We start from the raw sequence: 57245 nt of genomic DNA on the forward strand, positions 1-57245 counted from the left end.
AGCTCAAGCAGCTCGAGCGCGTGCTCTATTTCGAGAGCTACATCGTCACCGAGCCGGGCCTCACCCCGCTCGAGAAGTTCCAGCTCCTCACCGAGGACGAGCTGCTCGACGCGCAGGATGAGTACGGCGAGGACGCGTTCTCGGCCGGCATCGGCGCCGAAGCGGTCAAGATCATGCTCATGGATCTCGACCTCGAAGGCGAGCGCAAGGAGCTTCTGGAAGAGCTGGCGACGACCAAGTCGGAGCTGAAGCCCAAGAAGATCATCAAGCGCCTCAAGGTCGTCGAGAGCTTCATCGATTCCGGCAACCGCCCGGAATGGATGATCCTGGACGTCGTGCCGGTGATCCCGCCCGAGCTGCGCCCGCTGGTGCCGCTGGACGGCGGCCGCTTCGCGACCTCGGATCTCAACGATCTGTATCGCCGCGTGATCAACCGTAACAACCGCCTCAAGCGGCTGATGGAGTTGCGCGCGCCGGACATCATCGTCCGCAACGAAAAGCGCATGCTGCAGGAAGCCGTCGACGCGCTGTTCGACAATGGCCGCCGCGGCCGCACCATCACCGGTGCGAACAAGCGTCCGCTCAAGTCGCTGTCCGACATGCTCAAGGGCAAGCAGGGCCGCTTCCGTCAGAACCTGCTCGGCAAGCGCGTCGACTATTCGGGCCGTTCGGTCATCGTGACCGGTCCGGAGCTCAAGCTGCACCAGTGCGGCCTGCCGAAGAAGATGGCGCTCGAGCTGTTCAAGCCGTTCATCTACGCCCGTCTCGACGCCAAGGGTCTCTCCATGACCCTGAAGCAGGCGAAGAAGTGGGTCGAGAAGGAGCGCAAGGAAGTCTGGGACATCCTGGACGAAGTGATCCGCGAGCACCCGGTTCTCCTGAACCGCGCGCCGACGCTCCACCGTCTGGGCATCCAGGCGTTCGAGCCGGTGCTGATCGAAGGCAAGGCGATCCAGCTCCACCCGCTGGTTTGCTCGGCGTTCAACGCCGACTTCGACGGTGACCAGATGGCCGTCCACGTTCCGCTGAGCCTCGAGGCCCAGCTGGAAGCGCGCGTCCTGATGATGTCGACCAACAACATCCTGTCCCCCGCCAACGGCAAGCCGATCATCGTGCCGTCGCAGGACATGGTGCTGGGTCTCTATTACATCACCATGGAGAAGGAAGGCGAGCCGGGCGAAGGCATGCTGCTGGCCGACATGGCGGAGGTCCACCAGGCCCTCAACGCCGGCGCGGTGACGCTGCACAGCAAGATCACCAGCCGCGTTCCGCAGACGGACGAGGACGGCAAGCAGTACCTCAAGCGCTACCAGACCACCCCGGGCCGCATGCTGCTCGGCGAGTGCCTGCCGCACAGCCACAAGGTGCCGTTCGACGTCGTCAATCGCCTGCTCACCAAGAAGGACGTGGGCGACGTGATCGACGAGGTTTATCGTCACACCGGCCAGAAGGAGACCGTGCTGTTCGCCGACGCGATCATGTCGCTGGGCTTCCGCCACGCGTTCAAGGCCGGCATCTCGTTCGGCAAGGACGACATGATCATCCCGGACGCCAAGGTGGGTCTGGTCGACGAGACCAAGGCGCTGGTGAAGGACTTCGAGCAGCAGTATCAGGACGGCCTGATCACGCAGCAGGAGAAGTACAACAAGGTGATCGACGCCTGGAGCCGTTGCGGTGACCAAGTGGCCGCGGCGATGATGGACGAGATCAAGGCGGTCAAGAAGGACCCCGAGACCGGCCGCCAGATGCCCGACAACGCCATCTACATCATGGCGCACTCCGGTGCCCGTGGTTCGGCGGCGCAGATCAAGCAGCTGGCCGGCATGCGCGGCCTGATGGCCAAGCCGTCGGGTGAGATCATCGAAACGCCGATCATCTCGAACTTCAAGGAAGGTCTGACCGTCCTTGAATACTTCAACTCGACCCACGGCGCCCGTAAGGGCCTCGCGGACACCGCGTTGAAGACGGCGAACTCGGGCTACCTCACCCGTCGTCTGGTCGACGTGTCGCAGGACTGCGTCGTCCTCGAGGACGATTGCGGTACCGAGCGCGCGCTGGAGATGAAGGCGATCGTGCAGGGCGGTTCGGTGATCGCGTCGCTCGGCGAGCGTATCCTGGGCCGCACCACGGCCGAGGACATCGTCGATCCGAAGACCAACGCGGTGGTGATCCCGATCGGCACCCTGCTCGACGAGCCGATGATCGCGCAGATCGAGGCGCTCAGCACCCCGGCGGTGAAGATCCGTTCGCCGCTGGTCTGCGAAGCCAAGCTCGGCGTGTGCGCCAAGTGCTACGGGCGTGACCTCGCCCGCGGTACCCCGGTGAACATCGGCGAAGCGGTGGGCGTCATCGCGGCGCAGTCGATCGGCGAGCCGGGCACGCAGCTGACCATGCGCACCTTCCACATCGGCGGTGCGGCGCAGCTCAACGAGCAGTCGAACCTCGAAGCCCCCGTGGACGGCAAGGCCGAGTTCCGCGACCTGCGCCTGATCGAGGATCAGCGCGGCCGTCGCGTGGTGCTCAGCCGCTCGGGCGAGATCGCGATCATGGACATGGATGGCCGCGAGCTGGCCGTGCACAAGATCCCGTACGGCGCCTATGTGATGTTCGACGATGGCCATCTGGTCAGCGCCGGCGATCGCATGGCCGAGTGGGATCCGTTCACCATGCCGGTGATCACCGAAACCGGTGGTGTCGTGAAGTATCAGGACATCATCGAAGGCAAGACCATGACGGAGCAGGTCGACGAAGCGACGGGCATCGCCCAGCGCGTCGTCACCGAGTTCCGCGGTGCGGGCAAGAAGGAGGACCTGCGTCCTCGCATGACCCTCACCGGCGAGAATGCCGCCGAAGCCGCCCGCTACATGCTGGCGCCGGGCGCGGTGATCTCGGTCGAGGATGGTGCCACGGTGCAGGGCGGTGACGTTCTGGCCCGTGTGGCGCGCGAGTCCGCCAAGACCCGCGACATCACCGGCGGTCTGCCGCGCGTCGCCGAGCTGTTCGAAGCGCGCAAGCCCAAGGAAAATGCCATCATCGCGAAGGTCTCGGGCCGCGTGGTGTTCGGCAAGGACTACAAGGCCAAGCGCAAGATCGGCATCCAGCCGGAGGACGGCGGCGAGGTCGTGGAGTATCTGGTCCCGAAGTCGAAGGTGATCGACGTTCAGGAAGGCGACTACGTCAAGCGTGGCGACAACCTGATCGGCGGTTCGCCGGATCCGCACGACATCCTGGAAGTGCTCGGCATCGAGCCGCTGGCCGAATATCTGGTCAGCGAAATCCAGGAAGTCTACCGACTGCAGGGCGTGAAGATCAACGACAAGCACATCGAGGTGATCGTTCGCCAGATGCTGCAGAAGGTCGAGATCACCGATGGCGGCGACACCACGCTGCTGGCGGGCGAGCAGGTCGATCGCGACGAGATGGACGAGCATAACGAGAAGCTCCAGCCGGGCCAGCAGCCCGCGATGGGCAAGCCGATCCTGCTCGGCATCACCAAGGCGTCGCTGCAGACCCGCAGCTTCATCTCGGCCGCGTCGTTCCAGGAGACCACCCGCGTGCTCACCGAAGCCGCGGTGCAGGGCAAGAAGGACACGCTGCAGGGCCTGAAGGAGAATGTGATCGTCGGCCGCCTGATCCCCGCCGGTACCGGTGCGGGCATGGGTCGCCTGCGCGTCGCGGCCACCTCGCGCGATGCGGCGCTGCGCGTCGCCCAGCGCAAGATGCAGGAAGCCTCGCTCATCGCTCCGGCGAGCGCGGCGGAAGAGCATGCGGCGGAACTGGCCCGCAGCACGCGGGACGCAGGCGGCACCGGGGATGATCCCCTGGCGTCGGTGACCCCCTCGGGCCACGGCACCGATGCGGATGCCGGCGAGTATCTGAACGAGGCGGAGTGATCCGCCCCGTTCGGGGGCTCCCAGCCTGACCGAGCGTGACACGAACAGAGCCGCCGTCCGGGATGCCGGGCGGCGGCTTTTTCGTTGCCGCTGCCCGCGCTTGAAAGGTTCGAAGTCGATCAATCCGCCCGCGGCGGCGCGATCGCGCCCGCCCCGCCCCGGCTTTTCCGAAGCGAACGGCGCGACATGCGCCGCGGCGGCGATCCTGTCCGGTGCGGAGGCAGTTGCACCACGCCAGGGATCAACAGGGACCGCGCGCTTTGCTACCCATTATGGAACAACAGGGGGCGGGAGAGGATCATGCGGAACATGGCAACCGCCATGGCGAGCGCGCTCGCGCTCGTCCTGGCGTCATCGGCGGGGGCGGCAACGCTGCGCGGGGGCATGGGCGGCCCCGCGGGCTATGGCAATCTCGTCCTCCAGCCCAATGACGACAGTTTCAGCGCGGTGCAGAACAGCCCGTTCCTGATCAACTTCTTCGGCTATTCGGGCCGATCCTTCTTCGTCAACAACAACGGCAATATCAGCTTCGGCCAGGGGCTCTCCAGCTTCACGCCGGTGCCGTTCGACGGGCACGCCGCGGCACCGCTGATCGCGCCCTTCTGGGCGGACGTGGATACCCGCTGCACCGGGTGCGGATCGGTCTATCTCGGCTCGCAATCCACCAACAGCTTCACGGTCACCTGGAACAATGTCGGCTATTATTCCGCGAATTCGAGCAAGTTGAACAATTTCCAGATGACGCTGGCCGGCTTGAGCAATTCCGGGGATTTCGACATCGAGTTCCGCTACAATCGTCTCGAATGGACCACCGGCGACGCCAGCGAAGGCGTGAACGGTCTGGGCGGCGTGCCCGCGCAGGCCGGGTTCGACGCCGGCGACGGCAGCCATTTCTATTCGCTGCCGGGCTCCTTCTCGTCGACCGGCGCGCTCAACTTCGCCAACATCACCAACGTGACCGGCGGTGAAGCGGGCGTGTTCAAATTCTCCATCCGCAACGGCGCGGTGCTCGCCGACGGGAGCAGCCCGGCAACGCCGCTGCTGCCCAGCAACGTCACCAATGGCAATGGCGGGCCGGGCTTCGGCTTCCAGTTCCAGGTCCAGCAGAACCAGCGGGTCTTTGTCGATCCGGTGGTGGCCGTGGGATATGACTTCAGCACCTCGTTCGGCAGCCCGATCATCCTCAGCGCGCTGTTCCCGGATCTCGGCGATCCCGATGGCTATACCGTCTACCTGCACGACGATCTGGTGCATCCCTATGCAACGCATGTCGGTGCCTATGGCAACCCGTTCCTTGTCGACTTCAGCGCGGCGGGAGGCGTGTCGGGCTTCCGCATCGCCGGGATCAACCCGTCGCTGGGACTTGACCCGACCAACCCCACTGCGTTCGTGACAGGCCTGACCTTCGACGTGACCGGCCCGGCCATGGTCGACCTCACCCAAACGCCGCTCCGGTTCGATACCAACGGCGGCGTTCCGGAGCCTGCCAGCTGGGCGATGCTGCTGCTCGGCTTCACGGGGATCGGCGGCATGCTGCGGCGGCGGCAGGCCGCGGCCGCAGCCTGACAAACCGGTGCGCGGTGGCGGCCGACGATCAGATGGCGATCGTCAGCCGCACCGTGCCCACGGCCACCCCGCGCGCCTTCTCCACGCCGCCGCGATCGGTGATGAACTGGACGTCGGGCTGGACGGTCAGCCATTTGGCGAGCCGGTCCGAATAGGTCAGCTCGAAGCTGGTTTCCGCGCGCGAGGGCCGTGCGCCTTCGTCGAGCAGCATCGCCCGGTAGCCCGGGGTGGTCACCCCACGGCTCATCCCGAACGATATCTGCGAATCCGGACGCCCCGCGACGAGTCGCTCGACCAGGATCCCCGCCTGCCAGCCCCCCTGGAACGGCGTGGCGGCGCCGCCGGACACGCCCGCGCGGCCGAACGCCGTGAGCGCCCGCTTCCCCTCGCCGCCCGTCAGCCGCAGCTCGGCGATCGCATAACCGCCATGATCGACATGCTGGAGGGGCACGCCATCGGCATCGACCTGGGTATAGTCGTCATGCCGCTTGGTGTAGCGCCAATAGCCGCCGGCGATCTTGAGACCCGGCCGTTCCACCCCTGCCTCGCCAATCAGCAACAGGCCGTGGCGGAAGCTGAAATCGATGCCGTGCGGATCGCCCAGGCAGCCGGCCGCGCCGTTGAGCGCCGCCGCGCGGACATAGCCGAGATGATCGAAGCGATGCTCCACCCGTAGGGTCAGCGCGGTCGACGGGTAGATGGAGGGGCCGTTCGGTCCGGACGCCGCGAGCTCGGACCCTGCGCCGAACGAAGGCGAGATCAGCAGCCCTGCCGCGCCATTGGCGTAGAATTCGCTGTTGAGGTCATAGGCGCCCGCGCGCACCGTGCTGTGCTCCCCGATGCGCTGCTCCACCCAGGCTTCGAACAGCCTGACATGGTGGCTCGCCACTTCGATATTGTCGACGCCTTGCAGCGTGCCCGCCGCCGCATTGGGGCGCCCGCCCATCGTGCTCATCACATGCACATGCGCCCTGGCGCCCTGCCAGCCGACCAGCCGCGCCAGATCGGCATCCGCGGTAAGGTCGGTATCGTCGAGCACATAGGTCCGGTCGCGATCGCCGCCGCGCACCACGCTGGCGACATCGATGGTTTCCACCAAGTGGACGTCAACCGGCCTCTGGGCAAATACGTAGGTAGGCGATGTACATCCAAGCACGAGGGCGAACAAAAAGCGCTTCATCACCAAGCATCCCGATACCCCTCGACCAGAGTTTTAGGATGAAGGACTCTGCTTTACGGAACCTTGTCTATAATTTTTCGGGAGAGGATGCTTCTCATTGCGAGTGCGTCACAAGCCTGGAGCGAAGTCGTGCAGTCGATCGCGTATTCAACCCGCAAGCTAACGGCCGTTATCATCCTGCTTTTCCTGCTGTGCGGGGGTACCGGGATCGTCTCGTCCTGGCTGCTGGGCTCGGCGCTCGACAAGCAGGCTTCGGCCTCGGCGCTGCTCCGCAACCATATGGAAGCGGACATGATGCACGATGCGGTGCGCAGCGACGTGCTCGCCATCCTCGCCTCGGGCGAGCCGGGCATCGGCATCAAGCTGGAGGACTCGCGCAAGGATCTCGACGAGCATCTCGGCACGCTGCGCAAGCGCATCGCCGAAGACGTCGCCTTCAAGGGTAACGCCGCGATCGAGGCCGCCGCGGCCAAGGTCGGCGATCCGACGGTCGCCTATGCCAATGCCGCCCAGCAGATCGCCGACGCCGCCGCCCGCGATCCCGCCGCGGCCAAGCGCCAGTTGCCCGCCTTCTTCCAGCAATTCTCCATCCTCGAGAGCTCGATGGCGGCCGCGTCGGACGCGATCGAGCGCTATTCCGACGGTACGGCGCAAGCGGGTGCGACCCTCGGCTGGATCACCACCGGCCTGCTGGTCGCCACGCTGCTCGCCGCGATCGGCGGCGCGCTCTATGCCGCGCGTCTCGCCAATCGCCGGCTGGTCGATCCGCTGATCGCTCTGTCCGAAACGGTGGAGCAGCTGGTGACCCAACCCGGCACGCCGCTGCCCGAAACCGATCGCCAGGACGAACTCGGCGCCCTCGCCCGTGCCATCGCGCAGTTCAACCAGCAGGTCGAAGCCGCCAATGCCGAGAAGCTGGCAACCACCGAGATGATCGTCGAGACGGTCGGCTCGGGCCTGCAGAAGCTGGCGGGCGGCGACCTCACCACCCGTGTCGACGCCGACCTGCGCGGCCCCTTCGCGCGCCTCAAGCAGGACTTCAACCGCGCCGTCGACAGCCTGCGCGAGCTGATCGGGTCGGTGCATAGCGGCGCCGGCTCGCTGCGCCGCGCCTCCACCGAGATCACCGCCGCGTCCGAAGACCTCGCCCGCCGCACCGAAGCCAATGCCGCGAGCCTGGAGACGACCACCGCCGAGATCAGCCAGATCGACGAGCGCCTGCGCACCTCGGTCCGCGCCGCCAGCGAGACGGTGAGCCGCGCCGACCAGACGATCGAAGCGGTCAGCTCGGGCCGTTCGCGCGTGAGCAACGCAGTGACTGCGATGGGTCGCGTCTCCGAAAGCGCCAAGGGCATCGACGCCGTGATCGAGGGGCTCGACAAGATCGCCTTCCAGACGCGGGTTCTCGCGATGAATGCGGCGGTCGAAGCCGGGCGCGCCGGCGAGGCGGGCCGCGGCTTCGCGGTGGTCGCCGACCTCGTCTCCGCGCTCGCCATGCGCGCCGAGGAGGAAGCCGGCCGCGCCCGCGACCAATTGACCGTCACCCAGGTCGAGATCGGCACGGCGGTCTCCGCCGTCGAGGATGTCGACGGCGCGTTCAGTTCGATCTCGGAGAACGCCCAGTCGGTGCACAGGCTGCTCGGCCAGGTGGCTGCCGACAACCGGGTGCAGTCGGAGTCCATCTCGCGGCTGAGCGAGACGATCCGGGTGATGGACAATTCCACCCAGCAGAACGCCGCGATGGTGGAGGAAACCTCGGCCGCCGCGCGCAACCTGATGGCCGAGATCGGCCAGCTGGTGGAGCATGCCGCGCAATTCCGCATCGACGGTGGCACGGCCGCCGCGTCGGCGCGAGGTGCGGCGCGCGCGTCCTATGCGCTGCCGGTAGCGAGCGTTGCCGCTGTGGACGAGGCCGCGTGGGTTTAGGAAGGCTGCGGAGCGGGCGGATACCGCATCCTTCGCGCGGGACGCCGTAACGCCGCCGCCAGCACACGCTCCCGCCGACCCCCTATCTATCCGCACAGCTTCCCAAGCTGTGCAAACCTTCCTATAAGCCTCAGTAAATCTGGGGATTTCAATGAAGATCACGACACCACCCAACCGGGCGACGTTCGCCCTGTTGGCCGCCATCCTTCTCGCCTCCTGTGGCGGTGGCGGATCGGGTACTGTCAGCGTGCCCGGCCAGGAACCAACGCCTGTCCCGACCCCCACCTCCACCCCAACGCCGGAGCCGACGCCAGACCTGACGCTGAAGTCCACCGGCGGCATGGTGACCATCGGCCTGATCAAGAAGGCAGAGCTGTTCAAGCCCTATGCGGTCGCGCCGCTGGCGACCGGCCAAGCGCTGATCGTGGGCGTGAAGGATGGGCTGCGCGTGCTGTCGGCGGCGGGTGTTCTGTCCGATCCGATCCCGACCGGGCAGAACATCTACTTCCCGTTCGACGTGCTGCCCGCGCCCGATTTCGAAACATCGGGCCGCATCTACATCACCTATGCCGAGATGGGCCCCGACCGCCCGGAGAGCGCGGGCAAGGATGACGGTCGCGGCGATGGTGCGAACCTTGCCGTCATGTCGGGCAAGCTGGATCTCAACACCAACACCTTCACCGAAGGTCGCGTGATCTGGCGGCAGAGCCCGCGCGTAACGGCGCTGGGAGAGTTCGGCGCACGTCTGCGGTTCTCTCCGGACGGGCGATATCTGTTCGTCACGGCGGGCGATCGCTCGACCTATGGTCCGCAGCAGCAGCTCGACAACACGCTGGGCAAGACCGTGCGCCTCTATCCCGATGGCTCGATCCCGCCTGACAACCCCTTCGTCGGCCAGCCCGGTGCGATGGGCGAAATCTGGACCCTGGGGCATCGAAACCATTACGGGCTGGATTTCGACACCTATGGCACCCTGTGGAGCAGCGAGCACGGCCCCGAGGGCGGTGATGAGTTGAATGTCCTCCAGCGCGGCGGGAACTATGGCTGGCCGAACGTCAGCTATGGCAACCACTATACCGGAGAGATTCTGCCCAAGCCCAAGGATGGCGATGGCTATGTGCAGTCCGCACTAACCTGGACACCTGCCATCGCGCCCTCCGGCATGACGATCTACAAGGGAACGCGGTTCGCCAACCTGCGCGGCGTAGCCGTGATCGGGGGATTGAAGGGCCAAGTGCTGGTGTTCGCCACACTGGGGCGGAACGGCAGCGCGACCGAGATGGACCGTGTGCCGATGGGGTTCCGGGTTCGCGACGTGCGCAGCGCCGCGGATGGTGCTCTATGGGTCGTCGAAGATGCGGAAAGCGGTCGCATATTCCGGGTGATTCCGGCGAAATAAGGAGGCCGGGGCGCGGCCGTGGCCGGCTCCGCCCCCCTACTCTCCGAACGCCACGATCCGGTCCCCCAGACGCTCGGCCTCGGCACGGTCGTGGGTGACGAGGAGGATCGGCAGGCCGATGCCGTCGCGCAGGCGCTCGAGCAGCGCGAGGATCTCCTCCCGCCGGGCGCGGTCGAGCGAGGCGAGCGGTTCGTCGAGCAGCAGGAAATCGGGATCGGTGAGCAGCGCGCGGCCGATCGCCACCCGCTTGGCCTCGCCGCCCGAAAGCGTGCGCGGCCAGCGATCGAGCAGATGCGCGATGCCGAGCAAGCCGATCACCCGGTCCACGTCCACTGCCGCGCCCTTGCGCCAGCCATAGAGCAGGTTCGCCCGCGCACGCAGGTGCGGGAACAGCCGCGGCTCCTGGAACACATAGCCGGCCCGCCGCGCCTCGGGCTTGAGGTCGACACCCGCCGCCCCATCGAACAGGGTGCGCTCGCCTACCCGGATATGCCCGGCATCGGGGCGGAGCAGCCCGGCGACCATGTTGAGCACGCTCGACTTGCCCGCGCCCGAGGGGCCAAACAGCACGGTCACCCCCGCGCCGGGCGCCACGCGGCAGGCGATCTCGGTCTCGCCCAGCGTGCGGCGCACGTCGATGTCAAAGGACATGGGTGCCCCTGCCCGTCCGCCGCGCGACCAGCTCGGAGCCCAGCAACGCGACAAAGGCGATCGCGATCGACACCGCCGCCAGCCGCAGCACCTGCCCCTCGCCGCCCGGCACCTGCAGCGCCGAATAGATGGCGAGCGGCAAGGTCTCGGTCTCGCCCGGCACGTTGGAGACGAAGGAAATCGTCGCGCCGAACTCGCCCAGCGCACGCGCGAAGCCGAGCACCAGCCCGGCGAGCACGCCCGGCAGCGCCAGCGGCAGCGTGACGGTGGCGAAGGCGCGCACCGGCCCCGCGCCCAGGCTGCGCGCCGCCTGCTCCAGCCGCTGGTCGACTGCTTCCAGCGACAATCGGATCGCGCGCACCATCAGCGGCAGCGCCATCACCCCGGCCGCGATCGCCGCCCCGCTCCAGCGGAACAGCACGGTGGCGCCGAACCAGCGCTCGAGCAGCCCGCCGATCGGCCCGGCGGGCGCGAAGGCGAGCAGCAGCATCCAGCCGGTCACCACCGGTGGCACGACCAGCGGCAGATGGACCAGCGCATCGAGGAGGAGCTTGCCGGGAAATCGCCCCCGCGCGAGCAGCCAGGCGAGCGCGAAGGCCAGCGGCAGCACCGCCAGCACCGCCACGCCCCCCACCTTGAGCGAGAGCAGGACGATGCCCCATTCCTCGGCGCTCAGCACCGGGCCAGGCTCATAGCGGGGTGAAGCCGTAGCGCGCGAAGATCGCCTTGCCGCGCGCGCTGATCAGGAAGCGGCGGAACGGCTCGGCATCGGGGCTGGCGGCAGTCTTCAGCCGCGCGACCGGATAGCGGATCGGCGGGTGGCTCGCCGACGGGAAGATGCCGGCGATCCGCACCTTGGTGGAAGCGCGCGCGTCGGTGGCGTAGACGATGCCGAACGGCGCCGCCCCGCGCTCGACCAGCGCGAGTGCGGCGCGGACATTCTCGGCGCTCACCACCCGGGGGGCGAGCCGATCCCAGGCACCGATCTTCTGCAGCGCCGCCTTGCCGTAGAGCCCGGCGGGCACCGCATCGGGATCGGCCATCGCCAGCCGCGCCTGGCCGATCGCGGCGAGCAGCGGGCCGGCGCGATCGAGCGGCACGGCCCGCCGGTCTGCGGCCGCAGCGGCGAGGACCAGGCGATTGCCGAGAAAGGCGACACGGGTGCCGGGGGCGAGCTTGCCGCCCTTGTCCACCGCATCCATCCAGGGCTCGTCCGCCGAGACGAACAGGTCCGCCGGCGCGCCCGACTGGATCTGCCGGGCGAGCGCCGAGGAGGCGGCGAAGGACAGCACCGGGCGCGCATGGCCCAGTCGGGCCCAGGCATCGGCGGCGGCGTTCATCGATTCCTGCAGGCTGGCGGCGGCGAGGACCAGCGGGGCGCGCGGTGCCGCGTGCACGGTGGGGACGACGGCGAGCGCCAGGATCGCCAGCATGGTGCGGCGGTGGAAGGGGATGGAACTGGGCACGATCGGTCACCTGTACTGCGGGCGACCGGGTTCCCGTGTTGCGCGGTTCAAGTCAAGTAACGTCGGCGGCGGACGGCCTCCCCTTCCCAGGGGTGGCCGCGCTCATTTCGCGAACAGCACGCCCCACATGAAGTCATAGCCCTTGTAGCCGGCAGGAACGCTGTTCGGGCCCAGGGCCTCCGACACCGGTCCGGAAAGCCCCTTGGCATCGAAGCTGGCCCCGGCATGGCAGGAAATGCAGGACGAAACGTTCAGCGGCACATCGGCATTGAGCGGCTCGACGATGGGGCTGCCCAGCAGCGTCGGGTTCTTCGTGGTGCCGAACGTCGTCTGGGTGCCGGTGAGGCAATAATTGGCGAAGACCGAACCCACCTTCTTGCTGCTGAACAGCGCCTTCAGGGCCAGCGTCGGCTGGCAGCTCTTATATTGCTGCCAGGGCTGCGCGTTCGCCGGCACCTTCTGCGTCACTGCGCCGAAGGAATCCGAGCATCCGGTCTGATCGCAGCGACCGGGGGTATAGGCATTCTCGAAATCCGCCCAGACCCAGTCCGGAAAGCCTGCCAGCTTCAACGACACATGCATGCTCGTCATCGCATAGGTGACCGTGCTGCCATCGATGGTGGCGGTCGACGTATAGAAATTGTCGGAGACGAAACTTTCCTGCTGCTTCAGCCACGCCGCGAGCGTCGCCACCGGAATCCAGTCCGCCTTGATCTCCAGCGCTCCGTCGGGGAATTGCACCACCTGCGAGGTCGGGTACATGGCCGCGAGCCCGGCCTTCGACCAGAGATTGTTCGCCACCATGTAATCGAACGACGCGCGATCCCGCCGGACCTCTTCGCCGACGCACCCGCTCGCCGGGAATCCCGAATTCGCCGCCGCACCGGTCAAGCCGGGCGGTGTGCTGCATCCCTGTGCGGGCCCGATCACCTGCACCGTAAGCCCCCCGCGCCGCGTCTTCCCGAGATGCGACTGCCCCAAGGCGCTTTGCTGGAAGGACTTGCTGCTTTTGAGCGTCGCCGCGCTTGGCCAGATCGGGCGGTTGCAGCCCGAAGAACTTCCCGTCGGCGGACAGGGATTTGAAACATAGATGTCCTGATCCGACGCCCAGGTCTCGTATTCGACGCTTCCTGCGACCGACGAAGGTGCCACAGCAACTACAAAGGCACCCCAGGACAACGCATCCAATGCCGAAAGCGCAAGGCTGGCGGTCGACCGCCCCGCATGCTTCACCGCCTTTTGTGTCACCGTACCGGCATGGATATTGCCGGCACCGAACATCACGCCGGATCCTGCAGCAACCAAAGCGGAGGCCATGACGGCATAACTGATGCGGCGAAGGGATAATTGCATGGCGGCATGCTCCAGATCAACGGACCATATCAACGCAGCACACGCCTTCTAGAGGCAGCAAAATATATGTACAGGATAAACGCAGATTCTCAATTATTTTATAGTACAGAATCCGACTACATAAAGCCGCTGTATTCCCACGAATTTTCATTGGTGCGTATTGCCACCTCCGCAATTCGCACCGGAACGGCGGCAACGGGATGGCGAGGAAGCCGCTAGTGCGGCATCGCCCCGCGGTGCCACGCCGATCGCATCGCACCGATCACCCGGCTCGCCACCAGGTCCGGAGCGGGCGCGCCGAAGAGCACGGCTTCCGCCGGGCGGCCACGGAGCGCATGGCGCAGCGGCAGGCGGCCCGAGCGGATTCCGGCCCGGCACAGCCGCCACCACAATCGCGCAATCTCCCGGTCCACCCGCGCCAGCGTCGCCGCATCGTGGCCCCGCTCCCCGAAATGCGCACGCAGCACCGCGATCCCGTCGAACAGCCGCCGCAGCAACGCCCGGTCACCGATCGGTGCCTTGGCCATGACATAGCGGACCAGCAGCCCCGCGATGTCCGGGGCCTCCTCCCCCAGCAAATCCCGGTGCCGTGCGCGGAGCAGCGCCTCGGCATGTGCGGTCATCGTGCCGTTGAACACCTGCGAGGCACCGCCGGCATGCTGGCGATACAGGGTCAGCACGGTGTCGAGCTGGTCGATCCGGCCGAAGGCGCGCAGGCGGTGGTAGAGATCAAAATCCTCGACATAGCGGCATTCGGGCCGCTCGAAGATCTCCAGCCGGCGCGCGGCGTCGGCGCGGAACAGTACCGAGGACCAGACCAACGGATTCTGGACCAGCATCAGCCAGTCGATCAGCCCCGGCGTCAGCGGGCGCACCCACTGCCCTGCCCGCACCCGCCCGTCGACGAGGCAGTCGGTGGCGGTGCTGACCAGCACCGTCTCGGGATGCGCATCGAGCCACGCCACCTGCCGCGCGAACCGTTCGGGCAGGCAGAGATCGTCCTGGTCGAGCCCGGCGATATAGCGCCCGCGTGCGGCAGCGAAGGCGCGGTTGCGGGCGATCACCGGGCCGCCGTTGACCGCGCTCTCGATCACCCCGATGCGCGGATCGCCCCACCCCCGCAGCACCGCCACGGTGTCGTCGCGCGAACCGTCATCCACCGCGACCAGCTCCCAGTCGGAGAAGGTCTGCGCCTGCAGGCTCGCCAGCGTCTCCGGCAGCAGCGCGGCGCCATTGTAGGTCGCCATCACCACCGAGAGGGTCGGCGCGTCGCTCATGCCGCCGCGCGCGCGCGATCGGCGAGGATCTGGTCGACGATCATCCGGCCGATATCGTTCTGCCACAGCCATAGACCGTTGGCCTTGCCGCTGAAGCTCGCCTCGCCGCCGAGCGGGCCGTCGGGGACATGGCCCGAGGCGAGCCCCAGCCCGTAGACGCCGGGCACCACCCGCCTCTCGGCATCGAGCACGCGGCACTGCTGGTCGACCAGCCGCGGCCGACCGGGATGGTCCGCCATCAACGCGATGCGTGCTCCGTCGACATCGTAGAGCGGCAGCGCGCGCGGGCGATAGCCGAGCGCGCCGATCACCACGTCCGCCGCTTCCAACTCTGCCCGCATCGCTTCGTCATTGTCGCCGGTCAGCCGGCACAGCGCCATGCGCGGATCGGGCGCGCGACCGCCGACGCCGAGCATTCGCAGCACCAGCTCGCGCGCCTCCAGCCGGAAGCCGGCCAGGCGATAGACGAAGCCGCTCAACGGGCAGATATCGTCCGGCCCGAAATCGGTGAAGCCGTCCGCCTGCGCCTCCTCGGCCGAGCGATAGAAGGGCCGCAGCGGCCGGCGATGGTATAGCCGCAGCGCCCCCGCTCCCAGCGGCAGCGCCGGGCTCGCCTTGAGCAGCAGCACCGCCGCCGCCATCGCGCTGGTCGATCCGCCGACGATCGCGATGCGCGGTGCGCGGACGTCCGCCAGCCGCGCCCGCAGCCGGTCGAGCCCGCCCAGCCGCAGGAAGTCGTCGCCGAGCACCAGCCGCTCGCCCGCCAGGTCACCGATCGGTGCACCCGCGATCCGCTCCGCCGCAACATGCGCACGGTCCTGATAGCCGCCGGTCGCGATCACCAGGTTCGCCGTGCGCATCACCCGCTCGTCGCCGGTGAGCAGGTTGCGCACCCGCGCCGCCCAGTCGCCCTGCGGGGTGCGGCGCGCCTCGACCACCTCGGACCGGGTCGCGACCACGCCGCCATGCTGCGCGACCAGCGTGCCGAGCCTGGCCCCGGTCGCCTCCAGCAGCGGCGTCGAGCGCGCCAGCGGCACGCCCAGCCGCCCGGCATAGAGCGCCACCTCGCGGCCGGCAGGATGCTCGGTCAGCGCGGCGATGTCGCCATGCACATTGTCCCTCACCGCGGTGAGGAAGGTCTCGGCGGTGCTGTCCGAGGTGATCGCATAGCTGCCGATCTCGCCGCGCCCCAGCACCGCGTCCCGCTCGACGATCGCGAGCCCGCTCTCGGCCAGCGTCACCAGCTGGTCGCCCTTGGTGGCAGCGGTGAGCAGCGCAGTCCCCGCCGGGCCGCCGCCGACGATCAGCGCCGAATGCACCGTCCGCCCGCGCCGCTCGACGCGCAGTCCGTCGAGTCCGGCGCTCCGGCAGGCATCGATCAGCGCGGTGCAGACCGTGTCGACATCGGCCTCGGTCATCCCGTCGGTGACGGGCAGCGAGAGGATACGCCCGGCGATCTCGTCCGCCACGGGCAGCGCGCGATCGATCACGCAGCTGCTGCGGAACCAAGGCTGCTCGCCGAGATGCGGGCTGAAATAGTGGCCGGCACCGATCCCCTGCTCGGCCAGCGCCGCGATGATCGCCGCGCGATGCCCGGCAAAGGCGCGCGGCAGCAGCAGCGACTGGAATTGCAGCGCAGGCCGCGACCCGCGCAGCACCTGGAACTGGAAGCCATGCGCATCGGCAAAGCCGCCCAGCCGCTCGCGATAGACCCGGTCGAGCGCGGAACGGTGGGCGGCGATCGCCTCCAGTTCCTCCAGCTTCGCCGTGGCGAGTACGCCCAGCACCTCGGGCAGCTTGGCATTGAGCCCCGGCCCCTCGGCCGAGCGCCCGCCGTCGAAACCGAAATTGGTCATTCGCCGCAGCGTCTCGATCAGCGCGGTGTCGCCGCTATGGACCAGCCCGCCCTCGGCCGTGGCGAACACCTTGGTGGCGTGCATCGAGTACACCACGGGAAACGGCGCGCCGGTGCCGAACTGGTGCCCGTCCGCATCGATCGTGCCGAGCGAGGCCGCGGCATCCACCACCACGCCCACACCGCGCGCGTGATAGTCGCGGTAGCGCGCCAGATCCAAGCCCCCGCCGAAGGTGGCATAGGGCACCACCACCGCGATGCGATCGCCATAGCGGTCGAACGCCGCCGCCTCGGCATCGGCGCGCATCGTCCAGTCCTCGGGATCGATATCGCAGAGCAGCGGGGTCAGGCCCGCCCATTGCACCGCCTGCGCGGTCGCTGCGAAGGTGAAGGCGGGGACCAGCGCCAGCGCATCGGTCCCGGCGCGAGGACCGGCGGCGTGGCGGATCGCCAGCATCAGCCCGATCGTCGCATTGTTCACCGCGAGGCAGGCGCCCTGCCCGGCGAACAGTCGTGCCGTCGCCGCCGCCTCGAACCCGCGCACCACCGGCCCGCCGTTCGAATAGGTACCCCGCGCCTCGATCGTACGGAGCGCGTCGGTCATCATGCTCAACCGCGGCGGCTGCGGCGCGATCAGCGGCAGGCGCTGCATGGTCATCTCCCCGGATGCTGCTTCGCCGGAAGCGGCGGAGGGGGCAGACCATGACAGAGCGGGCTTAGAAAACGGTAAAATGCCGGGCGCCGGCCGCGCGTGCCTCCGTTCAGTCGGCGCGGGCGGCGACCGTCTGGACGTGGAGCGCGGGGAACACGTCCTCGATCGGCTTGCTGTCGGGCAGCACGTACACATAGCCGCCCTTGCCCTTGTACATCGGGCTCAGCAGCTTGGCGTAGAAGGTCGATGGCACGTTGATGCAGCCGAAGGTGATGCGGTTGTCTTCCGGCGTCGGCGAGGCGAGCCGCTCGCGCCGCTTCTCCTTGCGCGCCGCCACCCCGGTCGGCACCGGATGCAGCGCGACCGAGGTATAGTAATCCACCCACAGCACCCGCTCCTTGCCGACGGCGAGGCCGAACTTGGCGAGGAAGCGCCCGGCGGGGGTGGTCTTCTCGGCGGGGCCGATCTCGGACAGTTCCTTCGCGCCGATCCCCGGCGTGGCGTCGTCACCCGGGGCAATCCCGATCAGCACGGGCACCGCGGCGAGCTGCTTGCCGCTCGCATCGTAGAGGAACAGCGCGGCATGGGGCTTGTCGACGATCAGATAGGGCAGCCCGTGATTGTCCCCGGCCGAGGACACCCAGTCCTGCACCCGCAGCGTATCGGCCGAAGGCTGGAGCTTGGGCGCTTCCGGCTTGGCAGCGGCAGAAGCGGCCTTGGCGGGCGCGCGCTTGCCCTTCTTGGGCGCTGCCTTCTTGGGCGCTGCCTTCTTGGGCGCGGCGGCCTTGGCCTGGGTCTTCTGGAGGGGCGTGGCGGTAGCGGGGGGAACGAGCAGCGCCAGCCCGGCCAGCGCGAGTAAGCCTTGGATCATCGATGTCATCGCTCAGGAAAAAGGGGCGCTCAAACGAAAAGGGTGGCCGCCCCGAAGCGCGGCCACCCGGATCACGCGGCCGAAAAGGCCGGTGCGGCAAGGTCCCGCTTAGTTGCGCGGACGCTTGCGCGGCTTGGCGTTCTGCTGCTGGACCTGCTGCGACAGCGCCTGCTGCTGCTGGTCGAGCGTGTCGACGCGACCGTTGATCTGGTCGAGGCGCTGGCCGTTCTGCTGGGCCTGGCCGGCAGCGGCCTGGGCCTGCGACAGCGCCTGCTTGGCGGTGCCGTCGGTTTCCTGGAGACGCGTCTCGAGCGCATCGACGCGCTGGCTCACCGGCGCGATCTGCTCGCGGACATACTTCTTGGTGGCGCAACCGCTCAGACCCACCGAACCGATCACCAGCATGGCAACCGGAGCAAACTTCATAGCATTACGCATAAACACACCTTTCACTCGTTAATGAAACTTAAGGCTTCCTCACCAAGCCGGAGCAACGGGCCCGCAACAATCCCGATTCGGCCCGGCTGTGCCGGATGTCCGTCGGACCGAGCCGGCGACGAGGCGAAACGATCCCGCATCATCGCTTGCGCCGCGACTTGGGCCGCGCGGCGAATGGATCGCGGGGAATCCCGTCGTCGCTCGCCGCCGCCTTGGCCGGCCCGTGCTGGACCGCGACGCAGCGCTGGAGCTCCGCCACCGCCGCCCCGCTGCCGTCGAGCGGCAGCCGCGCGACCGGCGTGGTGCCGCGATCGATGTGCAGCGCCTTGGATCCGGCGAAGGAGGTGGGGAATTTGGGATCGAACGCCGCGACGAAGCCCTGCTTGCCGTCCGCGACGATGCCGATCGCCTGGTGATTGGGGTAGCCGCCCTGGCTGAGGCGGAAGGTGAGCTTGAGCCGGTCCTGGGGGCGGATCGACCAGTTCTCGTTGAGCACGGAGAAATGGTTGCTGCCGTCGCGGTCCATGCCGAGCAGCAGCGTGGTGCCGCCGGGCTGGTCGAAGCTGCGGCTGATGAAGCAGCCCGATCCATCCTTGCTGGCGGCGACCGTCCAGTCGCCGAGCTGCTTGGCGGCATAGCCCTGCGCGGCGGCCGGCGCGGCGCAGACCAGTGCCGCCGCGAATCCCGGAATCCCCCAGCGGCGGAACCGCGCTGGCTGGGAAAGACGGGGATGCGACACGTTCTGACTCACGCTGGAAACCATTTGATGAAGACGGCCCCATAACGTTGGTCTGCCGGAATGGTTCATTCGGCGGCGGAACGATCGCGCGCGCGACACGCGGCGCGTGCCTCAAAACGGGATTCGCGGTAGAAGCGACCATGGCCGATCCCCTCCCCATGCCTTCGCCCCGCGCCGCCCCGACCGGCGCCCATGCAACCCTGCGCGTCGGCGACAGCGTGGCGCTGGAGGCGCGGATCACCACCGGTGGGCTGGTGGCAGTGGCGGTGATCGTCGCGGCGGCGCTGCTGGGGTCGGCGGTGACCGTGCGGGCGGCTCGGCGTGGTGGGGGTTGGGATAAGACTTTTCCCAAGAAACGTAGCCAGCTCACACCGCCCCCTATTGCCAAGCAACCGAAAGAAGTTAGCCAGTCATAAGCAAAGCACGGCGACCACCAAGCCCTAAAGTACATTATTATTCTAAAGCACCCCATCTTCCTGTGACGAGATCACAACAAAATTTGCAAAAAATTTTTCGTACAAATCTACATCGCGAATCGGGGGCGCCGAAATGATTGATGAACTTAGAGAAGATTAATTCCGCTATCTTTGCCGCTTAAGTCCAAAAAAACGCACTATCGCCTGATTTTGCCCTCGCACAAATCGCCCCAATATCTGCTTTGTGGCATCAGACAGCGCCAGGACAAGTAAAATGTTAGAAATTATCATAACGGCCACGTCAAGGTATTGCCACGATAGTATTCTGTACCCGACGCCAGAATACGTTACCCAGATATAAATCGCCGAGAGATATAATGAAATTCCAAAAATGAATACACCACCCGCTCCCGCCTCAGGACTCTTTAACGTGACTGATCCAAATTCCTCTGGAGAAATTACACGCCCACTTTTGAAGCGATCTATCTTTTTATAAATCTTTGGTATGATAGAAAATATCTGCCTAGAAAACAGGCTCGACGGACTCGGAATCCTTCCCTGAATATACGAACGAGTTGCCTCAATATCAAAAGGCACCGCCCCGAGATAGCCAATACTGAGAAGAGCGCCAACCGTCTTTGCCAGTGGCGTTGGGTCATCCATAACCTTGTTTAGAACAAATCCTACTACCTTTGACTTTATTCTATACTCGGCGAGCACTTCGATCAGATGTTGCGAGGTACGAATTGACGTCGTGTCAGTCTCAACAACTATTAATATTTCATCAGATAACTGACAAACACCCAAGGACTCAATATCTATCCCGCCCCGGCAGTCGACAATTACAATATCCGCCAAATCTGCAGCCTGCCGAATAATATCGGCAATAGCCTCTAGCGGAGACCTATCCGCCGTGCTAAATCTCCGCTGATCGCCTATCGGAGCGAGACGAATGTTCGACATCCAAAGACTATCATATTCTAAATCATCAAATGATTTTTGCGCAGCCCAAGTTTCAAGCGGAGGCACGCTCTCGTAATGATCTAGCAGATCAGAGATACCGACACGAGAATTTCCAAACTCCCTGAACGTCAAATAGTAGCTCAAACCTCCAGTAGCAAAATCCGCATCAACCAACATGACCGTGCGATCTGCGATGGCCAACCCCTGCGCCAAAGAGACCGCCAGCATAGTTTTGCCACTACCACCCTTGCCGCTCACAACAGCTAAGATTTTTCCTCTGCGCTCTGCCTGCGGCATTAGCGTCGGCGAGCTGTCAGTCATTTGACTTACCCCCTTCCAGTAACTTAATTGTATCATCACGCTCTACCAAGCTAATCACGGGAGCACCCTTGAATAGTGGGACGCTCACAAGAATTATAAGCGAGATGGTCAGCGATAAAAAGCTAGCCATGACGCAAAGAGAATTCCACTGACCGATATCCACACCTGATCGCAGCTTAAAAATGTCATAAGCCGGCTTTCCGCCAATGAAAATGCAAGCAGAAAGGCAAAGTATAAAGCAGATAAATCCACTTGTAACCTCTTCACCTTTAGCTTTCATTTTAAATATAATCAGCGGAATGTGGAAACTAGACTCATCTTTAAGGCCAATCGGCAGGCGATAGGTAATCAATTTGCCTGATATGATGATCGAAATAGCAGCGAGCACTATCCACGATAGCAGCGCAGTCACAACAGACTGCAAAAGATCGATTGCTGATTTAGCCGTATCCCCCATACCATCCCCATTGCAGATCAGCTGATCGAGATCAACTACTCTGCCGCCTATTTGCCACTGGCCTCATCCACATGGCTGCTCTCACCGAAGAGCCATACCGATATTCGGTGCCAGAGCCACTTTTGCCAAGCACGCTCACGTTTGTGGTATTTGGTGAATTAGGCTGGAAGGCCGCAATGAAAATTGCGTCTGCACGCGAGCAGATGCGAATTTTGTGGCAAAGACACTTGTCACAGCCAAACGATTGCATCGCTATTACGAGAAACAACATATTTGGAGTTAACTATTAATAACACCACATCTAACTTTTCCTCCTTTCCGACACGAACCTATTTGGTTATATGCGCGGACATGAAGAACCGCTCGAACCCCGACTTCGTCGTGCCGGACTTCACGCCGGTACCCCGCCAACATCGCGTCGACGGCTGGACGCCCGCGCGGCAGCGGGCGTTCATCGCCGCGCTTGCCGCCACCGGGTCGGTCACCGCGGCGGCGCGGTCGATCAACATGGCCAAGGAGGGCGCCTATATGCTGCGCCTCCACCCGCAAGGCGCCGGCTTCCGTGCCGCCTGGGAGGCGGCGCTCACCGCCGGGCTCGATCGGCTGGGCGACATCGCGCTCGAACGCGCGATCGACGGCGTGCCGGTGCCGGTCTTCTACAAGGGCGAGCAGTGCGGCGAGAAGCGCTGGTACAATGATCGCCTGCTGATGTTCATCCTGCGCCACCGCAACCCGCAGAAATATGGCGCGCCCGCCGCGCTGCCGCCCGGCACCCGCCATCCCGATACGGTCGCGCGCGAGGAGTCGCCTGCCCCCTGCCCGGTCTGCGCGCGGCGCAAGGCGGAATATATGGCGCTGGCGGAGCCCGATGCGAAGATGCCGGAGGAGATGCGCAAGGTCCTCGACACGCTGTTCACCCGCTATGCCGCCAAGGTGCGGAGCGAGCGCCAGCTGCGGCTGGAGGGCCAGATCGTCGCGGCCGACTATACGTTGCGCCAGCTCACCCATATCGAGCTGATCCTCGCCAATGCCGGCATGTCGGACGCGATGATCACCTTCTTCACGACCGATTATGGCCCGAACGGCCGCGTGCAGGAATTCGCGCATCCGATGAGCGCGAAGCTCGACGCGATGCGCCGCAAGGTCTGGGGCGAATGCGGCGAGCCGGAGCGCCCGCCGCTGCCCCTGTACGCGCGGTCGCCGAGCAGCGGGACGGTCAGCGGCCCCGACTGGGACGAACGCCGGCGCGCCCAGGACAATGCCGAACGCCGCATGGCCGCGGCGCAAACGGAATGGGAAGCCGCGGCGCGGCCGGACAGCTGGGCGGAGTGGAAGGCGGCGCAGGGCGCTCCTGCCGCCGGGACATAGAGCGTCCCGAATCGTCGGCGGTACGCGATCGGGCCTGCGACAGCGGCGAGGCCGGTCGCAGCCCGCGCGCTCGGTTCAGCCTACCAGCTGACGACGCGCCGGCAATTCGACGCCGCTTATCTCGGGCAGCGCGCGCAGCTGCTTGGCGAAGGCCTCCACGTCGCTGCGATCATCCAGCGCGGCGAAAAACTCCGTCGCTCGCTCCGGATTGGACGAGTCCGGGTAGAGCGGGTGGACGTTCCTGGTCGACTTCAACAAGGCGTTGACCGCTTCCAGGGCGGGGCCAATGTTCGCAGCGTCCCGGACGCTGAAAAGAACCGTTTGCATATCGTGCGACACCTCAGTCTACCTCCATTATAGCAGCAGAGCATGCACGTCGATACATCCGTGCCCATAATCGGGGGTGAACGGCACACCGTTCATCAACGGTACGGAACGGGCACTCGTCGCAAGTTTTTCTTTGAAGCCGTTCAAGTCACGCCCATTTTTGGCCACCCACAACGCTGCGGCACCTGCCACTTGCGGCGCCGCCATCGACGTGCCGCTCTTCGTGCTTCGATACACCGTCCAGTGCACCGGCTTGTCGCGCACCATTTCGCCTGCCGCGTTGCGTCTGGCGGTCCATCGTTCCGTGCCCCGATAGGTAGGCATCGTCGCCAGGATGTCGACCCCAGGCGCGCAGATGCCGATGTGATCCCCCTTGTTGGAGAAGGTCGCGACGCCGTCGTTGAAGTCCAGCGCCCCCACGGCGACGACACCGTCATAGGCGGCGGGCCAGGAGGTGGGGCTGCCGTTGCGTCGTTCATTGCCCATGGCGGCGACCACGATCTGCCCCTGATCGACCAGACGACGGAAATGGGCCTGCTCGTGGCTGTCACCGATCGACGGTCCGCCGATGCTCAGGTTGATCACGTCGTAATTGTTGTCGACGCAGGCGGCGAGCGCGCGAAGATACATCACGGGATTCACATAATGGCCGTCCTCGGCGAACATCTCGCCATTCGCGCCCTGGAAATATTGAACCGAATCGATGTCGTCGTCGAAGATCTTGTGCACGTGCAGCCGCGCGCGGCAGACGCCCTCGACATCGCCGATCGAGCCATCCGCGGCGATCGTGCCCGCGACATGGGTACCATGGCCGATGATGTCGCGCTGGTCGGACGTCACGCCGGGATAGGGCGGTGCATAGCTATAGTTTGCGATGCGGTCGCGCAGCAGCTCGTGATGCGCATCGATGCCGGTATCGAGAACCGCCACCGTTACGCCTTGCTGCTCCGCCAGGTCCGGGATCAGCCCTGCCGCGCGCGCGGCGTCCAGCCGGATGCGCTCGAGATGCCAGGGGGCGATCGGTGCATATCCTGCCGGCCGCGGCGCCTGATAGAGTTTTCGCACCGGAACCCGCTCGACGCTCTGGACGATCTGCCCGGCACCCAGCAGCATGCCGCGAAGCTTCTCCGGATCCTGCCCCGGGCTCGCCCGGAGCAGGACCGTACCGGACAGAAGCTGGTCCGAAGGCCTGTCCGCCGCAGCCGCGGCAAAGGATTCGGCGGCGGCTGCCGCCAATCGACCGCCGCCGGGCGGCAGCGTGCTGGACAGCATGGTTTCGTTCTGGTGCGGACGACGAACCGGCACGGCCTTTTCGATCAACCCGCTGCGGGAAAGTTCGTCGAGGAACGAAGGCGCCGTCAGTACCGCCGTATCGCCATCCACCTCTACTGCCACGCCGAGCGCCTGGGCGTGGGCGGCCACGCTGTCACGGAAGCTGCGGAAATCGCTTTCCAGGATCATCGGCGCGCGTAGCGCGGCAAGCGCTTCCGGGATCGCGTCCTGCAACGCCGTCGGGTGCAGGGTCACCAGCAGTTGATTGGTGTAATAGCCGTCTACGATCTCGACCGCGTTGTCGCTCGCCATGCCGCCAATCCCCCGATTGCTCGATCCCCCGGCTCCCGCGCATGCACCACAATGCCACGGCCGTAGCGAAGGATGATCGCGGATCGCATCGTCCGCGACTGGCGCACCGCGCCACGGCGGCTGCAACGGCATCACCTCATCGAGTACAGCATCTGGCAGGCGACAGGAGCACGCAAACACGACACCCGGTCGTATCTTGGCACGCGAACACAACCGGAAAATGTCGGCGTATCTGTTCTTGGCGACGTGACGACCCTACTATGGCTGTTCACGATCGCGCAAGTATCAAATGCTGCAATGCACGCCTTGGGCAGAAGCCTCGGTCGCGTCGACATATGCGGAGCTCGGGTGGTCCGTCACGCGAACGGCGCCGGCCGCCCGCGTCGACGCAGCACCGACGCCGCCGCCCCTATTCCTCGCCCATCCGCAGCGCGGCGATGAAGGCTTCCTGCGGGATCTGCACGCTGCCATATTCGCGCATCCGCTTCTTGCCTTCCTTCTGCTTGTCGAGCAGCTTGCGCTTACGCGAGGCGTCGCCGCCATAGCATTTCGCGGTCACGTCCTTGCGCATCGCGGCGATCGTCTCGCGGGCGATCACCTTGCCGCCGATCGCCGCCTGGATCGGGATCTTGAACAAATGGCGCGGGATCAGGTCCTTGAGCCGCTCGCACATGCCGCGGCCGCGGCTCTCGGCGGTCGAGCGGTGGACGATCATGCTCAGCGCGTCGACCGGCTCGTTGTTGACCAGGATGCCCATCTTGACGAGGTCGCCGGCGCGGTAGCCGATCTGCTCATAGTCGAAGCTGGCATAGCCGCGGCTGATCGACTTGAGGCGATCGTAGAAGTCGAACACCACTTCGTTGAGCGGGAGCTCATAGGTCAGCTGGGCGCGGCCGCCGACATAGGTGAGGTTCTTCTGGATGCCGCGGCGATCCTGGCACAGCTTCAGGATCGGCCCGAGATATTCGTCGGGCATGTAGATCACCGCCTGGATCCACGGCTCCTGGATCTCCTCGATCCGGTTGGGATCGGGCATGTCGGCGGGGTTGTGGAGCTCGATTTCCTTGCCCTCGGCCTCGCCGGCCGACTTGGTGAGCTGCATCTTGTAGACCACGCTGGGCGCGGTGGTGATGAGGTCGAGATCATACTCGCGCATCAGCCGCTCCTGGATGATCTCCAGGTGCAGCAGCCCGAGGAAGCCGCAGCGGAAGCCGAAGCCGAGCGCGGCGGAAGTTTCCATCTCGAAGCTGAACGAGGCGTCGTTCAGGCGCAGCTTGGAGATGCTCTCGCGCAGCTTCTCGAAGTCCGCCGCGTCGACCGGGAACAGGCCGCAGAACACCACCGGCTGGACTTCCTTGAAGCCCGGCAGCGCCTCGGCGGCGGGCTTCTTGGCGTCGGTCAGCGTGTCGCCGACGCGGGCCTGGGCGACTTCCTTGATCTGCGCGGTGATGAAGCCGATCTCGCCCGGGCCGAGATCGGGCAGCTGCTCGATCTTGGGGCGGAAGGCGCCGACGCGGTCGACCAGATGGGTCGTGCCGGCGGCCATGAACTTGATCTGCTGGCCCTTCTTGATCGTGCCGTCGATCACGCGGACGAGGATGACGACGCCGAGATACGGATCGTACCAGCTGTCGACCAGCATCGCCTTGAGCGGGGCGGCGGGATCGCCCTTGGGCGACGGGATGCGCTCGACGATGGCGTCGAGGATCTCGTCGATGCCGATGCCGGCTTTGGCGCTGGCAAGGACGGCGTTGGAGGCGTCGAGGCCGATCACGTCCTCGATTTCGGCGCGCACCTTTTCCGGCTCGGCCGAGGGCAGGTCGATCTTGTTGATCACGGGAATGATCTCGTGGTCATGCTCGATCGACTGGTAGACATTGGCGAGCGTCTGCGCCTCGACGCCCTGGGCTGCGTCGACGACAAGGAGCGCGCCTTCGCAGGCGGCGAGGCTGCGGCTCACCTCATAGGCGAAGTCGACATGGCCCGGCGTGTCCATGAGGTTGAGGACATGGCCCTTCCATTCCAGGCGCACGGTCTGCGCCTTGATGGTGATCCCCCGCTCCTTCTCGATGTCCATGTTATCAAGGACTTGCTCGGACATTTCGCGATCGGCCAGCCCGCCGGTGCGCTGGATCAGCCGGTCGGCAAGCGTCGACTTGCCATGGTCGATATGCGCGATGATCGAGAAATTGCGGATCTTGGTGATGTCGGTGGCCATGATTCCGCGGCCGATAGCAGGCTGCGGGCAAAAGCCAAAGTACCGGATTGCACGACGTTGCAAGCGCGCTAGGCCCCGGCGATCCATTCTGTTACGCACGCGACCGGGGGGCGGTCTTTTCCCACATCGGGCCGCCTGGTTGTACAGGGAGGTTTTAGTAGGATGATGAAGCAGTTGCTCGGCGCCGCCGGGGCGATGGCATTGTGCGTGGGCGCGGTCCCCGCGCTCGCCCAGAGCAAGCCGACCAAGACGCAGCGTACGCAGGAACAGGCGATGCAGGACGTGCCGCATTGCGCGCGCAAGCTCGGCACGCTCTCGATCGTCGACGGCGACGATCCCCGCGGCTGGACGCAGTACTCGCTGGCACCGCCGCAGAAGCTGCTCAAGGTACTGGTGCAGCGTTCGGGCTGCTTCAACCTGGTCGATCGCGGCTCGGGCCTGCAGGCAGCGCAGCTGGAGCGCAACATCGGCGGCGATCTCGGCCACCAGCGCGGCGCCAATGTCGGCCAGGGCCAGATCAAGGCGGCCGACTATGTCCTCGTCGCCGAGGTCCAGGCCTCGAACCGCAACGCGGCGGGCAGCGGCGTGGCGGGTGCGGCCGGCGGCGTGATCGGCGGGCCGATCGGCGGCCTGCTGGGCGGCATCAAGTCGCGCAAGATGGAGGCGAACACCGTCCTCTCGCTTACCAACGTCCGCACCACCGAGATGATCGCGACGCAGGAAGGCTATGCCTCGAAGAACAGCGTGAGCTGGGGCGCGGGCGGCGGCGTCGGCTTCATCGGCGGCGGCCTGGGCGCGGTCGGCGGCGGCTATGACAATACCGATATCGGCCGCATCGTGACGCTGGCCTTCATCGACGCCTATTCGAAGATGGTCAATGAACTCGGACTGGTGCGGCCGGGTGACGAGGGCACCGCGCAGGCAGCCCCGACCAAGACCTTCACCGCCCAGGCGCCGGTGGCGATGCGCACCCTGCCCGCCGCGACCGGCAAGGTGATCCGCACGGTACCGGTCGGCGCGATCCTCTACCCCACCGGCAAGAAGGACGGCCTGTGGTGGGAAGTCGCCGACGAGAACGACAATGTCGGCTGGGTGCTGAACACCAAGCTCGCCCCGTCGAACTGATCGGGCGGGAGTAAGAAAAAGGGCCGTCGCGGAGACCCCGCGGTGGCCCTTTTTTGTTGTCCGGCGTCGGACCGAGGAAAAGCATTACCGCGCTCAGCAAATCCGTCGTCATCCCCGCGGAGGCGGGGATCCATTGGCGCTGATGCCGCGGTTCTTTCCCCCGGAGCACAGGGCAATGGATTCCCGCCTTCGCGGGAATGACGGAGGATTTGGGGTGCGGTCACCCCGATACTGGCAAGACGATGGCCCTCCCCGGACGGGAGAGAGCCACCGGCCTTATCCGCTTACTTGAACTTGCCGCTCAGCGAGACGCCGAACACCCGCGGCTCGTTGAGCACGGCGGCGCGGTAGTTCTCGATCACGCCCTTGAGGTTCATCTCGTTGGTGAGATTGCGCACGAAGCCGGCGATCTCCCAGGCATCGTCCGGCGCGGCATAGCCGATCTTCAGGCCGCCCTCGAAGTTGCCGTTCGCGGTGAACTCCTTGGTCTCGTACAGGACGAAGTTGGTGTAGCCCTGCAGGTTCCAGTCGGTCGATACGAACACGCGGCCGCTATTGCCCAGCGGCACGTCGTACCGCGCGTTGAGGCTGAGGTTGTACTCCGGCGCGTTCGGCAGCGGGTTGCCGTCGATCTTCGCCAGGAACAGGCTGCCCTGCTTGCGCAGCGGATCCAGCACGGTGCAGGTCACCGCGCCGCCGAACGCGCAGACCTGCGCCTCGAGGTTCCTGTCGTCGATCTCGCTGTGCAGCAGGCTCAGGCCTGCCTGGATCGACAGGTTGCGGATCGGCTTCCAATCGAGATCGGCTTCCATGCCGTACGCCTTGGCCTTGTTGGCGTTGAGCAGCACGCCGTTGCCGTTCAGGTCGTTGCCGTTCAGCTGGATATCGTCGACCGTGTAGTAGAAGCCCGACAGGTTGAAGCGCAGCGTGCGGCCGATCTGGCTCTTCAGGCCCGCTTCCCACGACAGGATCTTCTCCGAGGTGGCGGTGGTGAAGTCCGAGTTGAACACCGCCGAACGCCCTTGGATGGTCGGCCCACGGAAGCCCTTGGCGACGCGGGCATAGATGCTAACGTCCGGGTTGATCTCGTAGCGCGCGCTCAGGTCCCAACTCGGCTGGGTATCGGACAGGCGAACGTGGCGACGGCCGGTATAGGTGACGGCATTCGTCACCGAGTTCGCGGTCTTCAGCAGGTCGGTGGTCTTGGTGTCCTCGGTCACGCGGCCGCCGGCGGTGATCGTCAGCTTCGGCGCGATCTCGTAGCTCGCCTGGCCGAACACCGCCCAGCTGGTGTTCATATTGTGCAGCCGCACCCAGTTGTTGGGGTTGTTCGCGGTGCCGCTCAGGAAATAGGCGCGCTGGTAGAAATCGGTGATGTCGCGCGCGTCGAAATACATCGCGCCGACCTGCCACTTGAGCGGGCCGTTGCCGTTGCTGGCGACGCGGAATTCCTCGGTCCACTGGTCGAGGCCCTTCACCCGGCCCATCGACTCGCCGAAGCCGGCATTGCCGAAATCGGCCGCCGCACCGCCATCGGTGTCGCCGCGGCTATAGCCGGACAGCGTCTCGTAGCCGGTGATCGAGGTCAGCGTGACGCCGCCCAGATCCCAGTTGACGTGCACCGAGGCGCCGGTGGTCTTGTAGTTCTGCGGATTGTCGGCGCCCTCGTCCCAGCGCGCGCTGGTGAAGTCGACGCCGTGGATCTTGTTCGAGCCCAGGTTCAGCGCGCCGCGGCGGAACACCGTCGCGGTGCCGTCATACCAGCGGGCGTGGCCCGAGGCGAGGATCGACAGCGTCTCGCTCGGCGTGGCGAGCAGCTGCAGGCGCACGTCCTTCTCGTTGAAGCCGCCCGCGGCATCCTTGCGGCCGACGCGGGTGCCGTCGGCGCTCGGGCCGGTATAGCTGTTGTCGATATAATCGTCGCGGTGCTGGTAAAGCCCCGAGACGCGGAAGGCGAGCTTGTCCTGAATGATCGGACCGCCGACGCCGGCATCGACATTGACGCTGTTATAGCTGCCATAGCTGGCGGTGCCGCGGCCCTCGAACTGCTGCGAGGGGCGGATCGAATCGAACTTGATGATGCCGGCCGTGGTGTTGCGGCCGAACAGCGAGCCCTGGGGGCCGCGCAGCACTTCGATCTGGTTCACATCGAACACCGGGTTCGACTTCATCACGACATGCTCGAGGACGATGTCGTCCTGGATGATCGAGACCGGCTGCGAGGCGCCGAGGTAGAAATCGACGTTGCCGAGGCCGCGGATGTAGAAGCGCGGGAAGATGCGGCCGGTCGAGGATTCGACGTACAGGCCCGGCACCTTGCCCGAAAGCGCGAGCAGCGTGTCGTCGCCGCCGGCGGTATAGTCGCGCGCCTGCGATGCCGGCAGCACCGCGACCGAGAGCGGCACGTCCTGCTGGTTTTCCGGGCGGCGCTCGGCGGTGACGACGATTTCGCTCAGGCCGTCATTCGCCTGCGTATCCTGGGCGAAGGCGATGTCGGACGTGAACAGCGCGCCAAGGGCGGCGCCGATCAACAGGCTGCGCTTGTCGCGCGCGAGATTCAGCATTGGTTTTCCCCGAATGGATATCTTGATCTTCTGTGTGGACCGCGCACGGGAATGCAGCCCGGCATTTGCCGGCTGTCGTATCGACTTGATCTGTAGTTCCCTGATGCCGTCGGGGGCGGCGCTAGGCTCGGATTGTGAACTTCCTGTGACGGAATTCCGGCGGCTGCCGGTTCCTCAGATCTGTTGCCCAAAAGCCTCGATCGCGGCGAGCGCGGCGGCGGTGCGCGCCTCCCCTTCTCCCTGCACCAGTGCCCAGGGCACGCCGCGCCGCTCGAGCTCGGCGCGCGAGAGATCGAAGAAGCGCTGCCGTAATTCGCGGGTGCCGAACAGCCTTGTGCCGTCCGCTACCCAGGGCAGGTCGATGTCGAACAGCAGATAGACGTCCGCCGTGCCGGCCCAAGCATCGAACCAAGGATCGCGGGTGCCGAACAGCATGTCCGCCCACACCGCGGTCATCAACGGATCGGTATCGAGGATCAGCGGCAGCCGCGCCGTCTCCAGCATCATCCGGGTACCGGCATCGTGCGTCTTGGCGATCTCGACCAGGTCGCGCATCGTGAAGTCGGTGCCGCGCGCCTCGGCATATTCGCGGCCATATTCGTCGAGCACGGTGCCGCCCAGCGCCTCGGCCAGCCGTGCGGCGACGGTGGTCTTGCCCGTGCTTTCGGGGCCGTGGAGGCAGATGGTGCGGGGAATCATGTGCGGGCCCTGGTCCAGTCGATCGCTCCCCACACCGAAAGCGCGAGGAAAAGGCAATAGAGCCCCGCGGTCAGATGCAGCCCCTTCACCAGAAACAGGGGGATGGCGAGCAGGTCCACGGCGATCCATAGCGGCCAGCACTCCCAGGCGCGGCGGGACTGGAGGATCTGCGCGACGATGCTCAGCACCGCGATCGTGCCGTCCCACCAGGGAAAGGCCGCATCGGTAAGCCGGTGCATCAGCGCGCCCCAGCCGAGTGCTGCAAGCGCGGCGCCGATGCTCCAGGCCAGTCGCGCGCGGTTGGACAGCCGCACCACCGGCACCTCGCCGGCCTCCGCCTTGGCGCGGCGCCAATTCCACCAGCCATAGCCGTTGACGACGAAGTAGAAGCCCTGGAGCAGCGCGTCGCTGTACAGCCGCGCCTGCAAGAAGATCCAGGCGTAGAGCGTCACCATCGCCAGCGCGAAGGGATAGTTCCACAGGCTCCGCCGCACGACCAGCGCGACATTGGCGAGCCCCAGCAGGGTGGCGACGGCTTCGATCGGCGACATGGGGCGTGAGGCTTATCGGCGCGCCGGGGAGCGGTCGAGAGCGGGGAACGATGCGATGCGGAAAAAAAGCGCGGGATCGTCTTTTTGCTGCAACGAACCGCTTGACGGCTCGGCCAACCCACCCTTATAGGCGCGCCTCCAAGCTCAAGCCGGTCTGCTCCCGAAAGCATTGTAGACCGGACTCCGTCGGGGAGTAGCTCAGCCTGGTAGAGCACTGTCTTCGGGAGGCAGGGGCCGGAGGTTCGAATCCTCTCTCCCCGACCATTACTTGCATTTGGGATACAGCGGGTGACCTTCGGGTCGCCCGCTACCCCTTTTCTCCCCTTCAGCTGAAACGCGGGCCTACGGGCCTCACCCGCTTTCGAGCGGCATCAGGATCAGCGTGATCCGGTCATGGCCGACGGCGATGTCGAGCGTCTCGCCCGCCGTCACTTCGATCGGCGCAGGGAAGCTGTGCAGCACCTGCAGCCAGCCGCCATCATGATAGCCGTCCGGATGGTTGTCGAAGGTCACGCCTTCCCACAGATCGATGTGCATCCACTGGACGATGCCGATCGCCCGGCCGCTGGCGGTCACCGGAATGCGCAGGCGTGCGAGTGTCGCGTCATGCTTCTTCTGCGTGAGGTCCAGCCGCACCAGCTCCAGATCGTCGGAGAGCCGCTGCCAGCCGGTCATCGTGCCGTGGATCGGCAGGCGCTGCGGCGCGAAGGCGGTGAAGGCCGAGAGGTCGAACCCCGATACGTTGCTTACAAAGGCATAGTCGGCGAGATTGTCGCTGGCGACGAGGCAGCCCACCGCCGTCGCCGCCCGCGGGATGACGATCGCGTCGGGCGCCAGCAGGCGGCGATGCGCGTCCTCGAAAGTATCGAGCACCTTTTCGGTCAGCAGGTCGCTCGACAGGATTTCGGAGACCAGGATGTCCGCGGGCCCATCCAGCTCGGCACCGATCGCCAATTCGGTCGAGGGCTTGGCGTGGACGGTGATGCGATCGGCATAGCCGTTCTGCGCGACGATGGTCTGCGCCATCTCGGCGATCAGCGGCTCCATCTCGCAGGCGACGACCTTCCGCGCCCCTGCCCGCGCCGCCATCAGCGACAGCAGCCCGCTGCCCGCGCCGATGTCGAGCACCCGCGCGTCCGGCCTGGCGACCGCGATCGCCGCCCGGATCGCCGCTTCGAACGCATCGTTGCGCGGCGTGTCGTTCATCATCGGGATGTGCCAGAAGGGCACCGCGCCCGAGCCCAGGCGCCGGACCTGATGCTGCAGGTGGAGATTGCCCGGCTGGAGCACGAGCGCGCGGCGGAAGAGCCGCAGCGCCTCGAGGTTGCGGCCGACATCGGCGAGCACCACGGCGAGGTTGCCCAACGCCGTGGGATTGTCGGGATCGAGCGCGCAGGCGCGCTCCAGCGGCGCAATGGCTTCGTCGCTGCGGCCGAGCCAGTGGAGCGTCAGCCCCTTTTCGTGCAGCGCAACGGCATGATCGGGCTCGACCGCGAGCAGTTCGTCCCAGGCGGCCAGTGCATCCTCGGGGCGCGAGAGCCGGCCGAGCAGGCCGGCGAGCAACGGCAGGATCTCCACCGCACGATAGCCATGCGCGAGCGCCGCGCGGTAGCGTGCCTCGGCCGCCTCCAGATCCCCCTGCTCGTGCAGCGCCATCGCCTCGGCGAGCGCGGTACGGGCCTCGGTCAGGCGATCGGGGGACTCGAGGTCGGTCACGGGAACATCCTTAAGAGCTGGTAACGATACGGGTCGCTCGGGATAGGTGTTCGCAGGGCCGGGCGATAGTCCCTCCATTCAAGCCCCTCCTCCTGGGAGGAGGGGTTGGGGGTGGAGGGATTCCAGAACGCTCGTTGGTCTCTGCGAGACCCTGCCCCACCCCGACCCCTCCCCTGAAGGGGAGGGGCTAGAAAAGCGAAACGCCGCCGGTCTTGGAACCGACGGCGTCGCGCATTCTACCTTGCTATCAACCCGTCAGAACTGCACGCGGCCGCCCAGCGAGAAGACGAACGCCCGCGCATTGCGTAGCTGCCCTTGCGTCAGGATCGTCGAATTCGCCGCGATGGTCGCCTTGTCGATCGACGCGTTGGCGAAGTCGACATAGTTGGCCGCCGCATCGAGCACGATGTTCTGCGTCACCGCATAGGAGCCGCCCGCGCCGAAGTTCCAGCGATTGGCATCCGGCACGCGCGCATCGCGCTGGCCGTCCTGGGTCGGCGTGGTCGCCCGCTGGACGCCGGCGCGGAGCGTCAGCGCCGGCGAGACCATGTAATCGACGCCGCCGGCATAGCTCCAGCTCTCGCGATAATTCTCCGGGATCGCCGTGTTCACCGGCGCGCCGAGGCGGATCGCGTCGAACTTGTCCCAGTTATAGTGCACCACCTGGCCATTGAGCGTCAGCTTGTCGGTGGCGCGCCAGCGTAGGCCGGCGATCTGCTGGGCGGGGGTGTAGAAGTCGGCCTGCACGTCCGACAGCGCGAGGTTGCCGGTCTGGAGCGGCCCGACCAGCCCGCTCACCGTCAGCTCGCCCTTCAGCTTGTGGCGGATGGCGGACTTGTAGCTGAAGCCCGCGGTCACCCGGTCGCTGTGCATCTGGAAGCCGGCGCTCCAGCCCACATCCCAGCCATCGCCCTTCAGCTCCTGACGACCGTCGGGCAGGCTGGCGAGCACGTTGGGCAGCGCGTTGCTGAGGCTGGCATCGGTATATTCGACATTCGCGCCCGCGCCGACGCGCAGCCAGTCGGTCACCGACACCGCAATCGAGGGCTGGATGTCGACGGTGCGCAGCCGGGTCTTGTCGGCGCTGTACCGGGCCCAGCTGCTCGAGGAATAATCGGTGGTGAAGCTGTAGGGCGAGGTCACCGCCAGGCCGATGGCGATGCGGTGGCCGAGCGGCACCGCGACCGCGCCGGAGGGCAGCACGCCGTTGTTGATCGGATTGCGGCTGGTGCTGTCGCCGCCGACCGGGGCGAAGGGCTGGCCGCCGGGGCGGCGGATCAGCGTGCCGGTATCGACCACCTCGCCGCGCGGCAGGATCGCCGCGGCGTTGAGGTTGACTTCGATGCGCTCGGCATCGGCGATCGCGGCGGGGTTCCACCAGAGCGAGGCAGCGCCGGTATCGGCGACTTCACCCGAGAAGGCACGGCCGGCGCCGCGCGCCGACTGTTCCTGCAGGTAGAAGGCCTGGGCATGGGCGGCACCCGCAAAGCCGGCGCTGGCCGCCAGCGTGGTACCGGCGGTGAGGAGGAGATGCAGTTTCTTCATGGTTTTTCTCACGCTACTGGGGTTCGAGAACGGCGCCGTGGCGCAGCGTCAGCGAACCCGGGTCCAGGTCTGGGTACGGCAGAAGGGCTTGAATACGCAGCCGCGCAGCTTGAGCTGGTCGGCACCCGCCAGGGTGATGTCGGCAGTGTAGGTCTTGCCGTCCTCGGCATTGTAGATCTTGCCGCCGCTCCAATTGCCGCCATCGGCAGTGAAGCCGCTCAGGATCTGCATCCCCTTGAGCGGGCGGGTGCGCAACTGCGCATTCGAATTCCTGGTATCGCGTAGATCGGGATTGGTACGCAGCGCGTCCGAGGTGAGGATCCGCCCACAGATCGAAGGACCGCAGCGCTGGATCTCGACGATCGCATTGCGCGTCTGGGTCTTCCAGCGACCTTCGACACCCTCTCCGGCTTGCGGTGCTGCTACCAGCATCGCGACAAGCAAACTTATATACATACTTGTTTTTCCATTATCGCATGTTCCCGCCACGGTTTACCCGCAGCGAGGACAGACCCGGCGCATGTTTACGTTCCAGCCTCTCCTGGGCCGGAACCATACCCGATCCTCAAAGTTCCGCAATAACGGCTTTGTTTCCGAAAATTTTCGCCGGAAATCAGGCGGAGCGGCGGCGGTGGTTGGCGATCCGCCGCGCCGTCTCGATCGGCGCGGCGAAGGAGGTGCCGGTGCCGGTAACCGCACGCCCGTCCGCCAGCGTGGTCGGCACGTCGACGCCGCGCTGCCAGACATAGAGATAGCCCTGCGCCTGCGGCTCGGGCCGATTGGTGCCGGTCCAGGGCTGGCCCGCAGCGTCGAGCGCGCCAACCAGCACCGCATTGGGGAAGCCCTGCCGCGCCATGGCGAGGTTGCCGGGATGCGAGAGGCCGTTATTGCCCGCCGCCAGCACCACCACGATCCCCGCCGATGCCGCGTCGTGCACCGCAGCGGTGATCGCCGGATCGTCGGCCAGCGCAAGCGAGATGTTGATCGCGTCCACCTTTAGGTCGATCGCCTTGCGGATCGCGGCGACGATCGGCGCGGCGCTCGGCTGGCAGGGCGGATTGGCGCCCGGGCGGCAGCCGGCGGGATCGTCGATCCGCAGCGACACGATCGCCACTTCGCCCGCGGCCGCGCGGCTGAGGATGGTGGCGACCATCGTGCCATGGTCGTAGCGCGGGCGGAAGGCGGGCCGATCGGCGCCCGCCATGTCATATTCGGCGATCAGCTTGCCGTGGAGCTCGGGGGTCTCCGCCACGCCGCTGTCGATGATCGCGACGCGCGGCGCCGCCGCCGGCGAGCTTCCCGCAACCGCTGCGAACAATGCCATCCCCAGCAGGCCCATGCCCAGCTCCGCCCATCTTGCCCAACCTGGGGACACGCTAGGCGGCAAGCGTTAACAAGGACTTCATCATGCCCCAGGGCTTGCACGTAGGTCGGCCGCGTGGCACCGGCGCGGATATCGGGGAGCAGCACCATGTCCAAGGCCACCCGCGCCACGCGGATGCTCGAAACGGCGAAGATCGACTTCACCGTGCACAGCTATGCCTATGATCCCGACGCCGACGCGATCGGGCTCCAGGCAGCCGAAGCGCTGGGCGAACCGCCCGCGCGCGTGCTCAAGACGCTGATGGCCAAGGTCGACGGGAAGCCGGTCCTGGCGATCCTGCCCTCGGACCGGCAGGTAGCGATGAAGAAGCTCGCGGCGGCGATCGGCGGCAAATCGGCCGAGATGATGAAGCCGGCGGACGCCGAGCGCCTCTCCGGCTACAAGGTCGGCGGCATCAGCCCGTTCGGCCAGATGAAGGCACTGCCCGCGGTGATCGAGGAAACCGCTGTCAGCGAACCCTATGTCTTTATAAACGGCGGGCAACGCGGCCTGCAGGTGCGCCTCGCCCCGCAGGACGCGGCAAGATTACTCGGCGCAACGGTAACCGGGATCATCGCCTGAGGGTCAGAGTGGCTGCGCGTGCCTCGCGGTGTCATGCAGCAGCGCGACGACATGCTCGAGCAGTGCCGGCCGCCCCTTGGGGCCCTGCACCACGCTGGCATGGACATAGGCATGGACCTTGGCGCGCAGCCGCGCTTCGGCGCGCAACCGCATCCAGTCGCTCGCCGGACCGCCCCGCCCTAGCCCGCCCGCGATCGGCAGGCCTGTCGCCGCGCCGCGCACGAGGCCGGTAAGCGCGGCGCCGCCCGCGGCCGCCCAGTCGCCCAGTTCCTCCATCATGTCGCGCATCAGATTGGCGTCGACCGGCAGCGGCTGCCATTGCAGATGGTGAAAGGCGATCGGCGCCAGCGCGCGATCGGCCTCCTCGATCACCCGCCGCGCCAGCGGCTCGGCGACCTGGCGCACCACCGGCGCGATCCGCGTGGCGACGAAGCGGGTCTGCTCGATCAGCCCGTCGCGCCAATCGGCCTGGGAAAGATCGGCATCGAAGCTCTCGACCAGATCGGCCGCCGCCTGCTGCAGCACCGCCCGCGCCATCGCGACGTGCAGGTCACGCCAGCGGCGGATCTCGCCGCGTCCGAACCAGCGCATCAGCACCATGGGATCCGCCTTCGCATCATCACGGCGATCAGACCAGAAAAGCGGCGCAATCTCAACGACCGCTGCCGAAGGCCGGCACGCCCGGCGGCACCGCGGCGTTGCGCCAACGCTCGACGGGCACCGTCTCCAGCTTGCCCTCCTTGGTCCGCCGCCGCTGGATCAGCGTCGCCTCCTGCTGCGCGGTGCCGCCGATCGTCGCGCGGGTGCGCACCCAGAAGCTGCTCGACTTGAACGAGGTGCCCCAGGGCAGGGTCGCGTGCTGATCGTCGAGGTCCTTGAGCGTCAGGAACCCCTGACGCTTGCGCACCTGGAGCAGCCGGTCGGCGACCAGCGGATCCTTGAACAGCATCTGCATCAGCTCAGGCTCGGCGGCGTTGAGGTTGATGGTGGTGATGCCGGGCAGCGCGGTCACCACCTTCTCCAACCGGTCCGCCACCTTGGGATCGAGCCCGGCGAGCCGCAGCGGGCGCAGATCGGTCACTGGCCCTTGCAGCCGGACATATTGGATCGCCGCCACCACCTGTTCGGGCGGCATCTCGATCTCGTTGGCGATTTCCTGGAGCAGCACCACCGCGCCCGCCTCGCCGCTGCGCACCGAGTTTATGTTGAAACGCCCTTCTGCATCGCCGATCGCGAGATCGAAGGTGCCGCCCTCGATGGGGGCCGCGGTGGCGGCCAGCTTGGCCCAGGGCTCGCGGGCATGGTCGACATCGCCCGCCGTCTCGCCGTCGCGGCGGAGCGCGACCAGCGCGGAAAGCTCGCCGCCCCGCACGACCGACTGCGCCCGCGCCGCCTCGCGCATCCGCAGGCCGCGATCGAGCGCCAGTTCCTCGCGATCGATCATCAGCAGCACCAGGCCGCTGGCGATGGCGACGAACATCAGCACATTGACCAGGATCATGCCGCGCTCGTCGTCGCGGATCGCGCGCGGACGGCTCATTGCTGCTGCGCCTCCTGCGCGCGGAGCGGCAGGGTCACCACGCGGTGGAGCGCCACCGGCGTGCCGCCCGGGCCGCTCGCCTGCAGGTCCAGCGCGATCGCGCGGGGCCAACGGGCCTTGGCCTCCTTGCTGTCGTCCACCGGCCAGCGATCGATCCAGGCGCCGTCCCAAAACCGCCACCGCGCGGTGACGACGCCCGGCAGCAGCAGCTGCGGCGCGGGTGCGGCGCGGACCAGCGTGCCCGCCGCCACGGCATAGCGCACGGTCGTCGCCGTGCCGCCGGTGCCGGGCGCGCTGCGCACGAAGGACAGGCGGTCCGCCCCGCCCTCGATCGTCCCGCTCGCCACCTGGTCGAGATCGCTGGTCAACACGAACATCGTGCGCTGGAGCGCCGCCAGCCGATCCAGCCGCGCCTCGGTGCGCCCGTTGACCCGCAGGATGCCGTCGACCAGCGCCAGCCCCGCCACCGCGATCAGGGCGAACAGCCCGAGCGAGATCATCAGTTCGATCAGCGTGAAGCCGGACTCGCCGGCTTCGGGCCGTCTGGTCACGATCCCGAACTCACCGCGACGCTGGCATAGCCGTCGCGCGAGGCGACCACGATCGCGAAGTCGCGCGCGACCGACCCGTCGGTGCGGAAGCGCACCGGCCCGGTGACGCCATGAAAGCCCTTGGCGTCGACCAGCCCGTTCATGTCCAGCGCGTTCGCCTCGCGCAGCTTGTTCGCCACGCCCGCCGCGTCATAGGCTAGCGCGGTGATCGTGCCCGGGTCGCCGCCATTCTTCGCGGCAAAGGCTTGGGCGAAGGAGGCAAACGCACCCGGATCGGGGCAGGCCAGCCACGCGCCGTCGAGCGCCTCCAGCGAGTCCGGCCGGTTGTCGAGCCCCTGCAGCGTGCCGAGCAACTGCACCCCGCTGCCCTTCAGCGCGCGCGCGGCGGCGAGCACGCCCTCGCCGCTCCCCGGCAGCAGCACCGCATCGGGGGCGTCGCCGGCCTGGGGCAGCGGCTGACCCGGCTTCACCTGCAGCACGCGGAGGGAAAGCCCGATCTCGCTCTCCATCCGCCCGGCGGCGAGGCTGGCGGCGGCGCACCAGGGCGAACCGTCGTCGACCATCACCACCGATCGCACGCCGCGCGTCCGCGCATAGCGGAGCACCGCGCTGGTCACCTGCGCGGCGGTGATGCCGAAGATCCACACGCCTGGCTGGCGCAGTACCGAATCGTTGCTGAAGGATATCACCGGCACCCGGTTCGCCACCGTACTGCCGACCGCGGGCACTTCGGCGGCGGAGAGCGGCCCCAGGATCAGCGCCGGGTGGCGGCGCAGCGCATCGGCGGCGGCCCGCGCCGCGCCCTCGGCGGTGCCGCCGGTATCGAACGTCAGCACATAGTCGGCGTTTTCCGCGAGCAACGCAGCCTGCTGCATGCTACGGCCCAGCCCCGCTCGCGGTCCGTTGAGCGGAAGCAACAGGGCGATCGGACGCTTGTCCTTCTTCTCGCCCGCCCATGCGCTGGAGGAAAACGATGCCGCGGATAGGACGAGGCCCGAGGGCAACAGCCGCAGCAGGGACCGACGGTCCATTGCGAACTCCGGATTCAGCGAATGAGGCACGGCGGCGTCTTATCCTCTTCGCCGGGCTGGGCATAGGGGCCTATGCGCTGGCGATGCTGGCCACCGCACCGGCGAGCCTGCTCGTCCGAAACGTGCCGTGGCGCAGTGGCGTGGCGGGGACGATCTGGAACGGCGAGGTCGGCGTGGCCGGGGGCAGCAAGCTCGAATGGCAGCTGGCGCCGCTCCGCTCGCTGACCAGCCTGGGGCTGGCGGCCGACTGGAAGGCGACCGGGCCGGATACCGATCTGGGCGGCCGCGCACTGGTGCATCTGGGCGGGCGCACGGTGCTGGACCATTTGAGCGGCGCGGCCGATGCCAGCCTGCTCGAGGCGATCCAGCCCGACCTGCCCTTCACCTGCCAGCTGGTGATGCAGGTGGAGATGGCGCGAATCGCGGTACGTGGGGGAAGCCAGATGCTCGACGGCAAGGTGACCACCGATCCCGGCAGCTGCCGCCCCAAGGCGGGCGGCGGTTCGACCGCGGTACCGGCGCTGCTGCTGACGGCCGAGCATGTCGGCCCGCGCACGACGATCCGGCTGACCCCGGCGACACAGCGCCGGCAGGTATTGCTGGACGCGGTGCTCGGCGAGGACGGCACGCTCGACCTCGGCATGAGCAAGGACGGCGCCGCGGCGCTGCCGTTCGTCGGCCTGCCCGGCGGGGCAAGGATCCAGGGCAAGATGTGACCTAAAAGCCCTCTCCCACTTGCGGGAGAGGGCTTTTAGGGACTTTGATCACACCCCCACCAGGTTGTTGAGGTTGATGATCGGCAGCAGGATCGCGAGCACCATCAGCAGCACCAGCCCGCCCATCACCAGCAGCACCAGCGGCTCCACCAGCGCGACCAGCGTCGAGACCAGCGCGTCCAGCTCGCGCTCCAGCTCTCCCGAGGCGCGGCCGAGCGCTGGCGCGAGCTTGCCCGAGCTCTCGCCCGAGGCGACGATCGCGACGAGCATCGACGGGAAGATCTCCGCCTCCTGCATCGCCGCGCGCAGGCTGATCCCCTCGCGCACCCGCATCGCGACGCCCATCGCCTTTTCGCGGACGAAATGGTTGGGCGTCACGGCGGCGGCGGCGTGCAGCGCCTCGACCAGCGGCACCGCGCTGCCCACCAGCGTGGCGAGGCTGCCGGCGAAGCGCGCGGCGTTCATCTGCCGGCTGAAGCGGCGGAACGGGCGGCGCTCGGCGAAGAAGCGGTGGACGCGCAAGCGGTTGGCCGGCACCCGCATCCACCGCCCGAACCCGACGATGCCGAGGCCGATCGCGATCAGCAGGTACAGCCCGAAGCCCTGCAGAAACGCACTGATCGCGATCAGCGCGCGGGTGAGCAGCGGCAGATCGGCCCCGCGCGACACGAACACCTTCACGATGTCCGGCACGACATAGACCATCAGCAGCACCATCATGCCGAACGATACCAGCGCGAGCAGCGCCGGATAGAGCAGCGCGAGCTGCAGCTTCTGGCCGTTGGCCTGGCGGTTCTCGACGAACTCGGCGAGGTGGTTGAGCACGTCGGTCAGCCGGCCCGAGGCCTCGCCCGCCGCCACCGAGGCGCGGTAGAATTCCGGGAACGCCTTGGGATGTTGCGCGAGCGCGGCGGCGAAGCTGCGCCCGTCGAGAATCGCGCCGCGCACGTCGAGCAGCAGCGAGCTTACCGCCGGCTGCTCGGACTGGCTGGCGACGAGCCGCAGCGCTTCCTCGATCGCGATGTCGGAGCCGACCAGCGTCGAGATCTGCCGGGTGACGGTGGCGAGCGCGCGGGCGCTCACCCCGCTGCGGCCGAAGCGTGGGAGGGTGATCGACCCGATCGAGCGGCCGCGCTCGGCGGCGGGCTCGACCGAGAGCGGCAGCAGCGCCTGCTCGCGCAGCAGCGCGCGGGCTGCGGCGGGGCTGGAGGCTTCGATCACGCCGCGCTTGGCGGCGCCGGTGCGATCCGCCGCGCGATAGGCGAAGGCGGGCATTCAGATCCTCCCCTGCAAGGGGAGGGGGACCGCGCCGAAGGCGTGGTGGAGGGGTGTCCCGGCCGAAATCGAGATACTAAGCCCCCAGCGGTGACACCCCTCCGTCGCGCTGACGCGCGCCACCTCCCCTTCCAGGGGAGGATTGCAGCGTGGCCTCACGCCTCGTCCCTCACGACGCGGGCGACTTCCTCGACCGTAGTCACCCCGGCCTGGAGCTTCGCCACGCCATCGTCGAGCAGGCTCGGATTGTCCGCCCGCGCGTGGCGCTCGATCTCCGCCTCGCTCGCGCCGTCGTGGATCAGCTTCTGGAATGCGTCGTCGATCGCGACGACCTCGTACAGCCCCGCCCGCCCGCGATAGCCTTCGTCATGGCACTGGTCGCAGCCGACCGCGCGCCACACCGGCGCCCCCACCAGCAGCGCACCGCCGAGCAGCAGCGAATCCGCCTCGCTCGCCGCGTCTTCGCGTCGGCAGGTCGGGCACAGCCGCCGCACGAGCCGCTGCGCGCACAGCCCGACGACCATCGGCGCGAGCAGATAGCGCTCCACTCCCATGTCGATCAGCCGGGTCACCGATCCCACCGCGCTGTTGGTGTGGAGCGTCGACAGCACGAAATGCCCGGTCATCGCCGAGCGCACCGCTACCTGCGCGGTTTCCTGGTCGCGGATCTCGCCGACCATGATCACGTCCGGGTCCTGGCGCAGAATCGCGCGCAGCCCGCGGGCGAAGGTCATGTCGGTGCGCGGGTTGACCTGGGTCTGCGCGACGCCGGGCAGCTCATATTCGATCGGGTCCTCGACCGTCATCACGTTGCGCTTGCGATCGTTGAGCCGGGTAAGCGCGGTGTAGAGCGTCGTCGTCTTGCCCGAACCGGTCGGCCCGGTGACGAGCAGGATGCCGTGCGGCCGTTCGAGCAGCCGCCCGAACACCGCCTGGTCGCGGTCGCTCATGCCGAGGCCGGACAGGTCGAGCTTGAGCGAGCCCTTCTCCAGCAGACGCAGCACCACGCGCTCGCCATGCTGGGTCGGGATGGTCGAGACACGCGCATCGACGTCATGCCCGCCGATGCGCAGCGTCACGCGACCGTCCTGCGGCACGCGCCGCTCGGCGATGTCGAGCTTGGCCATCACCTTGATGCGGCTGACCAGCAGCGGCGCCAGCGCGCGCGGCGGCTCGATCATGTCACGCAGTACGCCGTCGACGCGGAAGCGGACTACCAGGCGCTTTTCCTGCGTCTCGACATGCACGTCCGACGCGCCTTCCTTCACCGCCTCCATGAGGAGCGCGTTGATAAGGCGAATCACCGGCGCATCGTCGCGGGTATCGAGCAGGTCGTCGACGCTCGCCGCGCTGTCAGCCAGTGCCGCGAGGTCCATATCGCCTAGGTCGATATCGGCGGCGGCGCCCCCTGCCCCGCCATAGGCCTGGCCCAGCGCGGTATCGAAGGCCGCGCCTTCCAGCTTCACGAAGCGCGCGCCGGGCGCCAGCCGCTGGACCTCCAGCAGCCCGTCGAGCGGCGCATCGGCGCGGTGGACGCATTCGATCCCCTCCGGCGTCTCGCGGAGCAGCACGCCGTGGCGGCGGGCAAAGCTATAGGGCAGGGTCGGCACGTCGAGGATCATTGGGCGAGCTCCACGGTGGCGGAGACATGGCCCGGCACACCAAGTCGCTGCAAGGTGACGCTGCGGACGCGCAAGTCACTGGTTGTTGTCACGTCCGCCAGCCAGTGGACCAGCGAGTCATAGCTCGCATCCGCCACGCTCGCGCGCACGCCGCCGGCGACCGGCGCGGTGGTCAGCGCCACACCGAACGCGCCGGCGGACTGGATGGCGATCACCTCCGGCGCGCCGGTGCGCCGCTGCGGTTTTACCGAACTCAGCGAGCCTGCCGCGCGGATGCGGGCGTTGAGCGTCTCATAGGTGCGGATATCGGCCAGCGCCGAGGCCCGCGCGCCCTGGATCGGCTTCACCACGCCGTAGATCAGCACGATCACCACGAGGAAGACGGCGAGGCCGGCGAGCATCGCCCGCTCGCGCGGGCTGCGGCCTTGCCACCAGTTGCCGGTGCGGGAGAGGCCGGCGTCGAGCGTCGGCAGCTGGGTACGAAGGAAATCGCTCATGCCGCGCTCGCCGTAATACGGATCGAGCCGTCTGGCGAGGCCGTCGCCTGCCCTTGGATCCGCGCGGCACGCAACGCCTCGGCGATCCGCGCCGCAAGATCGGGCGCACCGGGGTCGCACTCCATCGTCAGCACGCTGCCCTCATAGCGTACCACGCGCACGGCGATGCTGCCCGCGAGCGGATTGAGCGCGGAGGACAGCCGCGCCAGCAGCGGCACGAAGCGATCGGGTGCGCGCGCCGATCCGGTCGGCAGCAGGTCCGTGACCTTGGCTTTCAGATCGCCGGTCAAGTCGGTGCCGGGCGCCGCCACCGAGACCAGCGTACGAGTCTCCGCAGCCCGTCGATCTGCGATACTGCGGAGCATTAGCGCGTCACCGCCCGCGATTGCGACATGGGCCGCCGCACCGATTCCGAGGATCCAGCCGAGCCGTCGCCAGCCACTCGACACCCCTTCCCGCCGCGCCGCGAAGGCGCCCTGCCGGAGATCCAGTTCGGCCACTGCGACTTCTGCCCGCGCCTCTTCGTCGCGCAGATCGGGTGTCGTGGCATATGCCTGAAGATCGCTTCCGAGCGGCTCGCCGAGATGGTGGATGCGCGGCCGCCCGGCCGCTTCCCACGCCGAACCGAGCAAGGCCGCGGGCAGCGCGAAGCCGGTGCCGTCGGCGGCGAGCACCAGCGCGCGGCCGTTGCGCACCTCCACCGCCCAGCCCTCGGCCGGGCGCGGCAGCAGCAGCACGTCGGGCACCATCGGCGCGGCACCCAGTCCGTTCGCCTCCGCAAGCGCGACCCATTCGGCCATCGTCTCCGCGCGCACGACGCCGACCAGATAGCGGTTTGGCGCATCTGTCGGATTCGGTCGAGCGCCGAGCGCCAGATGGAGCGACTCGATCGGCTCGGCGACCTGGTCCTCGATCGCAAAGGGCAGCGCCGCCAGCCGGCGGGCGCGATTCGGCAACGGCAGGTCGATGGCGAGCAGCCGTACCCGCTCGGTCGGCACGAGGATGGTTGCGGGTCCCTCTGCGGAGACTATGATCAGGCGGTCGCCCGCCAGCGTCCACACACCCCCGGCGTGCGGCGGCGGCAGGTCCGGCGTTCGGGCGCCGTGTGTCACAGAAGCTTCATGGGTGGGACGCATGAGGCAGGGATGCGCATAAGTTTGAAACCATTTTGTGACATCGCATCGCAGCGCGCCCCGCGCAAGCTCCGCCGGATCGGCGAGCATGAAGCTGGGCTGACGCTGATCGAGATGCTCATCGTTCTCGTGATCATCGCCGTGGTCGCGGGCCTCATCACCGCAAACGTGATCAACCGCCCCGACGAGGCGCGGGTGACCACCACCAAGGGCAGCATCTCCAGCATCGAAGGCGCGCTGAAGATGTACCGCCTCGACAATGGCGACTACCCGACGACCGACCAAGGCCTGAAGGCACTGGTGGAAAAGCCCACCATTCCGCCGGTGCCGGCGAACTGGGCGCAAGGCGGCTATCTCTCCGCCCCGCCGCTCGACGCCTGGGGCAAGCCGTACGAGTACAAGTCCGAAGGCGGCGGCTTCACGATCCGCTCGTTCGGCAAGGACGGTAAGCCGGGTGGCGAAGGCGTCGACGCCGATATCGAAGGCAAGGGCTGATGCTGCATGGGGGGGGCGACAGCGCTGCGCGTCACGCCTCCCAAACCGGCATGACGCTGATCGAGATGCTGATCGTCCTCGCGATCATCGGCGTCGCCGCCGGGGCGGTGACGCTGGGGATCGGCGCGGCCACCCGCAAGCCAAGCGTCGAATCGGAAGCCCGCCGACTCGCCTCGCGGCTGCAGGCGGCGGCCGACGACGCGATGCTTGGCGATCGGCTGGTCGCCTTCACCGCGGAGAAGCACGGCTATGGCTTCGCGACGATCGGCACGAACGGCCGGATGGCCGCGCGTACCGAGGGCGCGCTCGCCCCGCACACCCTGCCCGGCGGCATCACCCTGACGCTCGACACCCGCCCGCCCGTGGTGCTCGGCGTCGACGGATCGGGCAAGCCGATGACCGCATCGATCGACAATGGCAGCCAGCGCTGGCTGGTCCGCTATGACGGGCTGACCGCCACCGCCCTTCCCGCCCAGACGCCTGCGCCGACGAAACCCCGATGAGCGACGACCGCGGCTTCTCGCTGATCGAGGCGCTGGTGGCGCTGGCGGTGCTCGCCATCGCCACGGTGGGGCTGATGCGCACGGTGCAGACCCATATCGATTCGACCCGCGGCGTCGAGCGCCGCGCCGCCGCGATGTGGGTGGCCGAGAATCGGCTCGCCGAGCTGGAGGCCGGGATCGCGAGCGATAGCCAGGTGGAGATGCTCGGCGAACGCTGGCGCATCGCGGTCGACAAGCGCAGCACCCAGGATCCGGAAATCGTCCGCGTCCGCATCAACGTGTTTCCGCTCGCCGAGAAGACGCCGCTTGCATCGCTCGACGGCTTCGTGGACGGACGCAGGGGATGACCCGCTTCGCCTTCACCCCGCGCCAGACCCGCACCGCGCTCGACCTGCTGACCGGCGCGATGGTTGTCTCGGTCGCCGTGGCGCTCGCCGGGCTTACCTGGCGAATCGCGGGCCATGCCGGCACCGGGGCGATCACCGTGCCCTCGGGCCGCAGCGGCCCCGCCGTCGCGCCGGACATGGCACCGGCGATCGCGCTCGCGCCGTTCGGCAAGACCATGGTGGTCGATGCACCGCAGCCGACCCAGCTGCCGCTGGAGCTGAAGGGCATCGTCGCGGCAATCCCGGCCGATCTCTCGACCGCCTTCATCGCCGTGAGCGGCGCGCCGGCCACCGGCTTCCGCGTCGGCCAGCAAATCGAGGGCGCGACGATCGCGGCGATCCAGCGTGACCGGGTGCTGTTCGACAATGGCGGCCGCCGCGAGTTCCTCGCTTTCCCCGATCCCAGCCTCTCGCCCGAGCAGCGGCAGGCCGCAGCCGCCGCCGCCCCCGCAGGCGAGGCGCCCCCGCCGGGGGCCGGCCCGGGTCTGCCGCCGCCGCCCGAACTCCCGGGCAACAGCGCCGCCGCGCTGCAGAAGCTCGGCGCCACCCAGACCGCCGACGGCTTCCGCATCGGCGCCAACGGGCCGCCGGGGATGCAGCCGGGCGACGTGATCACCTCGGTCAACGGCACCCAGATGACCGATACCCAGGCGGCCAATGCCGCCTTCGCCGCCGCGCAGGCCGCCGGCTCGGCCACGATCCAGATATTGCGCGACGGGCGGCGGATCACGCTGACCGTCCCGCTGCGCTAGATGAGAGAAAACCGCGTGAAGATTCGCCCCGCCCTCGCCTGCCTCGCGCTTGCGCCGATGCTCCTGGATCCGGTGCTGGTCGCCGCCCAGACCGCCGCTGCGCCGCAGGACGCCGCCGATGTGGTGATCAACATGCGTGGGGTGGAGATCGCCGACGTCGCCGACCAGATCTCGCGCATCACCGGCCGCACGCTGATCCTCGATCCCGCGGTGAAGGGGGTGGTGACCGTCACCTCGTCGAGCCCGCTGACCCCGAACGGGGTGTGGGACCTGTTCCAGTCGGTGCTGCGCGCCAATGGCTATGCGGCCGTGCGCTCGGGCCGCGCCTGGCGCGTGGTGCCCGCCGCCAATGCGGTGCGCGACGGCGGGCTGCCCGCCCGCGGCATCGCCGGGCAGGAGCTGATGACGCGGATGGTCCGGCTCTCCAACGTGCCCGCGGCCGATGCCGCGCGCATCGCCCGGCCGCTGGTGGCGAGCTTCGGCAGCGTCGAGCCGCTGACCGCACCCAACGCCGTCGTCATCACCGACTATGCCGACAATGTCCGCCGGATCGAATCGATCATCCGCCAGCTCGACGGCGGCGGCGGGGCAACCTTCGCGGCGATCGCGCTGAAGAACGGCAGCGCGCCCGCGGTCGCGCAGGCGGTGCAGAACGTGCTGGGCGGCGACCAGGGCGGCGGCACCCGCGTCGCCGCGGACGAGCGCAGCAACACCGTGATCCTGCGCGGCACCCCCGCCTCGGTGACCGAGGGCCGCCGCATCGTCGCCTCGCTCGACCTGCCGGGCGGCTCGACCCCGATCACCCGCATGTTCCGGCTCAACTATGCCGATGCCGAAACGGTGACCGACGTGCTGCGCGGCGTGCTCGGCCTGGGCGACAGCACCGACAATCCGGTGGCCAACAGCCTCTCCAACAGCACCAGCAACCCCTTCTCCCGCCTTGCCTCGCAGAGCAGCCTGTCCAGCGGCGCGGCCGGCATCGCCGGTCTCGCCGGCGCCACCGGTGCGACGAACGGCACGAACGGTACGAGCGGCACCGGCGTGCAGGCAGCGACCGGCACCACCACGCCGACGATGCAGTCGACCACGCCGAAGACGCCCAAGGGCTTCTCCACCCCCGATCTGACGGTGCAGCCCGCGCCCGAGCTCAACGCGATCGTCATCCGCGGTGCACCCAGCGCGATCGCCTCGATCGAGCCGCTGATCCGCGATCTCGACGTGCGCCGCCCGCAGGTGCTGATCGAAGCCGCCATCGCCGAGATCACCGGCGACGATGCCGAGGCACTGGCGGTGCAGCTCGGCACCAGCGGCGCGGTGCTCGACAAGGTCACCGGCGCCGGCACCTCGTTCAACGCAGGCGGCGCATCGCTCGGCGCGATCCTCACCGCACTGGGCGTGCCCGCCGGATCGCTGCTCGGCACGGGCGCCAGCGGCCTGACCGCCAATTTCAAGATCGGCGACGATTTCTCCGTGCTGCTCCAGGCGCTGGGCACCTCCACCCGCGCCAACCTGCTGTCGACGCCGCAGATCACCGTGCTGGACAATGTGGCGGGCGAATTCATCGCGGGCCAGAACGTGCCGTTCGTCACCGGCTCGATCCTCACCAACTCCAGCTCGGCGACGCCGTACAACACGATCGAGCGCAAGGATGTGGGCATTACGCTCCGCGTGCTGCCGCGGATCAACGCGGGCGACACGATCCGCCTTCAGGTGAACCAGGAAGCCTCCGCGATCGCCAGCACCACCGTGTCGCAGGCGTCCGACATCATCACCAACAAGCGCGCGATCAACACCACCGTGCTCGCCGACAACGGCTCGACGATCGTGCTGGGCGGCCTCACCGCCGACGATTACCAGGACACCCGCCAGCAGGTCCCGATCCTGGGCAACATCCCGCTGATCGGCGAGCTGTTCAAGAGCCGGAAGGAACAGCGCCAGAAGCGCACATTGTTCATCTTCCTCAAGCCGACGATCCTGCGCGACGGTGCCGATGCGAGCGCGGCGACCAAGGACCGCTATGCGCGCCTCCGTGCCGACGAACTGGATAACGCCAAGCGCAACAGCCTGCTGCTCGCGCCCCCGCCCGCGCGGCTGAAGGTGGAGATCGACGGGATCTACTGAGCGGCCGGCTCGGGATCGGCGGCGGGCAGCGGCACCCGCGCCCGCTGCCCGCCCCGGCTGAACAGTGCCGCGTCGATCGACAGCGATTCCAGCCGCCAGCCATCGACGCTGTCGCCGATCGCCAGGCTGCGGCTGGTCCCCTGCGCGGTGCGGACCAGCGCCACCGCATCGCTGCCCAGCCGCCCGACGATCCCGGTCAGTTGCGGGGCGTCGGCGGGGAGCGCGGCGCTCTCGGCGGCGGGCGCGGTGAACAGCGGCCGGTCGAAGACATGGGTGAGCGGCGGTTCGGCGGGCGCGCTCAGCGGCGGCAATGCGTGGGGCGTTCGGATCGTCGGCGTCGCGCTCGGCTGCAGCAGCGCGATCGGCAGCGCGACTGCCGCCAGCGCCGCTGCGCTCAAGGCAAGGATCTGCGCGCGCGGGATCATCGCACTGCTCCGATCAGCACGCCGCTGAGGCGCACGCCGCCGCCTTCCGCGGTTTCGACACGCCAGCTCCGGAAGCGCAACAGCGGCCGCTCGCGCTCGATCGCATCGGCGAGCGCGAGCACCGCCTTTTCCGGGCCCGAGACGCGAAGCTGCACCATCACCAGCGGCGCTGGCGCGGCCGTCGGCGCGAGCGCTTCGACCAGCACGCCGCCGCCATGGGCCAGTCGGTCAATGCGCGCGCGGATCGCCGCCGGCGCGTCTGCAGCCGCGAAGGCAAAGTCGGGCTTGAGAACCGGCGCACCCGATGCCGGCGCCGCCATTGCAGCAACGGCCGACGCCCGGGCCGCCCTTGCCTTGGCGAGACGCCCGAGCGTAGACCCGGTCCATGGCGCGAGCAGCGCGGCGAGCAGCAGCCCGATCAGCACGCCATAGAGGATCGGCCGCCGGCTCATGGCGCCACCTGTCGCAGCAGCACCAGCGTCCGCCCCTCGCCTTCGTGCTGCCGAACGTCGCGCAGCCCGGCCAGGGCGGGCACCCGGCGCAGCGCGCTGCGCAGCGCGTCGGGATCGCTGACCGAAACTTCGAGCACCAGCGCACCGTCGGCGCTGCGCTCGGCACGGACCAATGCCGCATCGGCAGGCAGGGCCGCCGCCACGCGGTCGAGCAGCGCCGTCGGCCCCGGCCGCAGCATCGCGGCAGAAAGCATCCCGTGGACCGCCGCGCGTCGCTGCTCGGTGATACGGCGCGGCGCCAGCGTCGCGTCCAGCCGGGTCGTCTCGCGCTCCGCGGCATTGGCCAGCAGCGTGGCGCCCGCCAGCGTGGCGAGCGGGCCTGCCACGATCAGCCCCGCCAGTACCGGGGTCACCCAGCGGCGACCGGCAGCTTCCGGCGCGTCGTGACCCGCCCTGCGCGGCAGCCGGCGCCGCGCGCGCGCCCAGCCGCCCAGCCGCGCGGCAAGGCTCGGCGGCGGCGAGGGATCGCTATGTCCGGCGTCCATGGTCATCCGGCTGCGCTTAGCTCCGGATGCCACCTTGGCAAGTGTCACATGATCGCCGCGGTTGCGCCGCCGATCCGTCACGCAAACTGCATCACCGTTTCACACGCGGTCCCCATGGGCGGGCATCAACCGGGATCTGCATGCCCGGCCAACAGAGGGGACCCCAATGACCGATCTGATCGAGTCGCCGTTCGGCTATAGCGATGGCGATGTGGACACCAATCGCAGCGACGCCGTAACGCTCAACGAACTCGCCGACCAGCGCTATTCGCGCCGCACCCTGCTGCGCGGCTCGAGCGCGATCGTCGCCGCGACGATGGGCGGCACGCTGCTGGCGGCGTGCGACAACAAGGTATCGACCGGAGACGGTGATACGCCGCCGGCGGTGAACGCAGGCGCTGCCACCACCACCAATTCGGGCCGTACCGTCACGCTCGTCGCGACCGCCACCGACGACAAGGGTGTCGCATCGATCGCCTGGACGCAGACCGGCGGCCCGGCCGTCACCCTCAAGGATCCCGCCACCCGCAATCCCACCTTCATCGCGCCGATCGTCTCGACCGACACGGTACTGACCTTCCAGTTCGCCGCGACCGACACCGCCGGCAAGATCAGCAGCGCCACGACCACCGTGACGGTCAGCCCGGCGACGCTGGGCTTTACCGCCGTCGCCAAGAACAAGCTCGACGTCGTCACCGTGCCCGCCGGCTACACCGTCGGCGTGATCAATCGCACCGGCGATCCGATCGCGGCGGGCGTGCCGGCCTACAAGAATGACGGCACCGACACCAATTTCGCCCAGCGCATCGGCGATCATGGCGACGCGCTCTACTGGTACGGCCTGAGCGCGGACGGCACGGCGCGCGACGCGACCAGCTCGACCCGCGGTCTGCTCGTGCAGAACCACGAGAACATCAACCGACAGTATCTGCACGTCGCCGGCCCGACCAGCGTCGGCGGCGCCCGCCCCGAAGCCGAAGCGCAGAAGGAAATCGACTGCCACGGCGTGTCGGTCACCGAAGCCGGCGAAGGCGCCAACCGCGCGTGGAGCGTGAAGCAGGATTCGCGCTACAACCGCCGCATCACGCCCGGCACGCCGATGGTGTTCAACGGCCCGGCCAAGGGCTCGGACCTGCTCAAGACCGTCTATTCGCCGACCGGCGTGGCGGGTCGCGGCACGATCAACAACTGCGCCAACGGCACCACGCCCTGGGGCACCGCGATCACCTGCGAAGAGAATTGGGCGGGCTATTTCCTGCGCAGCGGTGACAATGCGAACCGCAGCACCAAGGAACTGACCGCGCTCAGCCGCTACGGCGTGACCAGCACCACGGGCAACAACGAGTGGTCGACCGTCGTCGCCAGCGACCCGGCGAACACGCTGTTCCGCCGCTGGGATGCCCGCGCCGGCACCGGCACCGCGACCGACGACTTCCGCAACGAGCCGAACCAGTTCGGCTGGGTCGTCGAGATCGATCCGTATTCGCCGACCTCGACGCCGCGCAAGCGCACCGCGCTCGGCCGTCTCGGCCATGAAGGCTGCTGGCCCGGCGCCTTCGTCGTCGGCAAGAAGCCGGCCTGGTACATGGGCGACGACTCCCGCCGCGAATATATCTACAAGTTCGTCTCGGCGACAGCATGGGTCGCGGCCGATGCCACTGCCACCGATCGCCTGGCGATGGGCGACAAGTACATGGACGCCGGCACGCTCTACGTCGCCAAGTTCGCCGCCGACGGCACCGGCACCTGGCTGCCGCTGGTGTTCGGCCAGAACGGCATCGACGGCAGCAACGCCGCCTATGCCTTTGCCGACCAGGCTGACGTGCTGGTCAACGCCCGCCTCGCCGCCGATGCGGTGGGCGCGACGCCGATGGATCGTCCGGAATGGACCGCGGTCAACCCGGTCACCGGCGAGATCTATGTCACGCTGACCAACAACACTGCCGCCGGCCGTCCGCTGAACGGCACCGACGCGGCCAATCCGCGCCACTATAACGATCCCAAGGGGTCCGCGCAGACCGCCAATTACGGCAATCCGAACGGCCATGTCATCCGCATGAAGGAGGCCAATACCGAGGCGACCAGCTTCACCTGGGACATCTACGCCTTCGGTGCGGGCGCGGACCTCGACAAGACCAACATCAACCTCTCGTCGCTCGACGAGAGCAACGACTTCTCCAGCCCCGACGGCATGGCGTTCGCACGCTCGAGCCATGCCGGCGGCCAGGGCAAGCCGCTGATGTGGCTGCAGACCGACGACAGCGCCTATACCGACGTGACCAACTGCATGATGCTCGCCGCCCAGCCGGGCACGGTGGGCGACGGCGGCGCGCGGACGATCACCAACACCGGCTCGGGCGGCGCGACCGCCACCCAGGCGACCCGCATCGGCGCGGCGCCGGGCGCCAATCTGCGCCGCTTCCTCGTCGGCCCGATCGAGTGCGAGATCACCGGCGTGGATTCGACGCCGGATGGCCGTACGCTGTTCGTCGGCATCCAGCACCCGGGCGAGGAAGGCACGCCCGCAGCGCCGTCGAGCCACTGGCCGGACAGCCAGGCCGGCGGCACCGTCGCCGCGACCGTGCGCCCGCGCTCGGCGGTGGCGGTGATCACCAAGAATGACGGCGGTGTCGTCGGCCTCTGAGGCCGGGCGCTGCCCGAAAGGAAAAGGGGAGGCCCCGCGGCCTCCCCTTTTTTGTCACTCGGCGCAAGAACGCTGCGTCGTCACCGATCGGTGCGACTGACGATCTTGGCGGTGCCGTCAGGCGTGATGGTGACCATATGGGCGACGCCGCCGCTGCAATTGGCACGCCACATCGGGCTGCCGTCCTGGTCGTCCAAGCGCTGCGAGCTTTCGACATGGTCGCACTTCAGCCCGGCATCCATGATCGCGCGGATGAACACGACGTTGCGCTGCGCGTCGTTCATCGCGATCACCTCGGCCGCGACATTGTTGCCGACCGCGCCGTTCTCGACCACGGCGTTCGCCTCGGCTGCATTGTCCGCCGCGACGTTGCCGGTCGCCTTGCCGCCCTGGTGGCATGCCGCCAGCGCCAGCGCCGCGAGGGTGGGGAGAAGGATATGTTTCCGCATCATTCGATACTCCTGATCGCCCGGCGCGCGCATCCCGCTGCGCCCGGCCCGTTCCACCTGACCGCCCAAGTTTTCGCGATCGTGAAGGTTCCGTATTGAACGCGTCTGATCAGCGTTGATACGCCTTGGGCAGTGCGCCTTCCTCCGGCTTCCAGTAGCGATCGCGCAGCCGGGTCTGGCGGGTGGTGAGCGGCTGCTCGATCCCGTCGACATACAGCTTCACCGGCATGCTGCCGATTTCCAGCGGATCGCCGTCCCACACCACCACGTCACCGGCGCGGCCGGCCTTGAGCGAGCCATATGCCTCGCCCATGCCCATTGCCTCGGCGGGCTTGGAACTGATCGCCGCGAAGGCAGCATCCCAGCTCAGCCCGGTGGCACCCGGCACACGGGTGAGCGCCACCAGATTGCCGGCGAACTGCTTCTCCAGCCGTGCCTGGCGCGCCTCGTCGTCGTTGATCGTGCCGACGCCGACGAGCACGCCCGCCGCCTCCATCCGGCCGATGTTCGACTGGGTGGCGGCCAGCTGCTCGAAGCTCGCGGGCAGATCGTTGAGCGCGTTGGCGAGCACCGGCACGCCGGCGGCAGCGATGTCCCGGGCCACGGTCCAGCCCTCGGTCGCGCCGACCAGCACCAGCTTCAGCCCCGGTGTCTCGCGCTTGAGCTGGAGCAGCACCAGGATGTCCGACGCCCGTTCGACATGGACGAGCAGCGGCACCTTGCCCTGCACCACCGCCGCCAGCGCCTCGGCATCGGCGCGGGTGAGGAGTGCATCCTTGCCGCGGTCCGCGAAGCTTGCGGGTTTGCGGGCATAGTCGCGCGCTTCCAGCATCGCATTGCGGAGCATCGCGATCGCCGCGGGGCGGCTGCCCCCTGCAACGCGGCCGCCGCTTTCGCCATATTCCATGAATTGGAAGGCGCGCGGACGCGCGACGGCGTGGAGGTCGCTCCGCGTGTCGATCACCGCGCCCTGGCCGGCGAAGATCGAGCCCTTGCTGACGTCCGGCGCGACCACGGCGCGGGTGACGCCGTCCGCCCGGTTGATCGCGATCGGCGTCGCCCGCGGGTTGACTGCAGGCGTCACGTCCAACGCGGCGTTGAACGGCGAGCTGCCGGCGGCCGCATCGTTGGTCACACCGACGCCGTCGACCTCGACGATGCCCATCCGCGTGAAGCCGGCGAAGATGCCCGGCGTCACATAGCGCCCGGCGGCATCGACCACCGCCACACCGGCCGGCACCGCAACGCCGCGGCCCGCCGCGACGACCTTGCCGCCGCGCACCACCACCGTGCCGCCCTCGACGGGGGCCGAACCGTCGCCGATCACCAGCTTGGCATTGGTGATCGCCACATCCTGCGCCATCGCAGGAGCCGCGAGCGCCACGCAGGCCGCCGCGGCGAGAAACAGGGTCTTCTTCACTTCACATCCCCCTCGCCCGGCTGGCCGAGCTCGAAATCGGAAACCGGACGGCGCTTGGGATCCTTGGCATCGTAGAGCAGCGCCCCGTCGACCCACACCATCTCCGGCCGGGTGTAGACGCTGAACGGATTGCCGTTCCACAGCACCACGTCCGCCATCTTGCCCGGCTTCAGGCTGCCGGTCCTGTCGGCGATGCCCAGCGCGATCGCCGGATTGATCGCCAGCCATTTCCAGGCGGTCGCCTCGGAGACGTCGAAGCCGCTGCGGATCGCCGAGGCGCGTGCCTTGGCGACTTCCTGGTTGAGCCGCTGGATGCCGTTGGCGTCGTCCGAATGGATCATCGCGCAGGCGCCCTCCTTCTCCAGGATGGCAAGGTTCTCCGGTACCGCGTCGTAGGATTCCATCTTGAAGCCGTACCAGTCCGCCCAGACGGCGGCGCAGGTGTTGTTGGCCTTCAGCAGATCGGCGATCTTGTAGGCTTCCACCGCATGGTGAAATGCCGAGACATGGTAGCCGAACTCCTTCGCCATATCGAGGACGTTGGCCATTTCGTCGGCGCGGTAGCAGTGGTTCTGCACGCGGATCTCGCCATCGAGCACGCCGCGCAGCGTGTCCATCGCGATGTCCCTGCCGGGTGCCTCGCCGCCGTCCTTCTCGTACTTGTCCCATTTGCGCTTGTACTCGGCCGCCTTGGCCCAGGTCTGGCGGTCGACGGCGATGTTGCCCATCCGGGTAGAGGGCTCACGGCCGCGGCTGCCATAGACGCGCTTGGGGTTCTCGCCGCACGCCATCTTCAGGCCATAGGGCGCGCCGGGGAACTTCATCCCCTGCATCGTCCGCGCATAGACGTTCTTGAGCACCACCGATCGGCCGCCGAACAGATTGGCGGAGCCGGGCAGGATCTGCAGCGTGGTCACGCCGCCATTGACGAGCGCGCGGCTGAACCCCGGATCCTGCGGCCACACACTATGCTCGGCCCAGACATCGGCGGTGACCGGCGAGGTCGCCTCGTTGCCGTCGGAGAGTGCATCGACGCCCGGCGAAGGATAGTCGCCGAGATGGCTGTGGATATCGATCACGCCGGGCGTGACATATTTCCCCTGCCCGTCGATCACGGTCACGCCGGCATCGGCGGCGAGGTTCTGCCCGACGGCGACGATCTTGCCGTCGCGGAACAGCACCGCGCCCTTGTCGATCCGGCCGCCCTCGCCGTCGAGGATCGTGACGTTGGTCACCAGCGTCGGCACCCCCGGATAGGGCCGGTAGGTGGAGGGATAGGGATCATGGTTGTACCCCTTCCCCAGCCCGGGCCCCTTTTGCGCGGGCGTAGAGGAGGCGCTGGCGGGCTTGCCGCCGCTTCCCCCGCAGGCGGTTAGGGCGACGCAGGCGGCCGCCATGGCGAAGCTTCGGATCAAGCGTGACTCCCTGATGTTCTCGTGATGGTCCCCGCCTAATTGATTGCCGTGCCCAGGGCTTTTGGCAAGCACCCGCGCGGCACAGATGCCGGAATCGACGGAATTCCGTGCATCTCCCTATGGCTTTTCGTGTAAAATTAACCGATGCTGAGTAGATCGTGGCCTCGGCTTCGACCTGTGCAGGGGCAGGTGGTTTGCACGTTGGAAG

Annotated in this window: 51 protein-coding genes and 1 tRNA gene (1 of these 52 only partly in view); 16 read left to right on the forward strand and 36 right to left on the reverse strand. The window is 67.6% G+C overall.

All coding sequences use genetic code 11. From position 1 onward, the window contains the following. Together rpoC and BM009_RS15855 are read left to right on the forward strand one after the other, a co-directional pair. Nucleotides 1-3893: the 3' portion of a DNA-directed RNA polymerase subunit beta' gene (gene rpoC / locus BM009_RS15850; RefSeq protein ID WP_093297674.1), read on the forward strand. The gene continues 391 nt to the left of window position 1, outside the view; 3893 of the gene's 4284 nt are visible here — the last part of the coding sequence; the start codon falls outside the window, past its left edge; it ends in the stop codon at nucleotides 3891-3893. A 300-nt stretch (nucleotides 3894-4193) separates the two neighbouring features. Beyond that, nucleotides 4194-5459: a nidogen-like domain-containing protein gene (locus BM009_RS15855; RefSeq protein WP_217644210.1), complete on the forward strand. Its 1266-nt coding sequence runs from the start codon at nucleotides 4194-4196 to the stop codon at nucleotides 5457-5459. A gap of 28 nt (nucleotides 5460-5487) precedes the next feature. Here the strand turns inward: BM009_RS15855 and BM009_RS15860 are convergent, their stop codons facing one another. Continuing rightward, entirely contained in the window at nucleotides 5488-6555 is a 1068-nt protein-coding gene (locus BM009_RS15860) for a carbohydrate porin (protein WP_254772310.1), read from the reverse strand. Nucleotides 6556-6768: 213 nt separating this feature from the next. Between BM009_RS15860 and BM009_RS15865 the strand changes: the two genes are divergently transcribed. Together BM009_RS15865 and BM009_RS15870 are read left to right on the forward strand one after the other, a co-directional pair. Continuing rightward, nucleotides 6769-8565 (forward strand): methyl-accepting chemotaxis protein, encoded by a 1797-nt coding sequence (locus BM009_RS15865; protein ID WP_368085932.1) that lies wholly within the window; start codon nucleotides 6769-6771, stop codon nucleotides 8563-8565. Nucleotides 8566-8716: 151 nt separating this feature from the next. Next, nucleotides 8717-9964 (forward strand): PQQ-dependent sugar dehydrogenase, encoded by a 1248-nt coding sequence (locus BM009_RS15870; RefSeq protein WP_093297679.1) that lies wholly within the window; start codon nucleotides 8717-8719, stop codon nucleotides 9962-9964. A gap of 36 nt (nucleotides 9965-10000) precedes the next feature. On the opposite strand, the gene BM009_RS15875 is transcribed toward BM009_RS15870, so the two are convergent. The 9 genes from BM009_RS15875 to BM009_RS15915 form a co-directional block, all read right to left on the reverse strand. Continuing rightward, nucleotides 10001-10615 (reverse strand): ATP-binding cassette domain-containing protein, encoded by a 615-nt coding sequence (locus tag BM009_RS15875; protein WP_093297680.1) that lies wholly within the window; start codon nucleotides 10613-10615, stop codon nucleotides 10001-10003. Then, entirely contained in the window at nucleotides 10605-11294 is a 690-nt protein-coding gene (gene modB, locus BM009_RS15880; protein ID WP_093297682.1) for a molybdate ABC transporter permease subunit, read from the reverse strand. Before modB ends, BM009_RS15875 begins: the two co-directional genes overlap by 11 nt. 10 nt (nucleotides 11295-11304) lie before the next feature. Continuing rightward, nucleotides 11305-12048, reverse strand: a complete 744-nt coding sequence (gene modA / locus BM009_RS15885; RefSeq protein WP_093297683.1) for a molybdate ABC transporter substrate-binding protein — start codon at nucleotides 12046-12048, stop codon at nucleotides 11305-11307. Nucleotides 12049-12183: 135 nt separating this feature from the next. Further along, nucleotides 12184-13365: a hypothetical protein gene (locus BM009_RS15890; RefSeq protein WP_139216651.1), complete on the reverse strand. Its 1182-nt coding sequence runs from the start codon at nucleotides 13363-13365 to the stop codon at nucleotides 12184-12186. Nucleotides 13366-13649: 284 nt separating this feature from the next. Beyond that, entirely contained in the window at nucleotides 13650-14711 is a 1062-nt protein-coding gene (locus BM009_RS15895) for a glycosyltransferase (RefSeq protein ID WP_175488070.1), read from the reverse strand. Further along, the gene (locus BM009_RS15900; RefSeq protein ID WP_093297839.1) at nucleotides 14708-17218 is read right to left on the reverse strand and encodes a DegT/DnrJ/EryC1/StrS family aminotransferase; all 2511 of its coding nucleotides are present in this window, start codon (nucleotides 17216-17218) and stop codon (nucleotides 14708-14710) included. The genes BM009_RS15895 and BM009_RS15900 overlap by 4 nt, the downstream gene beginning before the upstream one ends. 109 nt (nucleotides 17219-17327) lie before the next feature. Next, entirely contained in the window at nucleotides 17328-18089 is a 762-nt protein-coding gene (locus BM009_RS15905) for a hypothetical protein (protein ID WP_093297688.1), read from the reverse strand. Between the two features lie 108 nt (nucleotides 18090-18197). Next, nucleotides 18198-18515, reverse strand: a complete 318-nt coding sequence (locus BM009_RS15910) for a hypothetical protein (RefSeq protein ID WP_254772311.1) — start codon at nucleotides 18513-18515, stop codon at nucleotides 18198-18200. A gap of 151 nt (nucleotides 18516-18666) precedes the next feature. After that, complete coding sequence (locus BM009_RS15915) at nucleotides 18667-19266, reverse strand: hypothetical protein (RefSeq protein WP_254772312.1); 600 nt, start codon at nucleotides 19264-19266, stop codon at nucleotides 18667-18669. 140 nt (nucleotides 19267-19406) lie between these two features. On the opposite strand from BM009_RS15915, the gene BM009_RS15920 reads away from it, so the two are divergent. Further along, the gene (locus BM009_RS15920; protein WP_175488071.1) at nucleotides 19407-19682 is read left to right on the forward strand and encodes a hypothetical protein; all 276 of its coding nucleotides are present in this window, start codon (nucleotides 19407-19409) and stop codon (nucleotides 19680-19682) included. Nucleotides 19683-19847: 165 nt separating this feature from the next. Here the strand turns inward: BM009_RS15920 and BM009_RS15925 are convergent, their stop codons facing one another. Both BM009_RS15925 and BM009_RS22325 read right to left on the reverse strand, forming a co-directional pair. After that, the gene (locus BM009_RS15925; RefSeq protein WP_175488072.1) at nucleotides 19848-20966 is read right to left on the reverse strand and encodes a CpaE/TadZ family protein; all 1119 of its coding nucleotides are present in this window, start codon (nucleotides 20964-20966) and stop codon (nucleotides 19848-19850) included. Continuing rightward, nucleotides 20959-21423, reverse strand: a complete 465-nt coding sequence (locus tag BM009_RS22325; RefSeq protein WP_139216653.1) for a hypothetical protein — start codon at nucleotides 21421-21423, stop codon at nucleotides 20959-20961. Before BM009_RS22325 ends, BM009_RS15925 begins: the two co-directional genes overlap by 8 nt. A 351-nt stretch (nucleotides 21424-21774) precedes the next feature. Between BM009_RS22325 and BM009_RS15930 the strand changes: the two genes are divergently transcribed. Next, nucleotides 21775-22791, forward strand: a complete 1017-nt coding sequence (locus BM009_RS15930) for a hypothetical protein (RefSeq protein WP_093297692.1) — start codon at nucleotides 21775-21777, stop codon at nucleotides 22789-22791. A 75-nt stretch (nucleotides 22792-22866) separates the two neighbouring features. Here BM009_RS15930 and BM009_RS15935 read toward each other — a convergent pair whose 3' ends face one another. The 3 genes from BM009_RS15935 to lepA all read right to left on the reverse strand — a co-directional run bounded on the left by BM009_RS15935 (nucleotide 22867) and on the right by lepA (nucleotide 26920). After that, on the reverse strand, nucleotides 22867-23130 hold the full coding sequence (locus tag BM009_RS15935) for a hypothetical protein (protein ID WP_139216654.1): 264 nt from the start codon (nucleotides 23128-23130) through the stop codon (nucleotides 22867-22869). A 15-nt stretch (nucleotides 23131-23145) separates the two neighbouring features. Beyond that, nucleotides 23146-24834 (reverse strand): S8 family serine peptidase, encoded by a 1689-nt coding sequence (locus tag BM009_RS15940; protein WP_093297696.1) that lies wholly within the window; start codon nucleotides 24832-24834, stop codon nucleotides 23146-23148. A gap of 277 nt (nucleotides 24835-25111) precedes the next feature. Beyond that, nucleotides 25112-26920 carry a translation elongation factor 4 gene (lepA, locus tag BM009_RS15945; RefSeq protein WP_093297697.1) on the reverse strand — a complete coding sequence of 603 codons (1809 nt, stop codon included), beginning with the start codon at nucleotides 26918-26920 and terminating at the stop codon, nucleotides 25112-25114. A gap of 162 nt (nucleotides 26921-27082) precedes the next feature. Between lepA and BM009_RS15950 the strand changes: the two genes are divergently transcribed. Further along, nucleotides 27083-28045 (forward strand): CsgG/HfaB family protein, encoded by a 963-nt coding sequence (locus BM009_RS15950; RefSeq protein ID WP_093297699.1) that lies wholly within the window; start codon nucleotides 27083-27085, stop codon nucleotides 28043-28045. A gap of 284 nt (nucleotides 28046-28329) precedes the next feature. Here the strand turns inward: BM009_RS15950 and BM009_RS15955 are convergent, their stop codons facing one another. The 3 genes from BM009_RS15955 to pnuC all read right to left on the reverse strand — a co-directional run bounded on the left by BM009_RS15955 (nucleotide 28330) and on the right by pnuC (nucleotide 31859). After that, nucleotides 28330-30609, reverse strand: a complete 2280-nt coding sequence (locus tag BM009_RS15955) for a TonB-dependent receptor (RefSeq protein ID WP_093297700.1) — start codon at nucleotides 30607-30609, stop codon at nucleotides 28330-28332. Nucleotides 30610-30783: 174 nt separating this feature from the next. Next, complete coding sequence (locus tag BM009_RS15960; RefSeq protein WP_093297701.1) at nucleotides 30784-31308, reverse strand: AAA family ATPase; 525 nt, start codon at nucleotides 31306-31308, stop codon at nucleotides 30784-30786. Continuing rightward, nucleotides 31305-31859 (reverse strand): nicotinamide riboside transporter PnuC, encoded by a 555-nt coding sequence (gene pnuC / locus BM009_RS15965; protein WP_093297703.1) that lies wholly within the window; start codon nucleotides 31857-31859, stop codon nucleotides 31305-31307. The genes BM009_RS15960 and pnuC overlap by 4 nt, the downstream gene beginning before the upstream one ends. A gap of 187 nt (nucleotides 31860-32046) precedes the next feature. On the opposite strand from pnuC, the gene BM009_RS15970 reads away from it, so the two are divergent. Beyond that, nucleotides 32047-32123: transfer RNA gene (locus BM009_RS15970), tRNA-Pro, on the forward strand. 87 nt (nucleotides 32124-32210) lie between these two features. On the opposite strand, the gene BM009_RS15975 is transcribed toward BM009_RS15970, so the two are convergent. The 4 genes from BM009_RS15975 to BM009_RS15990 form a co-directional block, all read right to left on the reverse strand. After that, on the reverse strand, nucleotides 32211-33575 hold the full coding sequence (locus BM009_RS15975; protein ID WP_093297704.1) for a protein arginine N-methyltransferase: 1365 nt from the start codon (nucleotides 33573-33575) through the stop codon (nucleotides 32211-32213). A gap of 255 nt (nucleotides 33576-33830) precedes the next feature. Next, the gene (locus tag BM009_RS15980) at nucleotides 33831-35120 is read right to left on the reverse strand and encodes an OmpP1/FadL family transporter (protein WP_093297706.1); all 1290 of its coding nucleotides are present in this window, start codon (nucleotides 35118-35120) and stop codon (nucleotides 33831-33833) included. 48 nt (nucleotides 35121-35168) lie between these two features. After that, nucleotides 35169-35576, reverse strand: a complete 408-nt coding sequence (locus BM009_RS15985) for a DUF2147 domain-containing protein (RefSeq protein WP_093297707.1) — start codon at nucleotides 35574-35576, stop codon at nucleotides 35169-35171. 157 nt (nucleotides 35577-35733) lie between these two features. After that, on the reverse strand, nucleotides 35734-36459 hold the full coding sequence (locus tag BM009_RS15990) for a S8 family peptidase (protein WP_093297709.1): 726 nt from the start codon (nucleotides 36457-36459) through the stop codon (nucleotides 35734-35736). A gap of 132 nt (nucleotides 36460-36591) precedes the next feature. Between BM009_RS15990 and ybaK the strand changes: the two genes are divergently transcribed. Beyond that, complete coding sequence (ybaK, locus tag BM009_RS15995) at nucleotides 36592-37065, forward strand: Cys-tRNA(Pro) deacylase (protein ID WP_093297710.1); 474 nt, start codon at nucleotides 36592-36594, stop codon at nucleotides 37063-37065. Nucleotides 37066-37068: 3 nt separating this feature from the next. Here the strand turns inward: ybaK and BM009_RS16000 are convergent, their stop codons facing one another. Genes BM009_RS16000 through BM009_RS16015 form a run of 4 tightly spaced genes read right to left on the reverse strand, consistent with a single transcriptional unit; the run spans nucleotide 37069 to nucleotide 40187 of the window. Next, nucleotides 37069-37665 carry a hypothetical protein gene (locus BM009_RS16000; RefSeq protein ID WP_093297712.1) on the reverse strand — a complete coding sequence of 199 codons (597 nt, stop codon included), beginning with the start codon at nucleotides 37663-37665 and terminating at the stop codon, nucleotides 37069-37071. Nucleotides 37666-37717: 52 nt separating this feature from the next. Beyond that, entirely contained in the window at nucleotides 37718-38605 is an 888-nt protein-coding gene (locus BM009_RS16005) for a type II secretion system minor pseudopilin (RefSeq protein ID WP_093297713.1), read from the reverse strand. Next, a complete protein-coding gene (locus tag BM009_RS16010; RefSeq protein WP_093297715.1) occupies nucleotides 38602-39156 on the reverse strand; it encodes a PulJ/GspJ family protein in 555 nt (184 codons plus the stop codon). Before BM009_RS16010 ends, BM009_RS16005 begins: the two co-directional genes overlap by 4 nt. Further along, nucleotides 39153-40187: an ABC transporter substrate-binding protein gene (locus tag BM009_RS16015; protein ID WP_093297716.1), complete on the reverse strand. Its 1035-nt coding sequence runs from the start codon at nucleotides 40185-40187 to the stop codon at nucleotides 39153-39155. Before BM009_RS16015 ends, BM009_RS16010 begins: the two co-directional genes overlap by 4 nt. Before the next feature lie 83 nt (nucleotides 40188-40270). Between BM009_RS16015 and BM009_RS16020 the strand changes: the two genes are divergently transcribed. Then, nucleotides 40271-40903 (forward strand): hypothetical protein, encoded by a 633-nt coding sequence (locus tag BM009_RS16020; RefSeq protein WP_093297718.1) that lies wholly within the window; start codon nucleotides 40271-40273, stop codon nucleotides 40901-40903. Nucleotides 40904-40951: 48 nt separating this feature from the next. On the opposite strand, the gene BM009_RS16025 is transcribed toward BM009_RS16020, so the two are convergent. From BM009_RS16025 to gspL, 4 genes are all read right to left on the reverse strand, one after another. Beyond that, the gene (locus BM009_RS16025) at nucleotides 40952-42178 is read right to left on the reverse strand and encodes a type II secretion system F family protein (protein WP_093297719.1); all 1227 of its coding nucleotides are present in this window, start codon (nucleotides 42176-42178) and stop codon (nucleotides 40952-40954) included. Nucleotides 42179-42333: 155 nt separating this feature from the next. Further along, complete coding sequence (gene gspE, locus BM009_RS16030; protein WP_093297720.1) at nucleotides 42334-43800, reverse strand: type II secretion system ATPase GspE; 1467 nt, start codon at nucleotides 43798-43800, stop codon at nucleotides 42334-42336. Then, nucleotides 43797-44297: a type II secretion system protein GspM gene (gene gspM / locus BM009_RS16035; protein WP_093297722.1), complete on the reverse strand. Its 501-nt coding sequence runs from the start codon at nucleotides 44295-44297 to the stop codon at nucleotides 43797-43799. Before gspM ends, gspE begins: the two co-directional genes overlap by 4 nt. Next, complete coding sequence (gene gspL / locus BM009_RS16040; RefSeq protein WP_093297723.1) at nucleotides 44294-45409, reverse strand: type II secretion system protein GspL; 1116 nt, start codon at nucleotides 45407-45409, stop codon at nucleotides 44294-44296. The genes gspM and gspL overlap by 4 nt, the downstream gene beginning before the upstream one ends. 33 nt (nucleotides 45410-45442) lie before the next feature. Here gspL and gspG point away from each other — a divergent pair, with 33 nt between their 5' ends. The 5 genes from gspG to gspD are packed head-to-tail and all read left to right on the forward strand — an operon-like array spanning nucleotide 45443 to nucleotide 49687. Next, nucleotides 45443-45925, forward strand: a complete 483-nt coding sequence (gene gspG / locus BM009_RS16045) for a type II secretion system major pseudopilin GspG (RefSeq protein WP_093297724.1) — start codon at nucleotides 45443-45445, stop codon at nucleotides 45923-45925. Next, nucleotides 45925-46428, forward strand: a complete 504-nt coding sequence (locus BM009_RS16050; RefSeq protein ID WP_254772313.1) for a GspH/FimT family pseudopilin — start codon at nucleotides 45925-45927, stop codon at nucleotides 46426-46428. Before gspG ends, BM009_RS16050 begins: the two co-directional genes overlap by 1 nt. Continuing rightward, complete coding sequence (gspI, locus tag BM009_RS16055; protein WP_093297728.1) at nucleotides 46425-46775, forward strand: type II secretion system minor pseudopilin GspI; 351 nt, start codon at nucleotides 46425-46427, stop codon at nucleotides 46773-46775. The genes BM009_RS16050 and gspI overlap by 4 nt, the downstream gene beginning before the upstream one ends. Next, nucleotides 46772-47566 carry a type II secretion system protein N gene (locus tag BM009_RS16060; protein WP_093297729.1) on the forward strand — a complete coding sequence of 265 codons (795 nt, stop codon included), beginning with the start codon at nucleotides 46772-46774 and terminating at the stop codon, nucleotides 47564-47566. The genes gspI and BM009_RS16060 overlap by 4 nt, the downstream gene beginning before the upstream one ends. Nucleotides 47567-47581: 15 nt before the next feature. Continuing rightward, on the forward strand, nucleotides 47582-49687 hold the full coding sequence (gene gspD, locus BM009_RS16065; protein ID WP_254772314.1) for a type II secretion system secretin GspD: 2106 nt from the start codon (nucleotides 47582-47584) through the stop codon (nucleotides 49685-49687). Here the strand turns inward: gspD and BM009_RS16070 are convergent. From BM009_RS16070 to BM009_RS16080, 3 genes are read right to left on the reverse strand one after another with little or no spacing between them, the layout of a single operon-like run. Then, nucleotides 49681-50112, reverse strand: coding sequence for a hypothetical protein (locus tag BM009_RS16070; protein WP_093297730.1), 432 nt, complete (start codon nucleotides 50110-50112; stop codon nucleotides 49681-49683). The two genes, gspD and BM009_RS16070, sit on opposite strands and share 7 nt — an antisense overlap. Further along, complete coding sequence (locus BM009_RS16075; RefSeq protein ID WP_093297731.1) at nucleotides 50109-50564, reverse strand: hypothetical protein; 456 nt, start codon at nucleotides 50562-50564, stop codon at nucleotides 50109-50111. Before BM009_RS16075 ends, BM009_RS16070 begins: the two co-directional genes overlap by 4 nt. Continuing rightward, nucleotides 50561-51115 (reverse strand): hypothetical protein, encoded by a 555-nt coding sequence (locus BM009_RS16080; protein WP_093297732.1) that lies wholly within the window; start codon nucleotides 51113-51115, stop codon nucleotides 50561-50563. Before BM009_RS16080 ends, BM009_RS16075 begins: the two co-directional genes overlap by 4 nt. A 160-nt stretch (nucleotides 51116-51275) precedes the next feature. Between BM009_RS16080 and BM009_RS16085 the strand changes: the two genes are divergently transcribed. Then, a complete protein-coding gene (locus tag BM009_RS16085; protein ID WP_175488073.1) occupies nucleotides 51276-53753 on the forward strand; it encodes a PhoX family protein in 2478 nt (825 codons plus the stop codon). Between the two features lie 80 nt (nucleotides 53754-53833). On the opposite strand, the gene BM009_RS16090 is transcribed toward BM009_RS16085, so the two are convergent. From BM009_RS16090 to BM009_RS16100, 3 genes are all read right to left on the reverse strand, one after another. After that, a complete protein-coding gene (locus BM009_RS16090; RefSeq protein WP_254772315.1) occupies nucleotides 53834-54205 on the reverse strand; it encodes a hypothetical protein in 372 nt (123 codons plus the stop codon). Nucleotides 54206-54311: 106 nt separating this feature from the next. After that, the gene (locus tag BM009_RS16095) at nucleotides 54312-55622 is read right to left on the reverse strand and encodes an amidohydrolase family protein (RefSeq protein ID WP_093297734.1); all 1311 of its coding nucleotides are present in this window, start codon (nucleotides 55620-55622) and stop codon (nucleotides 54312-54314) included. After that, the gene (locus BM009_RS16100) at nucleotides 55619-57019 is read right to left on the reverse strand and encodes an amidohydrolase (RefSeq protein WP_093297735.1); all 1401 of its coding nucleotides are present in this window, start codon (nucleotides 57017-57019) and stop codon (nucleotides 55619-55621) included. The genes BM009_RS16095 and BM009_RS16100 overlap by 4 nt, the downstream gene beginning before the upstream one ends. Nucleotides 57020-57245 lie beyond the last annotated feature (226 nt).

This window comes from Sphingomonas sp. NFR04, from assembly GCF_900114095.1.
GTDB lineage: Bacteria > Pseudomonadota > Alphaproteobacteria > Sphingomonadales > Sphingomonadaceae > Sphingomonas.

Coding starts and splice junctions, on each gene's coding strand:
- BM009_RS15955 (WP_093297700.1), bottom strand. CDS start 30,609: ATGCTGAATCTCGCGCGCGACAAGCGCAGCCTGTTGATCGGCGCCGCC.
- BM009_RS15920 (WP_175488071.1), top strand. CDS start 19,407: ATGGCCGATCCCCTCCCCATGCCTTCGCCCCGCGCCGCCCCGACCGGC.
- BM009_RS15870 (WP_093297679.1), top strand. CDS start 8,717: ATGAAGATCACGACACCACCCAACCGGGCGACGTTCGCCCTGTTGGCC.
- gspM (WP_093297722.1), bottom strand. CDS start 44,297: ATGAGCGATTTCCTTCGTACCCAGCTGCCGACGCTCGACGCCGGCCTC.
- BM009_RS15875 (WP_093297680.1), bottom strand. CDS start 10,615: ATGTCCTTTGACATCGACGTGCGCCGCACGCTGGGCGAGACCGAGATC.
- BM009_RS15985 (WP_093297707.1), bottom strand. CDS start 35,576: ATGTATATAAGTTTGCTTGTCGCGATGCTGGTAGCAGCACCGCAAGCC.
- BM009_RS15855 (WP_217644210.1), top strand. CDS start 4,194: ATGCGGAACATGGCAACCGCCATGGCGAGCGCGCTCGCGCTCGTCCTG.
- BM009_RS22325 (WP_139216653.1), bottom strand. CDS start 21,423: ATGGGGGATACGGCTAAATCAGCAATCGATCTTTTGCAGTCTGTTGTG.
- BM009_RS15980 (WP_093297706.1), bottom strand. CDS start 35,120: ATGAAGAAACTGCATCTCCTCCTCACCGCCGGTACCACGCTGGCGGCC.
- BM009_RS15925 (WP_175488072.1), bottom strand. CDS start 20,966: ATGACTGACAGCTCGCCGACGCTAATGCCGCAGGCAGAGCGCAGAGGA.
- BM009_RS15950 (WP_093297699.1), top strand. CDS start 27,083: ATGATGAAGCAGTTGCTCGGCGCCGCCGGGGCGATGGCATTGTGCGTG.
- BM009_RS15895 (WP_175488070.1), bottom strand. CDS start 14,711: ATGAGCGACGCGCCGACCCTCTCGGTGGTGATGGCGACCTACAATGGC.
- pnuC (WP_093297703.1), bottom strand. CDS start 31,859: ATGTCGCCGATCGAAGCCGTCGCCACCCTGCTGGGGCTCGCCAATGTC.
- gspG (WP_093297724.1), top strand. CDS start 45,443: ATGCGCATAAGTTTGAAACCATTTTGTGACATCGCATCGCAGCGCGCC.
- BM009_RS15930 (WP_093297692.1), top strand. CDS start 21,775: ATGAAGAACCGCTCGAACCCCGACTTCGTCGTGCCGGACTTCACGCCG.
- BM009_RS16005 (WP_093297713.1), bottom strand. CDS start 38,605: ATGAGCCGTCCGCGCGCGATCCGCGACGACGAGCGCGGCATGATCCTG.
- BM009_RS16100 (WP_093297735.1), bottom strand. CDS start 57,019: ATGGCGGCCGCCTGCGTCGCCCTAACCGCCTGCGGGGGAAGCGGCGGC.
- BM009_RS16085 (WP_175488073.1), top strand. CDS start 51,276: ATGACCGATCTGATCGAGTCGCCGTTCGGCTATAGCGATGGCGATGTG.
- gspI (WP_093297728.1), top strand. CDS start 46,425: ATGAGCGACGACCGCGGCTTCTCGCTGATCGAGGCGCTGGTGGCGCTG.
- BM009_RS16090 (WP_254772315.1), bottom strand. CDS start 54,205: ATGATGCGGAAACATATCCTTCTCCCCACCCTCGCGGCGCTGGCGCTG.
- BM009_RS15900 (WP_093297839.1), bottom strand. CDS start 17,218: ATGCAGCGCCTGCCGCTGATCGCGCCGCAGCCGCCGCGGTTGAGCATG.
- BM009_RS15990 (WP_093297709.1), bottom strand. CDS start 36,459: ATGGGCCTGCTGGGGATGGCATTGTTCGCAGCGGTTGCGGGAAGCTCG.
- BM009_RS16050 (WP_254772313.1), top strand. CDS start 45,925: ATGCTGCATGGGGGGGGCGACAGCGCTGCGCGTCACGCCTCCCAAACC.
- BM009_RS16025 (WP_093297719.1), bottom strand. CDS start 42,178: ATGCCCGCCTTCGCCTATCGCGCGGCGGATCGCACCGGCGCCGCCAAG.
- lepA (WP_093297697.1), bottom strand. CDS start 26,920: ATGGCCACCGACATCACCAAGATCCGCAATTTCTCGATCATCGCGCAT.
- BM009_RS16020 (WP_093297718.1), top strand. CDS start 40,271: ATGCTGGCCACCGCACCGGCGAGCCTGCTCGTCCGAAACGTGCCGTGG.
- BM009_RS16000 (WP_093297712.1), bottom strand. CDS start 37,665: ATGGTGCTGATGCGCTGGTTCGGACGCGGCGAGATCCGCCGCTGGCGT.
- gspE (WP_093297720.1), bottom strand. CDS start 43,800: ATGATCCTCGACGTGCCGACCCTGCCCTATAGCTTTGCCCGCCGCCAC.
- BM009_RS15910 (WP_254772311.1), bottom strand. CDS start 18,515: ATGAAGTTTGCTCCGGTTGCCATGCTGGTGATCGGTTCGGTGGGTCTG.
- BM009_RS16015 (WP_093297716.1), bottom strand. CDS start 40,187: ATGGACCGTCGGTCCCTGCTGCGGCTGTTGCCCTCGGGCCTCGTCCTA.
- modA (WP_093297683.1), bottom strand. CDS start 12,048: ATGCTGGCGATCCTGGCGCTCGCCGTCGTCCCCACCGTGCACGCGGCA.
- BM009_RS15905 (WP_093297688.1), bottom strand. CDS start 18,089: ATGATCCAAGGCTTACTCGCGCTGGCCGGGCTGGCGCTGCTCGTTCCC.
- BM009_RS15960 (WP_093297701.1), bottom strand. CDS start 31,308: ATGATTCCCCGCACCATCTGCCTCCACGGCCCCGAAAGCACGGGCAAG.
- BM009_RS16075 (WP_093297731.1), bottom strand. CDS start 50,564: ATGAGCCGGCGGCCGATCCTCTATGGCGTGCTGATCGGGCTGCTGCTC.
- ybaK (WP_093297710.1), top strand. CDS start 36,592: ATGTCCAAGGCCACCCGCGCCACGCGGATGCTCGAAACGGCGAAGATC.
- BM009_RS15940 (WP_093297696.1), bottom strand. CDS start 24,834: ATGCCGTTGCAGCCGCCGTGGCGCGGTGCGCCAGTCGCGGACGATGCG.
- BM009_RS16060 (WP_093297729.1), top strand. CDS start 46,772: ATGACCCGCTTCGCCTTCACCCCGCGCCAGACCCGCACCGCGCTCGAC.
- BM009_RS16070 (WP_093297730.1), bottom strand. CDS start 50,112: ATGATCCCGCGCGCGCAGATCCTTGCCTTGAGCGCAGCGGCGCTGGCG.
- BM009_RS16080 (WP_093297732.1), bottom strand. CDS start 51,115: ATGACCATGGACGCCGGACATAGCGATCCCTCGCCGCCGCCGAGCCTT.